The organism is Streptomyces sp. NPDC050448, from assembly GCF_040655295.1.
GTDB lineage: Bacteria > Actinomycetota > Actinomycetes > Streptomycetales > Streptomycetaceae > Streptomyces.
The window spans coordinates 1-57671 of the sequence record NZ_JBFAJR010000040.1; the positions used below are offsets into that span (position 1 = coordinate 1).

The window sequence follows — 57671 nt, forward strand, 5'->3', positions numbered from 1 at the left end:
GCCACCCCGACCCACAGGTGCGCGAAGACGCCAGGCTCGCGGCAGCAGAGATCACCGCGTCGGAGGACCCCACCCACAACTCTTGACTATTGCTCCCGTGGCCGAGGGCGCCCCACATTGACGGTGAAGAACGCCCTGGCCCCTCTGCCGGCCACAGCCCCCGGTACGTCCGTTCGGCCTACCGAGATCCTGGCTCTGGTCATCGGCCTGCTGACCGCGGGGCCACAGCGGGACCAGCACACCGAATCAGATGGTTGATGCCTGCCGTGATCAAGGTAGTCACAGCGGCTCCGCCAGCGAGTCGAGGGAGCTGGCGGAGGAGGCATGCGAGCGTGGAGAACGCAGGGCACAGGACGGCTCCGGCAGATCGGGTAGCGCGTGCGGTGATACCTGGAGCCCTCCAGGGGATGCCAGGCCCCCGTGCTGCCGACATTGCGAGAGGAAGCGGCGCGAGGACGCGTCGTCGCCTCCTCACTCTGGGCCAGCGGAGGCCAGCAAGCCCTCTGATTCGGTTATTCCGGCGCTATGGTGCGCCCTCCTCATGATGGCTGCACCATACGTGGTCCCGCCGAATCACTGCCGTCAGCGTTGCCGCCAGGAGGCCCTGAAGCCCCGCCGAGGAAGTGGTTCCTCGGCGGGGCTTCAGTATACGAAACGCGCGCTACTCGTAATATCCGGGCGCAAACAGAGTAACGCCTTCCACTTCTGAGCCACCCTCTTCCGGCGCCGGATTATATAGCGCGAAGCACAAGTCTCGAAACTCAATACCTGAATCGTCCTCGACGCCGACAATCCCATCTCGCTCCAGGTCTGAAATGACTTCGCGATAGTTTCGCCCCAGGAGGGCAACACCGCGCAGAAGAATCTCGGCCGGCTGGGTTACCTCGATCAACTCCACCCTATCCGAGTCATTGAAGTTCACCATCAGCCCGAGAGCCACATAGTGGTCAGTGGGGGCACTCGACCGAGCCCTACGGAAGGACATGCACTCACCGAGTCGAGTCCTCAATTCGGCTCGACTCTCCCCGAATCTAACGAGATCAAGCCCCTCGCACGGGATTACATTGAACGGCATTTCGGTTCACCAGCCTGGCGGAAGGAAGTACATCATCTCTTTAATGGCTTTATCGTATTTAGTGCCGAACTGCGAGCGGATATCATCTATATCCATCTGTATGGCACCTCTGTAGTCGCCCTGGTTAATCAAATCCTGCTGCGCAGCCCTGTGCGCAATTGCCTCGCGACTGCGGCCCCAGCTTGCCGTTTGATAATGGTCGGCTTTATCCATCTGGATAGCCGGACCAGAGTCTCGCGAAAGCCCGTTAATCGAGTTTGGCGGCATATGATTGATCTCAGTCCCAGGGACGTTCCGCTTCGTTGCAGGATCCTTCTGGTATTTGTAGAGACCGCCTCGATAAACATGCCCTGCCGCCGCAGCGGTGGGGCCGCAAATATTGTGCACCAGGACTGGCGTGGTCCCAGCCATCACATAGTACGTGTGGAGCTGGTCAACCGTCAGGTTGTATCGGGTGGCCGTGCCGGGGGTCGACTGGACGTCAACCACTCGGACCTCGCGGCCGTCCGGGGTGGCCAAGGCGTGACCTGGGGGCAATTCTGCTGCCGAAACCCAGGTTTGATCGGTCTTGTCCCAGAAAGGGTGCTCTGCAGTGGTGTGGAGTTTCTGCTGGTCGCCCAGGGAGATCTCCACGGTGAGGTCGATCAGATCGCTGTCTGCGTGAGCCCAGGTGGCCACAACAGTGCGCCCACCCGAGTCTTCTCCCGTCTCAGGGTTAGCCGCTTCAACGCTGTCACCAGGCGTGACCTCGGCGATCGGCTTGGTCTCGCCGTCGTCCAGCAGGACGGGGGTCTCGGGCGAAAAGCTGCACGTGGTGCCCTCACCGGAGGACTCCACCGGACTCGGCTCCCTCGGACTCTCATCCCTCGGGCTTGAGTCCTTCGGGGTTCCTGCACCCGGCTCGCTCGGAGCTGTGGTGTCCGGGGCGTTTTCGTGCGGGGTTTCCTTCGTTGAGGGGGTGGGGACGTCCTCATCGAGGAGCTTCTTCAGAGGCGCAGCGCTGCCTTCGGCAGCCTCTGCAGCCTTGACACCGGCACGGAATCCCCTGACTAGCTTGTATGTTCCGACACCGTCTACGAGCATCGAGCCGATGACGCCCGACCAGAACCCCTGCTGATACCTCTCGGAGGTCGTGTCGACGCCAAAGAGCTCGGCGCTGGGATGGTCTCCCCAGAGGTTGGGGATCTCGTAGTCGCTGCCCTCCCAGCCCGTCCAGTCGTTGAAGTCCTCGTTGTCGCCGTTCCAGATGTCGACGCAGTTGTCGAGGGCCCAGCCCGCTGGGTTGATCCAGAGTTCGGAGCCTCCGCCGGAGACTGCGTCGACAAGGCCGCTGAAGTAGTCGCCGAAGCCGCTGAAGATTGAGAGGCCGGAGGGGTCGCTCGCGTTGATGGGGTCGTTGCCTGCGTAGGCGTAGCCGCCCATCTGGTTCGGGTCGCCGGCTTCGAAGACCGGGTCGCAGGTCAGGAAGCGGCCTATGACGGGGTCGTAGTTGCGGGCGCCGAGGAGGCTGAGGCCGGTAGCCGTGTCCGTGGGCTGGCCCAGGTATCCGCGGTTGTCGGCCCAGCTTGGCGGGGCGGGGCCACGCTGGGCTCCGTACGGGTCGAAAGCCCTGCGCGTGACGTTGAGCGTGGCCGCGTCGACCTGGAGCTGGGACGTGTTCTGCGGGTTCGTGGCCTGGTAGACGACCGCGCCGGTGGAGGAGCGGGTGATCTTGGTGCCGTCGGGGCCCTTGTAGTTGCGCAGCCCTGCGACCGTGCTCGACGTCTTGTTCAGGGTGAGCTGTTCGGCGCCCCCGAAAAGGTAGAGCGTGTCGCCGTCCGGCCCTCGCTGGATCAGCAATCCGCCGTCGGCGTCGTACAGGTAGTTGGAGGTCTGGGTTCCGCCTGCGGGCTTGGGGGTGACGACGGTGTCGGTGCGGCCCTGGGCGTTGTAGGTGAACGTCTGGGTGGTGGCCGCGGCCGTGCCGACCTTGGTGTCCCGGCTGGTGGTGTTGCCGACGGTGTCGTAGTGCGGGGTGAGGGTGGTCGTGCCGTCCGGCCCCGTGGTGGTGATGGTGGTCGCCGTGTTGGGCTGGGCTGCCGGTGTGGTGCCGTTGCCGGGGTAGGTGATGTTCTGGGTGACGTTCTTGAGCGGGTTGCCCGACGTGTCGTGCTTGACCTGCTGGGTGCGGTCACCGAGCAGGTTGTACGTGTAGGTCTGCCAGTATGGGTTGGGCCCGCCGATCGTGGCGGCCGTCGGCAGCGCCGTGTTGCACTTGGATATCTGGCCGGGCTTCGCGGCTGCGAGGCCCTTGGTGTCCGTCCACGCCTGGGCGAGGCGGTTCTGCCCGTCGTAGAGGAAGCACTGCGTGTCGGTGCCGGTGACGGTGCCGCCGCTGGACTGCACCGTGGACGTGCCGGTGAGGTTCCCTGCCTCGTCGTAGGCGTAGGTGGTGGCGTCGATCGGGCTGTTGCTGCTGGTCTGCAGGCTCACCGTGTTGGTGGCCAGCCGGCTGGTCGCCTGGTCGTACGTCTGGGCTGTGCGGAACTGCTTGCCGTAGACGCCGTACGTGGACTGGATGACTTGGCCGAGCGGCGTGTAGAGGGTCTTGTTGAGGTACGGGGTCGTGCGTGAGCCGAACTCCGTCTCGAGGCCTTGGAGGTTGTAGCCGTAGCCGACCGTCTCGGCCGGCAGCCCGCCATCGGCCCCGAAGGTGGAGGACTGCAGCAGTCCCACGTTGGGGGTGTACTCCGCGGTCGCCGTGTAGGTACCGGCGAGCTTGCCCTCTGCCGCGGGGATGACCGTGGTGGAGCCGGTGGGCTGGTAGGCCGTGTTGTAGCCGTTGATCTTCTTTGTGTAGGCCTTGCCGCTCGCGCCCCCCACGAAGCGGGTGGAGGACGTCTGCCGCCCCTTGAGGAGCGTGTCGTACGTCCACTCGGCCAGCTTCTTGGACTGGTCGGTGGTGCTGGTGCCTTCGTACTCACCGGTCTTGCGGCCGAGCGAGTCGTAGGTCGTCGAGATGCTCTTGCCCAGCGCGTCGGTGCTCAGGATCTGCCGGCCGAAGAGGTCGTAGCCGTAGGTCGAGCGTCCCGTGTCAGGGTCGGTCTGGGAGGTCTTCTGGCCGAGGAGGTCGTAGGTGTAGGTCCACTTGTTGCCGACGGTGTCGCTGATGGACTGGATGTCGCCGGCGGGCGTGTACGTGTAGGAGGTCTTGGTGTCGGCGGCGGCCGCCTTGCCTGCGGTGCCCGAGGACCAGATGGCGGTGCCCGCGGCGTTGTACATGCGGAAGTTGCCGTCGCCCTTGACGATGGCGAATCCGCCCGTGGCGCCGGCGGTGCCTGTGCCGGATGTCCACAGCACCGTCCCGGTGGTGCTGGTGACGACCAGGTTGCCGTCGGCGCGAACCGTTGCGCTCGCGCCCTGGTTGCCGGCGGTTCCCGACGTCCACAGGACCTTGCCGTTGGCGATGCCCGTCAGGACGAGGTTGCCGTCTGCCTGCATGTCGAGCCGGACGCTCTTGGAGGAGAAGGTCGTGCCCGACTGGATGACGGTGCCGGCCGTCAGCTTGCGGTCTGCCGTGGTGTCGAGGGTCTGGGTGGCTGTCGTCTGGCCGATGGCGTTGGTGTAGCTGACCGCCGCCTGCCCGCCCTTCGGCGGAGTGCTGATCGTCTTGTCGACGCCTGGGTAGGCCGTGGTGGCTTCCCAGAGCTTGGCGCCCTTCGACCACTGCTGGTTGGCCGTGACCCGGCCCTGGCCGTCGTAGACCTGGCGGGTCTGGTTCGGGACCGTGTTCTCCGTTTCCACCCACATCGTGGTACCCGGAGCCGTGGTGGGGTCCGCGTACGTTGCGATGCTGGAGGCCGTCCAGCCGTGGCTGTCGTACGAGGTGGACGAGATGAGTCGGCCGGCGGAGTTGTCCGCGGTCGTCGATTGCTGCTGGCGGACCCGCAGCAGACCGTCGTAGAGGGTGACGGACTTGCCGTAGCTGCCGTCCTCGCGAAGGGTCTCGGTGGTGACGGCTGAGGGGTTCGGGGTGTCGCCGGCGCCGTTGACGGAGTAGGTGAACTTACGGTCTGGGGTCTGCTTGGCCTGGTCGCGGCCCGGCGTCCAGACCGCGGTACGCCGTCCCAGGGTGTCGTAGGTGCTGCTGGTGACACGTCCGTTGACGTCGACCGACCGCTTGTTGAGACCGCGAGTCGGGGATACGTCCGTCGTGGTGGTCCAGTTGTACGGCTGCGGGTAGGTCGTGGTGACCTGCGTCGGGAGCGTGCCCGAGGCCGGGGAGAACGCGGTGGTGGTGGCCTGTGAGGCCGCATCGGTCTGCTTGGTGACACGGCCGTAGTCGTCGTAGACCACACCGCCGTTCGTCTGGAATACGGGATTGCCCGCACCGTCGTACTTGGTGGCGACCTGCACGGCCGTGATCTGGCCGACCGAGTGCGTCTTGCCGTCCGAGGCCCAGGTCTGGCCCAGCTTCCCGTGGGTGCCGGGGCTGGTCACGGAGCCGTCGCCGTCGTAGAAGATCCGTTTGTGGCTGAGGGTCGTGTCCTTGCCGGGTGTGGTGCTGCATGGACCGGAGACCGCGATGGTCTCGCTCGGGTACATCAGCATCATCGGGTTGTCCGCCGGTGCCGATGCGTAGTTGGTGGTGGTGCAGTTCTCCTGCTCGGGTGCGGTGATGTCACCCTTGTCGTCGACTTGGTGGACCCGGCCGAGGCTGTCGTAGGTCGTGACCTTCTTGGAGGTACGCCAGCTGCCGCTGGACAGCAGGCCCATCGACCGGTTGGTCACCTCCGTCGAACGCCGTGACACCAGGTCGGGCAGCGTCGAGAGGGATGCCGGGGCGGGGTCCTTCGAGGTCCAGGACGTCCGGGCGCTGGAGCTGGTGTCCACGGTGGCGAGCGGCCCGTTGAGGGTCTTCGCGGTGACCGTGCCGCCGGCGGCGGTGAAGGTCTGGGACTCCAGGGTGGCACCGGCCAGCCAGTCGCTGTCGGGGAAGGACTCGCCCAGCGAGTTCGTCACCGACACGGAGCGCTTGGTGCCGTCCTGCTTGTAGTCGCCGTCCATACCCTGCAGGTACGTGGAGACGGTCTGCGTGATCGGGTCCGGGGCCACACCGGAGGTTGTGGTGACGGTGCGGTATCCGCGGAAGTCGTTCCAGGTCCGGTACTGGTCGTTGGTGAGTTCGGAGTCGTCTCGGTGCCAGGCCGCACCACCGTCGTAGGCGTAGCTGGTGACCTTGGCCGGCGAGCCGGCCTTGGTGAGGTCGCTGTTGGCCACCTGGGTGACGAGCGTCTTCACGAACCAGTCGGCCACGGGCTCGGCTGCGCCCGGCGGGAACCAGTTGACCGGGTAGCAGGCCATCGTGTTGGTGTCCGCCGACGCCGGCATTGTGTTCTTGGTGCGGGAGCACTCGGGGTCCCGGTAGGTGACCGCCGAGGACTCGCCGGACTCCGTCCGGACGCTGGAGATCCGGGGGCGGTAGAGCGGCGGGGCCGCCGGGGTCAGCCCGTCGACGCGGTTGTCCATCTCGATGCCGGTGAACGTGACCGGGTCCAGCGTGAGGGGCGTATCGCCCCCTGCCGTGGTGTCACGGCCGGTGTGCTGGATCGAGGACAGCCACATCACCGACTGGAGCATGCCGGCGCTCTCCGTCTTGCCGGTCTTGCCGGTGACGGGGTCCATCACGCCGCCCGCGTCCGAGAAGACGTGGGTCAGGCTGTAGACATCGACGTCCTGCCAGGCGGTGCCGATCTTGACCTGGGTGGTGATGTCCTTGAGGCGGTATGTGGACCAGAACGTGGGCGAACCGAAACGGCAGACGTCGTCGCCCTCGCCCTCAGTCTTGTAGCTGGCGGGGCAATTGATGTCGTACGGGACGTCGGGCCAGTTCTTGGCCGTGTCCTTGGACAGGTTGCTGTCCGCGCACACCGCGTCCGAGGTGGTGCACCTCTGCTTGGTACCGAAGTTGATCCGGGCCGCAGGGTCCTTGCCCGAGACTGCGTCGGCGAGCTTGTAGCCGTAGGAGATGCGGGTCAGGTACCCCGACCGGGTGTACTGCGTCAGGGTGCCGCCCTTGCCGTCCTTGACGACTTGGCCGTAGCCCATGTTGTAGTAGTTCGACTCGGTCGCGTAGTCGTACCGCTGGACGTTGCCCTGAGGGTCGACGACGAAGTCCAGATTGAAGCGGTAGCCGACCTGCTTGTCGCACTGCGACGCGTTGCCCTTGGACGAGCTGTAGCAGGGGTCGTCCGACTTGGGGTGGTAGACCGGCACGCCCCAGGCGCTGTTGGTCGCGGTGTCGCCGGACGTGCCGGGCGCGTGGTTCAGACCGAGGTAGTAGGCAGTGCCGTCGGGCGTGGTGACCTTGAAGTACTCCCCGTTCCAGAGGTCATTCGCCGCGCCGGTCAGCCGCTCGATCTTGGTGCCGTCGTCGGACTCCAGCCGGTAGACGCCATCGCTGCCGCGGACTAGCTGTCCGGTGTGGGCGCCAAGCGACAGCGTCGCGTTGTAGCCCGCCCAGCACATGTCGCCGGAGTCCTCGATGCCCGAATACTTACAGGGCTTGTACGAGCGCTCGATGAAGCCGGGGGTGTAAGCCCAGCCGTCACCTATCCAGGAAGACTGCGAGTTGCGGGCCGAAGTCTTGCCGTCGACGGACTGCGAGTTGTAGGTGAGCGCCACGGACGGTGCGTTTCCGCCCAAAGAGGGCGGGACAGCGACCGGGTAACTGTACGTGAAGGCGCCGGAGGCCGACTGCGCCCACGATCCCGAAGCGGAGAGAGAGGTCGCTGCATAGTCGCCCTGCGAGCCGGCCGTGCCCGACACCGCGGCGACGGCGACGGCTTGACTGCCGGCAGCTGCTGCCATCATCCGCTGCTGACCGGACATGACCGCGTCCTTGAACGGTGCTGCGCTGGTGCCCAAGTTCACGTCGGTGGTGAGCCGCTGGCTTTTCGGATCATTGACGGTTTGCAGCGGCTGCTGGACGCGGCAGGCCGCGACGGCGGGAGTGGTGAGCGCACACCCCGGCATGGCCACGAGGTGCAGTCGCGAGGCCCAGCCGCCGCCGTAGGCGTCTGCCAGCGCGCTGTAGTCAAGGCCCACGGACACCTTGCCTCCGGCGACGCCGTCGGCGGGAGTGAGGCCGACCAGCATTCCGTTCACATTGGCTGAGGCGGCCTGCTTCCGGCTGGCGGTCTCCACTCGGACCGTGGTGGGGCGGCTGTCGGGGGCGGGTGCGTTTGCCGCCCCGGTCGTCGAGCGGGCGGTGGCCGCAGACGCTGTCGGCGCGATCCAGACGGGTGACGTGCCGGCCTGAACCGGCGCCCCTGCCGGGGCCATACCGCTGTCTGCCGACCTGCCTAGGCTGCGCACCTGCTGGGACGGATGGGCAACCGAGACGGTTTCCGTCCGCGCAGCAGGCCACTTGGGCGTTTTGGGTTGGTGGACGCGCATCTCACGCGAACCCTGAGGCACGCGGGGAACCGGCTGTTTGGTTGCCTGGCCGACCGGGTGCCCCTTGACCACGGGCAGGTCTGGCAGTTCACCGTCCTTCCAGGATTTACCCGTGTAACGGTATCCGCCGACCGTGTCTGCGCTGGCCAGCGGCACGACAAGTGACATCGCGGCCGTCATGGCCGCGACAGCAACGGCCCGTCTCCTCCAGCCTCTTCCAGGCATACCGACAGGCCAGCGCATCAATGAACGCACCTCGACAGTCCCCACCCCAAGTGCGCGACCCAACCGGGCCGAAAGACAGAAGGGGCCGCAACCGGCCCCACAAGATCAGCGGAACAGTATTGCTGTGTACATGCAAACACAATACCCTTCCCGCAAATCCACCCTCACCCGAGCGACATGCGCCGACAGAACCGACGGGTTCGGTATGCGGGATGCCGGGGTGAAGCCTTAAGAACGCCTTATTTTGGGGGGAACTAGCGCTTATGCGCCGCCATCAGCATCAACACACCAGACGCACTGTCGGCTTGATCACATCCATAGGGCTCATGCTCGCCACCCCGGGGGCCGCACTTGCGGCCACACCGGACGCCTCGCCCGTCACGGGCTCTGTCACAGCTACCACGCCACCTGCAGGCGCACTGCCGAAGGCCCTCCAGCAAGCCAAGGCGGAGCAGAAGCCGGTCCCTGTCTCCACCTTGACCACACCGACGACCGAGACCGTAGCGAACCCGGACGGGACTCTCAGCACGACGACGTACATCAAGCCTGTTCGCGTGCTGAAGTCGGGAAAGTGGAGTCCTCTCGATGCCACCCTGCAGCGCAACGCGGACGGAACGTACAGCCCCCTCGCCACGCCCGCCGGCGTCTCGCTCTCCGGCGGCGGTACCGGCCCGCTGGCCACCCTGACGAACGGCGCGGGCCAGCGCCTTGCCATGTCCTTCCCCGTCCCTCTACCCGCCCCCCGAGTCAGCGGCAGCAGCGCACTGTACACGGACGTCTTCCCCGGGGTGGATCTCCAGACATCCGTCAGTGATCAGGGGGCGTTCAGCGAGGTACTGATCGTCCGCAACGCCGAGGCGGCGGCGAACCCCGCACTGCGCAGCCTGCGGCTGACTACCAAGGCCGACGGTCTGGCGGTGGGCAGCGACGCAGCCGGAAACCTCCAGGTCACCACGCCTGAGGGAGCTGCGGCATTCACCAGCGCCATCGCCCTCATGTGGGACTCCAGCACCCCGGCCACCCAGAAGAGCCTTGCCAGCAAGAGCTTTGTGGTCGGCCGCACGGCAGCCGCCGCCGAGGGCACTGGCACTCCTCCTGCGCCGCTCGTCGAGACCCCGGCACGGTCGTCGGCCGCTCACCCTGGAGAAGGCGCCCAGGTAAAGCCAATCGGCATCTCGGCACAGCCTGAGGCCGTGACCCTCACTCCCGACATGGGACTGCTGACCGGACCGACGACTTCCTACCCCGTCTTCATCGACCCGGTCGTCAACCCCGTGACCTCGGGAACCGGCCACTACGTGGTGGCCCAGGAGGGATGCCCGGGAGCAAACACGTACGACACCGCGCAGGACTGGGGTGAAGGGGTCGGCTACCAGCAGTACAGCTCCAGCTGCTTCGGGATGCAGGAATCCTTCTTCGAGATCAACACGAGCGCGCTCACTCCGCAGATGGTGATCCAGAAGTCGACCCTGTACCTCACCGAAACCTACGGTGCAGACCACGGCTGTTCGAACACATGGCCGCTCACCTTGAAGCACACAAACGGCATCAACAGCGGCACGAACTGGAACAACCGGCCCGGTGCGATCGCCACGATCGGCACCCAGCAGCTCTCCAGTGCCAGCCCCGCCAACGATTGCGGCTACAAGAGCGCGAACTTCGATGTCACCGACCGCATCAGGCAGGGGGCATCGCAGGACGCCGACACCTGGACCTTCGGCCTTTACGGCGACAGCCGAAAGACGACCTCGAACCTCGGCTTCATGCGGTTCAGCACCAACCCGTACCTCGTGACGGTCTTCGACATCCCGCCGTACGCTCCGGACTCCCCGAGCACCACCCCCGACTCCGCGAACCCTGGTGGCGCAGCCTGTAACAACGGCTCTCGGGGCTGGGTCGGTAGGACTGCCACGGCCTACGGAGCCACCAACCTCACGCTCAACGCCCGCCTGACGACCCCCATGGAGGGCGTGAACCTCCAGGCCGTCTACCAGGTCTGGGACGACATGAAGAACAACGGCAGCGGCGCTCCTGCCACCGTGTCCCAGCCCAGAAGCACCTACGTCGCGCCCGGGACAACGGCACGCACCAACGTGGGGATCGCACTTGCCGACGGCCATCAGTACGGCTGGGGTGCCAAAGCCTTCGACGGCACCCTGGAAAGCCCCTGGACTTCATACTGCGGTTTCAAGGTCGACCTGACTCCCCCCACTGCTGTCGCGTTCGCCGATTCGAAGGCATTCCCCCCACTCGCCAGCGGCCGCACGCCCACCGCACACGCCGGCGACACCGGGATCACCATCGCCGTATCCAGCAAGGACATCCTCCCCACCGGATGTGAGCTCACCGCCTGCATCAAGAGCGACATCCGTCGATTCGAATACTCGCTCGACACGGCCATCCCCACGACCGGCGCCCAGTCGATCGCCGTCACCCCCGACGCGAACGGCGCTGCCACCGCCAACATCCCGATCAACCTCACCGCCCAGCAGTGGGGCACGCATACCCTCTACGTCCAGGCGGTGGACGGGGCCAACAACGCCCGGCCCGCCGGATACACCTTCTACGCACCCTGGAACCCTGCGGCTCCGGTCACCGCAGGAGACGTCACGGGCGACGGGATACCTGACACTCTCAGGCCCGACCGCAGCGGAAGCGGCAGCCTGCTCCTCATCCCCGGTAACACCGACGCGTCCGCCACCGCGATCACGGCCTCGACGGCGGCCCAGAGTCCCGACAACACCGGCTGGGACAACTACCTCGTCACCCACCGCGGAAGCCTCAGCCAGTCCGGCGTGGACGACATCTTCGCCTACAACAGGAATACCCATCAGCTTTATGCGTACGGAAACGACGCGTCCAACAACGGGACGCCGGGGCACTTCAGCCTCACTCAGAACGTCATGCACATCTCGAGCAAGCCGGCGTGCAATCCGGCGGCACAGTGCACCGGGTACGTGGCGGACTGGTCGAAGGTCTCTCAGATCCTCGCCCCGGGCAGCTTCGACAACCCGCGCGGGCTCGCGGATCTGATCACCGTCGAGGACAACCGCCTGTGGTACTACCCCGGTACCTCGTTCGGCGGCTTGCACCTTGACCAGGGCATGCTGCTCAGCTCCGGCGACTGGTCACGCACCACCCTCATCGCACCGGGCAAGATCGGCGACACTCCCACACTGTGGGCGCGCGACGACACCACCGGACGCATCCACAGCTACCCACTGAAGTTCGACGCGAACGGCATCCCCACTGCACTGCTGGCACCGCCCTCGGCGCAGGCGCCCTCGGCCGCCATCGCAACGCTCGAGGCGTCGGTATACCCGCAGGTCGGCTCTTACGGGGACCTCAACAGCGACGGGCGCGCCGACCTGTGGGCGATCAACACCAACCAGCAGCTCATGGCCTTCAGCGGAACCGCGACCGGCTTCTCGCCGACCCCCAGCTCGCTGGGCAATCTCAACATACCGAAAGCCCAGTGGAAGCTGACCGGCCAGAGCGGCAACACCACTCCCAGCACCGACGGCAAGTACCCAGCCACCGCCTCTGGAATCACGTGGTCCACTGATTCCCTCGGCGGCAGCCAGACTTCGTACGCGGAGTTCAAGGGCGCCCAGTCGACCATCACAGCCAACGGCCCGGTCGTCGACACCCAGAAGAGCTTCACCATCAGCACTTGGGCCAAGCCCGGGTCCAAGACCAGTATCGTCGCCAGCCAGGACATGAGCCGAACCAGTTCATTCATCCTCTACGCCGATGCCTCCAGCTCCCAGTGGCACTTCGCCCTGGCCAACGGCGACACCGACGGATGGCCCTTCGACTACACCTACGCCGCCAATGACGCCGCGCGGTTCACTCCCAATGCCTGGACTCGCCTGACCGCCGTCTACAACGCCGAAAGCGGCCTGATGAGCCTCTACGTCAACGGCGTCCTGGCCAGCAGCGGACAGCACCAAGCCGCCACCAGCCCTGCCTCCAACGGCCCCCTCGTCTTCGGCCGGTTCAAGGCCAACGGGGCACCCCAAGACAGCCTCACGGGCGGCATCAGCAACTTTGCCGTCTACCCCTACGCCACCACCCCCGCCGCTCCCGGAACCGCCGGCCCGATCACACTGACCGCCGCCCCCGCCAACTGCATGGACAACGACTACGCCAAGCCCGACGACGGCAACAAGATCCAGATCGCGCGCTGCAACGGCACCCCGGCCCAGGATTTCGAGGTCCGAGGCGACGGAACCCTCCGCATCCAGGGCAAGTGCGTCGATGCCGCTTGGGCAGGGACGGCCAACACAACCCTGCTTCAGCTGTTCACCTGCAATCGCGGCCCGAATCAGCTGTTCGTGCCCCGGGCCGACGGCTCCTTCTACAACCCGGTCTCCGGCCGCTGCATCGACCTGGGCAACTTCAACACCACTCCGGGCACCCAGCTCTGGCTGTTCGACTGCAACCGCTCCGACGCTCAACGCTGGAGCATCCCCGCCCTGACCACGACGTCTCTGCCCACCCCGACCCCGTAGCAGCCTCACCTCAACAAGACGACGGCCGCCTCACCCCGCCGGGGTGAGGCGGCCGTCCCCTGTCCGCAGTGGTCCGCGTACCCGGCCGGCCCATCAAAGATGCGCCCGCACCGGGACGGCCGCGGTACCCATCCCCCGCGGCTGCGGATACTGTAGGTAACGGGGGGTGCGGAAGGCCAGGTCTTCGTAGGTAAGGAGGCGGCTGACCTGGCCGCCTCCCAGACCTCGGCCCAGGTGGCCGCCGGCATCCGGATGCCGCTGGCCGCGCTCTCCCAGAAGCTCTGGGACCCCTGCCCGCCGCAGGCTGCCTGGCCGCAGTTCCAGGCCCTCGCCGGCCGCCTGACCCCGACCGGTGGGCGGTCACGGGCGTCCGCGGGGCGGGGGCGGAGGTCCGCGCTCCGCAACAACGGGATCCCGGCCCGGTGACGAACCGCGTCCGGCCGTCGCCCCGGCTGGATCCCGGGGGTTACGGTGCGGCGACGCCGGAATCCGGGAGAGGGAGAAGACCATGAGAGCGGTTCGGAGGCAGGCGGCCATGGCCGCCCTGTGCCTTGTGCAGCAAAGCCCCTATCGGGACACGCTCACCGGGCCGGCGGCAGCAGGCGCCGCTGGGAGCCGGACGCCGACAGATCCTCAACAGGGCACTGCGGCCAGTTGTCCCACGAGTCAGGCCTCCGCTCCCAGCGGCACTCCACAAGTCTCACAGTTGTCCCAGATCAGGACTATCGGGCCGCCGAGCTGGTTGTGCGCCGCGATGATCAGGTCGCGGTAGTCGCTCCAGGCGAAGCTCTTGCGACCCTTGCTCCTGCCCTGGCCGTCGTCCAGCCCGGGCCGGTAGATCAGCCGGGACCGCTCGCCGGGCTTGTAGCAGGTCAGGGCGGCGATCGAGACCCGACGGCGGGAGCGGCCGCGCACCCGGACGACGGGCGTGCAGCCACGGCGTCCCCAGGTGCGGGCCCGCGCCGGCGTCATCGAGACCCCGGCCTCGTCCTCGAACACCAGCCAGCCTCCGAGCGCCGCCACTAGGCTTTTACCTGCGGCCACACCTGCTTCTTCCACACCTCGATGGCGCCCTCGTCGCGCTCGATCGCCCGGCGGACCGGCTGCTGGCACGACCAGCCGTTGCGCCGCATCAGCTTCCACACACCCTGGACGGTGTACGAGACGTGGAACCGCCGGCCGATCAGAGTCTTGATCCGCGCCAGCGTCCACCGCTGGTCCTCCCAGCCCTGAGCGAGCGGACCCTTCTCCAACTCCTGCTCCAGCTGGGCGAACTGCCGCTCGCTGAGCCTGGGCAGCGACTGCGGACCCTTCGAATCCAAGCCGACAGAACCGCCCTGCCGCCAGCCCTGACGCCACCGCTCCACCGACCGCACAGTGACCCGAAGATCAGCCGCGATCACCCTGCTGCCGTCACCCCGTTCGAACCGCTCGGCGGCCTCCAGCCGCACCCGCTCCCGACGCTGTTGCTCCTGGGCAGTGAACCCGCCCCCCTGCGCGTATCGCACCCCGATGTCATACCGCAGGGATCAAGGTCCGTCAGTACCTACGACAAGGCGAGTTCAACCTGAGTAGTCCTGGTGTGCTCGGATATATCCGTTAGGAGCTCTACGTAGGCATGGGCGTAGGCCGGGAACTTCTCCGCGTCCAGCACCGGCGACTCACTCGGCTCGACGAAGCCCTCGCCCTTGACCCATCCCGGCGGCCATTGCTGTCCGTGACCGTTGACCAGGTTCCGCCAACTTCTCGTCGTCGAAGGTCTCGCGGCACCAGCGGCCCGTTCGGGAGCCGCCGGCCCGCCACACGACGGTGTAGGAGGGGTCTCCGGACGTGCGTTCGTTGGTCTTGATCGAGGCCATACGAGGAATCGTACGGCGCGCCGGTGTGGCGCTCGTGTGGCGAATGCCTCGGCGGCGTTAACGTCAGACCAGCGTTTTGGCTGGTCATCGACGTTTCTGCCGTGTGGGGCGGGTGGGACTCGAACCCACGGCCGACGGATTATGAGTCCGCTGCTCTAACCGGCTGAGCTACCGCCCCTTCACGGCGTGGCGCGTACATGTGTGCGCGCCGTCTGCCGCAGCATAGCCGCTCATACGATCTCCTGCCTCGGATGCCTCGCATGATCGGCTTCGCCTGCTGAGGGAGACCGTTCTGAGGGCTGCCCGGTTCCAGGACCAGGGCAAAAAAGAAGAGGACCCGCACGGGGTCCTCTTCTTTCACGCTCCCCCGGCTGGACTCGAACCAGCAACCCTCCGGTTAACAGCCGAATGCTCTGCCAATTGAGCTACAGGGGACTGCGCTCCCCCGACTGGACTCGAACCAGTAACCTGCCGGTTAACAGCCGGCTGCTCTGCCAATTGAGCTACAGGGGATTGCTGCGGTGCACCGAACAGCCCACCTCCGGCCTTGCCGGGGGGCGAGCGCCCGCTGCGAGTCATAGATTAGCGCAAGCAGGGGGGTGCTCCGCCAATCGGTATCGCCAGCGGGCCGGGCACCACACGACGAAGGGTGGCAGGCATGCGGTACAAGGTCACGTTCGTGGTCGGACTGGCCCTCGGGTACGTGCTCGGGACCCGCGCGGGGCGCGAGCGCTACGAGCAGCTGAAGAAGTCCGCCCGCGGGGTCGCGCAGAACCCGGCGGTGCGCAATGCCGCCGAGACCGCCGGACAGACGGGGCGCGTGTACGCCGGGAAGGCCTACGCCGCCGTGAGCCACAAGGTCGGCGACGCGCTGCCCGCCTCCCTGGCCGGGCGGGTGCGGGGACTGCGCGACCGGGCCGGCGGCGGCTCCGAGGACGACTGGGGCACCAGCAACACCTGAGCGGGAAGGTTCCCCTGGGATCCGGCGCCTCCGGGGCGGCGGATCCCGCCCCGGCGTGCGGCAGAATTCTCCGCATGGGGATAGTCGCCGGGCTGGACAGTTCTTCCGCCTTCACTCGCATCGTCGTCTGTGACACCGACACGGGTGCCGTGCTGCGCCAGGGGTACGCGCCCCATCCGCAGCCCGCAGGCGATCACGAGAGCGCCCACCCCCACGAGACCGACCCGCAGGCCTGGCTGCTCTCCCTCGGCGAGGCCGCCGGAGGCGGGCTCCTCGAAGGGGTCCAGGCCATAGGCGTCTCCGCGCAGCAGCACGGACTGCTGCCCCTGGACCAGCAGGGCGCCCTCGTACGTCCGGCCCTGATCGGCAACGACAAGCGCGGCCAGGTCGTCGCCGCCGACCTCATCGAGGCGCTGGGCGGCCGGCAGGCCTGGGCCGAGGCCGTCGGGTCCGTGCCGTCGTCCGCGCAGCCGGTGGCGAAGCTGGCCTGGCTGGCCCGCACCGAGCCGGAGGCGGCCCGGCGGGTGGCCGTGCTGATGTCCGCGCACGACTGGCTCGTCTGGCAGCTGCTGGGCCGGCCCGCCCGGCGGACCACCGACCGGGGCGGCGCCTCCGGCACCGGGTACTGGTCGGCGGCCACCGGTGCGTACCGCCCCGACCTGGTCGAGCTGGCGCTCGGGCACATGGCGCTGCTGCCCGAGGTGCTCGGCCCGGCCGAGGCCGCCGGGATGACCCCGGAGGGGCTGCTGATCTCCGCCGGCACCGGGGAGACGATGGCCGCCGCGCTCGGGCTGGGCCTCGGCCCCGGCGACGCGGTGGTCTCGCTGGGCGCCTCCGGCTCGGTGATGGCCGTGCACCACGAGGCACTGTCGGAGCCGGGCGGGCTGATCACCTCACTGGCCGACGCCAGCGGCATGCACCTGCCGGTGGTGAACACCTCCAATGCCGTACGGGCGCTGCGGGGCACCGCCGAGCTGCTGGGCACCGATCTCGAGGGACTGTCCGAGCTCGCGCTGAAGTCGACGCCGGGCGCGCACGGCCTCGTACTCCTGCCGTACCTGGAGGGTGAGCGGACGCCGAACCTGCCGCACACCGCCGGGACCCTGTCCGGGCTGCGGCGGGACTCGATGAAGCCGGAGCACCTGGCGCGGGCCGCGTTCGAGGGCATGCTGTGCGGGCTGGTCGACGCGCTCGACGTGCTGCGTTCGCGCGGGGTCGAGATCCGCCGGGTGTTCCTGCTGGGCGCGGCGGCCGAGCTGCCCGCCGTACAGGTCGCCGCTCCGGGGCTGTTCGGCACGCAGATCGTCGTACCGGCGCCGGCCGACTACGCGGCGCTGGGCGCGGCGCGCCAGGCGGCGTGGGCGCTCGGGGTGCAGCAGGGCACGCTGGCCCCGCACACCCCGCCGGTGTGGCCGGGCCCGGCGGCGCAGGTCTTCGAGCCGGGCGAGGAATACCCGGCTTGGCAGGCGGTGCGCCAGCAGTACATCGCGACGCGGGAACAGATCCACCCCGGGGCGTTCCAGGCCTAGGGGGTGTCCGGGCAAATCCTCCTCTCGGGCGCGGGGCCTACGGCCGCCGGAGTAGTCCGGCGGCCGGTCTACTCCTTTTGACCGGCCTTTGCGAAAACCAGTGGGGATCGGAGGCGGGGTGGCCGAAGATGGGGTGAACCCCCTCGATCTTGCCGACCGGAGCCTGCGCGTGCTCATACGACTTCTGCGGACCCATCTGAGTCCGTACCGGAAACCGATCGCCCTCCTGGTCCTGCTGCAACTGCTGCAGACCAGTGCAAGCCTCTACCTCCCCACGCTGAACGCGGACATCATCGACAAGGGTGTCGTCAGCGGGGACACCGGCTACATCCTGCGCTTCGGCGCGCTGATGCTCGGCGTCTCCCTCGTCCAGCTCGGATGCAACATCGGCGCCGTCTACTTCGGCGCCCGTACCTCGGCGGCCGTCGGGCGCGACATCCGCGCTGCCGTCTTCGACCGGGTGCAGAGCTTCTCCGCGCGGGAGCTCGGCCAGTTCGGCGCGCCGTCGCTGATCACCCGCACCACGAACGACGTGCAGCAGATCCAGATGCTGGTGCTGATGACCTTCACGCTGATGGTCTCGGCGCCGATCATGTGCGTCGGCGGCATCGCCATGGCGCTCTCGCTCGACGTGCAACTGTCCGGCGTGCTGCTCGCCGTGGTTCCCGTCCTCGGCCTCTCGGTCGGCGCGATCGTCTTCAAGACGCGGCCGCTGTTCCGGAAGATGCAGGTCCGCCTGGACACCGTGAACCGGGTGCTGCGCGAGCAGATCACCGGCAACCGCGTGATCCGCGCCTTCATCCGCGACGACTACGAGAAGGACCGGTTCCGGGAGGCCAACGCCGACCTGACCGGGGTCTCCCTCGCGGCCGGCCGGCTGCTCGCGCTGATGTTCCCGACCGTGATCGTGGTCGTGAACATCTCCAGCGTCGCCGTCATCTGGTTCGGCGCGATGCGCATCGACAGCGGCGGCATGGAGATCGGCCAGCTGACGGCCTTCCTCGCCTACCTGATGCAGATCGTCATGTCCGTGATGATGGCCACCTTCATGTTCATGATGGTGCCGCGCGCCGAGGTCTGCGCCGAGCGCGTCCAGGAGGTCCTGGACACCGAGTCCAGCGTGGTCCCGCCCGCCGACCCGGTCCGCAAGCTCCTGCAGTGCGGCGTGCTGGAGCTGCGCGGCGCCGACTTCCGCTACCCGGGCGCCGAGGCGCCGGTGCTGCGCGGGGTGGACCTGGTGGCCCGCCCCGGCGAGACCACGGCTGTGATCGGCTCCACCGGAAGCGGCAAGTCCACGCTGCTGGGCCTGGTGCCCCGGCTGTTCGACGCGACCGGCGGATGCGTGCTGGTCGACGGGGAGGACGTACGCCACCTGGACCCGGAGCTGCTGGCGGCAACGGTCGGCGTGGTCCCGCAGAAGCCGTACCTCTTCTCCGGAACCGTCGCCTCCAACCTGCGGTACGGGCGTCCCGACGCCACCGAAGAGGAGCTGTGGCACGCGCTGGACGTGGCGCAGGCCAAGGGCTTCGTGGTCGAGCTGGAGGGCGGTCTGGACGCGCCCATCACCCAGGGCGGAACGAACGTCTCCGGAGGCCAGCGCCAGCGCCTGGCCATCGCCCGCACGCTGGTGCAGCGCCCGGAGATCTACCTCTTCGACGACTCCTTCTCCGCCCTCGACTACGCGACGGACGCGGCGCTGCGCGCGGCACTCGCCCACGAGACGCAGGAGGCGACGGTGGTCATCGTCGCCCAGCGGGTCTCCACGATCCGCGACGCCGACCGGATCATCGTGCTCGACGAGGGCCAGGTCGTGGGCGAGGGGCGCCACCACGAGCTGATGGCCGACAACGAGACCTACCGGGAGATCGTGCTCTCCCAGCTGACGGAGGCGGAGGCCGCATGAGCGGGCCCGGAGGACGGATGATGATGGGGCCGGCCGAGCGGTCCCTGGATTTCAAGGGCTCGGGCAAACGGCTGCTGGGCCAGATAGCGCAGGACCGGGGCCGGCTGTGGGGCATGATCGCGGCCGTCGTCGGCAGCGTCGGCTGCTCGGTCGTCGGTCCGAAGATCCTCGGCCAGGCCACCGACCTGGTGTTCGCGGGGATCGTCGGCCGGGAGATGCCGGCCGGGATCACCAAGCAGCAGGCACTGGACGGGCTGCGCGCCAAGGGCCAGGGCGGGATGGCGGACATGCTGTCCGGCACCGACTTCACCCCCGGCGAGGGCATCGACTTCGGAGCCGTCGGGGCCGTGGCGATCTGGGCGCTGGTGACCTTCACCCTCGCCGGCCTGCTGATGCTGGTCGCGACGCGGCTGTCGAACCACATCATGAACGGCACCGTGTACCGGATGCGCGAGGAGCTGCAGGCGAAGCTGTCGCGGCTGCCGCTGTCGTACTTCGACCGGCAGAAGCGCGGTGAGGTGCTCAGCCGGGCCACCAACGACATCGACAACATCGGGCAGACGCTGCAGCAGACGATGGGTCAGCTGCTCAACTCGCTGCTGACGATCGTCGGCGTGCTCGCGATGATGTTCTGGATCTCTCCGCTGCTGGCGCTGGTCGCGCTCGTGACCATCCCGGTCTCGGTCGTCGTCGCGGCGAAGATCGGCAAGAAGTCGCAGCCGCAGTTCGTGGCGCAGTGGAAGTCCACGGGCGCGCTCAACGCGCACATCGAGGAGATGTACTCGGGCCACACCCTGGTCAAGGTCTTCGGCCGGCAGAAGGAGTCCGCGGCCGTCTTCGCCGAGCAGAACGAGGCGCTGTACCGGGCCTCGTTCAAGGCGCAGCTGGTCAGCGGGATCATGCAGCCGGTGATGTTCTTCGTCTCGAACATCAACTACGTGCTGGTGGCGGTCGTCGGCGGTCTGCGGGTGGCCTCGGGCAGCCTGTCGATCGGTGATGTGCAGGCCTTCATCCAGTACTCGCGCCAGTTCTCGATGCCGCTGACGCAGGTCGCGTCGATGGCGAACCTGGTGCAGTCCGGTGTCGCCTCGGCGGAGCGGGTGTACGAGCTGCTCGACGCGGAGGAGCAGGAGCCGGACGCCGAGGTCCCGGAGCGGCCGGAGCAGGTCCGCGGCCAGGTCACGCTCGACAAGGTGGCCTTCCGCTACGAGCCGGACAAGCCGCTGATCGAGAACCTGTCGCTGAGCGTCGAGCCCGGCCACACGGTGGCGATCGTCGGCCCGACGGGCGCCGGCAAGACCACCCTGGTCAACCTGCTGATGCGGTTCTACGAGGTCACGGGCGGCGAGATCGCCCTCGACGGGGTGGACATCGCGAAGATGACCCGCGAGGAACTGCGCAGCGGCATCGGCATGGTGCTCCAGGACACGTGGCTGTTCGGCGGCACCATCGCGCAGAACATCGCCTACGGTGCGGCGCGCGAGGTCACGCGCGCCGAGATCGAAGAAGCGGCGCGGGCCGCCCACGCGGACCGGTTCATCCGCACCCTGCCGGACGGCTACGACACCGTGCTGGACGACGAGGGCGCGGGTGTCAGCGCGGGCGAGAAGCAGCTGATCACCATCGCCCGGGCGTTCCTGTCGGACCCGGTGATCCTGGTGCTCGACGAGGCGACGAGCTCGGTGGACACCCGTACCGAGGTGCTGATCCAGAAGGCGATGGCGCGCCTCGCCCACGGCCGTACGTCCTTCGTGATCGCGCACCGGCTGTCCACGATCCGCGATGCGGACGTGATCCTGGTGATGGAGAACGGCTCGATCGTGGAGCAGGGCACGCACGAGGAGCTGCTGACGGCGGACGGCGCGTACGCGCGGCTGTACGCGGCGCAGTTCGCGCAGGCGGTGGCCGAGGTCGACTAGCGTCGGCCGGCGGTTGTGCCAGGGGTGCCCTCTCACCAGGGGGCACCCCTTCTCCGTGCTCAGCCCCGTTCTCAGTCGAGGTATCCGCGGAGCTGGTCGGCGAAGGCGTGGTCGCGCAGCTTGTTGAGCGTCTTGGACTCGATCTGCCGGATCCGCTCGCGCGTCACGCCGAAGATCCGCCCGATCTCCTCCAGGGTGCGGGGCCGGCCGTCGGCCAGGCCGTAGCGCAGCTGGACGACCTTGCGCTCGCGCTCGCCGAGGGTCGACAGCACGGCTTCCAGATGTTCGCGGAGCAGGAAGAACGCGGCGGACTCCATGGGCGAGGCGGCGTCCCCGTCCTCGATCAGATCGCCGAGGGCGACGTCGTCCTCCTCGCCGACCGGCGCGTGGAGCGAGACCGGCTCCTGGGCGAGGCGCAGTACCTCCAGGACCCGCTCGGGGGTCAGCTCGAGGTGGACGGCGACCTCTTCGGCGGTGGGCTCGTACCCGCGTTCCTGGAGCATGCGGCGCTGTACGCGCACGACGCGGTTGATCAGTTCCACGACGTGGACGGGCACGCGGATGGTGCGGGCCTGGTCGGCGAGGGCCCGTGACATGGCCTGCCGGATCCACCAGGTGGCGTACGTGGAGAACTTGTACCCGCGGGCGTAGTCGAACTTCTCAACGGCCCGGATGAGCCCTAGGTTCCCCTCCTGCACGAGGTCGAGCATGGTGAGCCCACGGCCCACGTAGCGCTTCGCGACGGAGACGACGAGCCGCAGGTTCGACTCGATGAGGCGCCTCTTGGCCATCCGCCCCATGACGACGAGTTTGTCGAGGTCGAGGGCGAGCCGAAGACCGACGTCGGGGGTGTTGCCCAGCTTCTCTTCGGCGAACAGTCCGGCTTCGACGCGGCGCGCGAGCTCGACCTCTTCGGCGGCGGAGAGCAGCGGGATCCTGCCTATCTCGCGCAGGTACTGCCGGAACAGATCGGCGGAAGGGCCTGCTCCGCCGGTTTCGGGGCGCCTGCGCTGCTCGGGCACCTGCTCGATCAGCTCCGGCACCTCGGGCTCTTCGGGCTCCTCGTCCACGGCGTCGACCTCGGGCTCTTCACCCGCAGTGGCCTCGGTGTCGTGGACGGGCGGGCTCACGTTGACGGTCAGGATCTGGGTCTGCACGGGGGCGACCTCCAGGGCTCCGAGGACGGGGGCACCGCACCTCAGTGTGGGGTACGACACATCGCTGCCACGAGGGGCGTGCGAGCACTTTCTGAGTCCGGTGCGTGACCGGATGGTTACCCCCCGCCGGGAATCCCGATGCGGATCGGACGCATGTCCGAGAACATCGATGCCGTGTCTGAGTACGAAACCCACGTGACGGTGCGCTGCCCGGACCCGCGGGAGCTGGCGCGGCTCGAAGCGTGGGCCGGGGGGCGGGGGTTGAAGGTGACGCACATCCTGCTGGCCCGGGGCCGGATGGTGTCGCAGCCGATGCTGACCCTGCGGGACCGTACGGGCCATGAGGCCCTGGTGCCCCGGCTGCGGGCGGCCGGCTTCGACCCGGTGCGGGTCAAGGTGGAGACGGTTCCGTGGACCTCGGACCGCCCGGGCCCCGGCGGCGGCTACTTCGAGCACCACCTCGCGCTGCTGCTGCCGGCCGGTTTCGACCGGCCCGCCCTGGAGGCCCTGGTGATCCCGCACGGGGCGCACCTGTCGTGGAACGCGCGGCGGGTCCGGGAGCAGGACGGGGGCCGGCACGAGCGCTTCGTCACCCAGCGGTGGCGGGGCGCCGCCGGGGCGGCGGGTGCGGCGCGGGCCTGTGACCGCCTGCTCGCGGACCTTGCGGGCGCGGGCTACGAAATCCGCTCGCAGGAGCGGGAGTTCGTCCTGTACGACAGCGACCTGTCGGTGGACGAGGGCTGGATCGAGGAGGGGGCGGTCGCATGAGCGGCGGGGCCGGCGAGGGGGGAGCGCGATGAGCACGTGGCAGGAGTTCAGCTGGCGGAGCACCGAGGTGCCGCGGGTGCCGTTGGACGAGGAGACGCGGGCGCGGCGGGAACTGCCGCGGACCCTGCGGCCGGTGGCCGGGGACGACGTACGGCAGCGGCCGCTCTTCGACCCTTCCCTGAAGCACTTCCGGCAGGCGTTCCGGGCCGGTGACCCGGTGTTCGACGATCCGGAGCGGACCGCCTCCTGGGTGCGGGCGCGGCGGGCGGCGATGGATGCCGTACTGCTGGCGGTCTCGGGCTCCACATGGGCGGACTCGCTGGTGCTGCGGGGCAGTGTGCTGCTCGCCGACCGGTTCGGGGAGGCCGCCCGGGAGCCGGGTGACCTGGACTTCGTGGTGGTCCCGCAGAGCCTGCGGATGGAGGACGGCCGGACCGCGCGGATGCTGGACGGCATCGCGGCGGCGGCCGACGGGCGGGCCGGGATCTCGGCGTCGGGCGCGGTGTGCGAGGACATCTGGACGTACGACCGGGTGCCGGGGCGGCGGATGGTGCTGCCGTGGTCCGTGCCGGGGCTGCCGGCCGGGCAGGTGCAGCTGGACTTCGTGTTCAACGAGCACCTCCCGGAGGAGCCGGAGCCGGTCGAACTCGCCTGCGGGGCCACCGTACTGGCGGCCTCGCCCGCCCTGTCGCTGGCCTGGAAGGTGCTGTGGCTCATCAGCGACCTGCACCCGCAGGGCAAGGACCTGTACGACGCCGTGCTGCTGGCCGAGCGCCACCGTCTGCCGAACGCGCTGCTGCAGGCGGTGTTCCGGCTGGCGGGCGAGGCCCCGCTCCCGAATCGGGAGGTGGAGCTCGCGGACATCGTGCACATCGCCCCCGAGGGCCATGGCAGCACCGAGTGGGAGCACTTCGAGGCGGAGTACCCGCACCTGGCCGCCCCCGGCGAAGAGGCCTTCCTCGACCGCCTGGTGGAGGCACTGCGCCCGACCTTCGGCTAGGCCGTTCCCGCCCTGGAGCGGCAGGCGGGCGAGGCCGCTCAGACGGGCTCGACGCGGACCGCGCAGACCTTGAATTCCGGCATCCGGGAGATGGGGTCCAGGGCCGGGTTGGTCAGGGAGTTGGCGCGGCCCTCGCCCGGCCAGTGGAACGGCATGAAGACCGTGTCCGCGCGGATGGTGTCCGTGATGCGGGCCGGGGCCACGGCGCGGCCGCGGCGGGAGACGACCGCGAGCGGGGCACCCTCGACCGCGCCGATACGGGCCGCGAGGCGCGGGTGGAGTTCCACGAAGGCCCCGGGGGCGGCCGCGTTCAGCTCGTCCACGCGGCGGGTCTGGGCGCCCGACTGGTACTGGGCGACCACGCGGCCGGTGGTGAGGAGGACGGGGTACTCGGCGTCCGGGATCTCGGCCGCGTCGCGGTGGGAGACGGGGACGAAGCGGGCCCGGCCGTCGTCGGTGGCGAAGCGGTCCAGGAAGAGGCGCGGGGTGCCGGCGTGGGAGTCGTCCGGGCAGGGCCAGAAGACGCCCTGTTCGGCCTCGATGCGGGCGTAGGAGATGCCCGAGTAGTCCGCAGGGCCGCCGGCCGAGGCGCGGCGGAGCTCCTCGAAGACCTCCTCGGGGGCGGTGGGGAAGCCCTTCTCGATGCCGAGGCGGGAGGCCAGCCCGTGCAGGACCTCCAGGTCGGTGCGCACCCCCGGCGGCGGGGTCAGGGCCCGGCGGCGCAGCAGGACGCGGCCCTCCAGGTTGGTGGTGGTGCCGGTCTCCTCCGCCCACTGGGTGACGGGGAGGACCACGTCCGCGAGGGCCGCCGTTTCGGAGAGGACCACGTCCGCCACCGCCAGGAAGTCCAGGGAGCGGATGCGGTCCTCGATGTGGGAGGCGTGGGGGGCCGAGACCACCGGGTTGGAGCCCATGAGGAGGAGGGCCTTCACCTCCGTGCCGAGGGCGTCGAGGAGTTCGTACGCGCTGCGGCCGGGGGCGGGCAGGCTGTCGGGGTCGACGCCCCAGACCTCGGCGACGTGGGCCCGCGCGGCCGGGTCGGTGAGCTTGCGGTAGCCGGGGAGCTGGTCGGCCTTCTGGCCGTGCTCGCGGCCGCCCTGGCCGTTGCCCTGGCCGGTGAGGCAGCCGTACCCGGAGAGGGGGCGGCCGGCGCGGCCGGTGGCCAGGCACAGGTTGATCCACGCGCCGACGGTGTCGGTGCCCTTGGACTGCTGCTCGGGCCCGCGTGCGGTCAGGACCATCGCGGAGGACGGCGCGCAGAACAGGGAGACCGCCTCGCGCAGCTTCGGGACGGGCACGCCGGTGATCCGCTCCACCAGCTCCGGCCAGTGCGCCATCGCCGCGGCCCGGGCCTCCTCCCAGCCGGTGGTGCGCTCGGCGATGAACTCCTCGTCGGTGCGGCCTTCGGCGACGACCAGGTGCAGCAGGCCCAGCGCGAGGGCGAGGTCCGTTCCGGGACGGGGGGCGAGGTGCAGGTCGGCCTGCTCGGCGGTCCGGGTCCGGCGCGGGTCGATGACGATCAGCGTGCCGCCGTTCGCCTTGAGCTCGGTGAGGTAGCGCAGGGCGGGCGGCATGGTCTCGGCCAGGTTCGAGCCGACGAGGATGACGCAGCCGGTCCGCGGGATGTCCTCCAGGGGGAAGGGGAGACCGCGGTCCAGTCCGAAGGCCCGCTGGTGCGCGGCGGCGGCCGAGGACATGCAGAAGCGGCCGTTGTAGTCGATCTGCGAGGTCCGCAGGGCGACGCGGGCGAACTTGCCGAGCGCGTAGGCCTTCTCGTTGGTCAGCCCGCCGCCCCCGAACACCCCGACCGCGTCGGGCCCGTGCGTACGGCCCGTGCGGGCGAGGCCCTCGGCAACGGCGTCGAGGGCCTGCTCCCAGGTGGCCGGCTCCAGCCGTCCGGCGTGGGTGCGGACGAGCGGCCCGGTCAGGCGCACCCGGGAGGAGAGCACGGCGGGGGCGGTCCGCCCCTTGCCGCACAGCGCGCCCCGGTTCACGGGGAAATCCGCCCGCTCCTCCACCACCACACTCGCGCCGCCCGGCCCAGGGCGGAGATTCATCCCGCACTGCAGCGCGCAGTACGGGCAGTGCGTGGCGGTGGCGGAGTCCGGGGTGTGCATACGGCCCAGCCTGCGACGGCGGTGTTACGCGGGCCGCCGCCTCCGGTTACGCCTCCCGTACGGGCACCTCAGCACGCCCGCAGACGCCCGGTGAGGGCGACGCCCGGTGCGGCAGCGGGATCGCGGTCTTGATGCCGATGAAGGTGCCGACCAGGTTGATCTCGACGACCTGGCGGAAGTGCTCGACGCTCCCGTGCTCCGGGAGCTGCCCGGTGGCTATGCCGGCGTTGTTCACCAGCCCGTCGATCCGGCCGAACTCGGCCACCGCGTGGTCGAGCGCGGCCCGCCAGCCGGCCTCGCTCGTGACGTCGTGCCGCAGGAACCGCGCCGCGCCCCCGAGCCTCGCGGCCGTCTCCGCGCCCTCCGCCTCCAGCACGTCGGTGATCAGCACGCTGCCGCCGCCGTCCACGACGGCCTGCGCGGCCGCCGCGCCCAGCCCGCGGGCTCCCCCGGTGATGACGACGGCCTTGCCGCTCAGATCCACAACAGCCACGGTTCCACACCCCTGACGGCACGACGGACAGACCGACATATGACTAATCGGCACAGTCCGAGGGCGCGTCAGTCTGCCAGAGCGCCCAGGGCCCGCGACACCCCCTGCTCCTTCGGCCCCATGAACCGCGGCTCCGGCTTGAAGACCGCGTCCAGCACCGCCTTGCCCGCCGCGAAGACCTCGCGCGTGCCGCCGTAGTACCAGGTCACGTCGTGCTCGTCGTCCACCCCGACCCCGTACGCCTCCACGCCCGCCGCATCGCACAGCGCGACGGCCCGGCGTATGTGGAAGCCCTGGCTGATCAGGACGGCCCGCTTCACCCCGAAGATCTCCTTGGCCCGGACACAGGAGTCCCACGTGTCGAAGCCGGCGTAATCGCTGACGATGCGGTCGCCCGGCACCCCGTGGGCGGCCAGGTACGTGCGCATCGCGTCGGGCTCGTCGTACTCGGTGCGGCTGTTGTCCCCGGTGACGAGCACGACCTTGGCCTTGCCGGTGCGGTACAGCTCGGCCGCCGCGTCGAGCCGTCTGGCCAGATACGGGGTCGGCCGGCCGTTCCACAGCCCCGCCCCGAACACCACCGCCACCTCGGTGGCCGGCGCATCGGCCGTGCTCCGCAGCCGGTCCGCGGCCACCGCATGCGTCCACACCGACGGCAGCAGCGCCAGCACGCACCCGGCCACCACCGCCTGCACGGCCCGCCGCCGCCCCACCACCGTCCTCGCCCAGCCCGGCACCAGCTTCATGGTCGATCCCCCCGTTGCGCCACACGTCGTTCGCACACATTGACGATCTACGCCCGGCCCCCAGTTCCGCCCTCCCCGCCTTTCACTCGGACGAATGAGCGGGTGAGTACCCGGAAAACACCCGTCACCCCCGCGCAATGCCCACGCAACCTCCAGCCCGCAGGATCGGTTCATGACGGAGCTGGTGCACCCTCCCGAGTCCCTGTCCCTCCCTTTTCTCCCCGCCACGGCCACGGAGCTGCTGACCCGGATCACCACCCAACTCGGCATGCAGCTCAGCGGACTGCGCCCATGGCACGCGGCGGGGGGCCGGTCCGACGGAGTCCGCCCATGCAGCCCACCCTCGTCGCCGTCGCCCACGGCAGCCGCGACCCCCGCGCCCTCCCCACCGTCCTGGCCCTCCTCGACCGGATCCGCGAGCTCCGCCCCCGCCTCGACGTCCGGCTCGGACACGTCGAGCTGAACCGGCCGCTGCTCGGCGAGACCCTCGGGGACACCACCGGCGCGGCCGTGCTCGTCCCGCTGCTCCTCGGCCGCGGCCACCACGTCAAGCGGGACCTCCCCGCGGCCGCCGCCCGCGCCGCCCACCTGGACACCCGCGTCGCCGCCCCGCTCGGCCCGCATCCGCTGCTGGTGGAGGCCCTGTACGAGCGCCTCCTGGAGGCCGGCTGGGCCCCCGGCGCGGGTACGGCCGTCGTACTCGCCGCCGCGGGTTCCCGCGACCCCGAATCGGCGGCCGACACCCGCCGCACCGCCGCCCTGCTCTCCGAACGCCTCGGCGGCGCGGCCGTCGTACCGGCCTACGCCTCCGCCGCGGCTCCCGCCGTCCCCGACGCCGTACGTGCCCTCGCCGCCCGCGGCCACCACCGGATCGCGGTGGCCTCGTACTTCACCGCCCCCGGCCGCTTCGCCGCGCAGAGCGCCGCCGCCGCGCCCGGCCCGGCGGCCGCCCCGCTCGGCGACCACCCGGCCCTGGCCCGCCTCGTACTCCAGCGCTACGACGAGGCCGTGACCCGGCAGCGGACCCCCCTGGAACTGGCCACCGCCTAAAGACCCCGTTGGTTCGGATTGCTCAGATTGGTCGTCTTGTCAGTGCTTCCGGTTACCGTCTGAGCATGGAAGGCATGGAAGGCACCGGCACCGCACCCGTCCGTCACCCCGACCACCTCGGCCACCTCGGCCCGAACACCCCCTACGACGCGTCCGACACCGAGCGCTGGGCCGCCGAGCCCGACAAACGGCCCGGCCGGACCGCCTTCCAGCGCGACCGGGCCCGTGTCCTGCACTCCGCCGCGCTGCGCCGCCTCGCGGGGAAGACCCAGGTGGTCACCCCCGGCAGCCGCTCGTACGACTGGGACGCCAGCCCGCGCACCCGCCTGACCCACTCCCTGGAGTGCGCCCAGGTCGGCCGCGAGCTCGGCGCGGCCCTCGGCTGTGATCCGGACCTCGTCGAAGCCGCCTGCCTCTCCCACGACATGGGCCACCCGCCCTTCGGGCACAACGGCGAGGAGGCGCTCAACGAGTTCGCCAAGGACTGCGGCGGCTTCGAGGGCAACGCCCAGTCGCTGCGCCTGCTGACCCGCCTGGAGCCGAAGCGGTTCGTGCCCGACCCGGCCACCGGCGAGCTCGTCAGCGTCGGGCTCAACCTCACCCGGGCCTGCCTGGACGCCGCCACCAAGTACCCCTGGGCCCGCGGCGGCCACCCCACCGACCCCGCCTCGGTCAAGTTCGGCGCGTACGAAGACGACCTGCCGGTCTTCGAGTGGCTGCGGCGTGGCGCGCCCGCGGACCGCAAGTGCTTCGAGGCCCAGGTGATGGACTGGTCGGACGACGTCGCGTACTCCGTCCACGACTTCGAGGACGGTCTGCACGCCGGACACCTCGACCCCAACCTCCTCTTCGCCGAGCCCGAGCGCACCGCCATCTGGCGGGTCGCGATCGGCCGGTACGTGCCGGCCGACACCGAGCCGGAGGAGCTCCGCGAGGCTCTCGACCGCCTGATGGAGGAGGAGTGGTGGCCGCACGGGTACGACGGATCGGCCGTCGCCCAGGCCCGCCTCAAGGACGCCACCAGCCAGCTGATCGGCCGGTTCTGCCTGGCCGCCGAGGGCGCCACCCGCGAGGCGTACGGCTCCGGCCGCCTGACCCGGTACGCGGCCGAGCTGGTCGTCCCCCGCGAGGCGCGCAACGAGTGCGCGGTCCTCAAGGCGGTCGCCGACCTGTACGTGATGCAGCGCGACGAGCAGGAGCGGCTCCGCGCCGACCAGCGCGTCGTCCTGGCCGAACTCGCCGAGGCGCTCAGCGCTCGCGCCCCCGAGGGACTGGACCCGCAGTTCCGGGCGATCTTCGACGCCGCGCCTGACGACAAGGCCCGCAAACGCGCGGTCATCGACCAGATCGCGGCCCTCACGGACGCCTCTGCGCGCTCCCTGCACGCCCGGCTCACACGGCGCGCACGCCGGTCCGAAGGGTGAGCCGATCGGGCCACTCCCCCTTCACGCGGCAGGCTCAGTGAGGGACGCTCGCATGTGGTCGCATGTGGCGGAGAGGTTATGAGGAGGCATCAGGTGGTCGACGCACACCGGACATTCGTCATCGTCGGCGCAGGGCTTGCCGGAGCTAAGGCGGCCGAGACGCTGAGGTCCGAGGGGTTCACGGGGCGGGTGATCCTGATCGGCGACGAGCGCGACCATCCCTACGAACGGCCCCCGCTGTCCAAGGGGTACCTCCAGGGCAAGGAGGAGCGCGACAGCGTCTTCGTCCACGAGCCGTCCTGGTACGCCCGGGCCGACATCGAGCTGCACCTCGGCCAGCCCGCGGTCCAGCTGGACCGGGAGTCCATGAAGGTGGTCCTCGGCGACGGCACGGCGCTGCACTACGACAAGCTGCTGCTGGCCACCGGGGCCGAACCGCGCCGCCTCGACATCCCGGGCACGGGCCTGGCCGGGGTGCACCACCTGCGCCGGCTCGCCCACGCCGAGCGGCTGAAGGGCGTACTGGCCACCCTCGGCCGGGACAACGGCCATCTGCTGATCGCGGGCGCCGGGTGGATCGGCCTGGAGGTCGCGGCCGCGGCCCGCGGGTACGGGGCCGAGGTCACCGTGATCGAGCCGCTGGCCACCCCGCTGCACGCGGTGCTCGGCCCGGAGATCGGCCGGCTCTTCGGGGACCTGCACGCCGAGCACGGGGTCCGCTTCCACTTCGGTTCGCGGCTCACCGAGATCGTCGGCCACGACGGCATGGTGCTCGCGGCCCGGACCGACGACGGGGAGGAGCACCCGGCGCACGCCGTCCTCGCGGCGATCGGGGCCGCGCCGCGGACCGCGCTCGCCGAGACCTCCGGGCTGGCCCTGGTCGACCGGCAGCACGGCGGCGGCATCGCCGTGGACGCCTCGCTGCGGACGAGCGACCCGCACGTGTTCGCCGTCGGGGACGTGGCCGCCGCCCACCACCCGCTGCTCGGGACCCGGCTGCGGGTCGAGCACTGGGCGAACGCGCTCAACGGCGGCCCCGCCGCGGCGCGGGCGATGCTGGGGCAGGAGGTGTCGTACGACCGGGTGCCGTACTTCTTCTCCGACCAGTACGACGTGGGCCTCGAGTACTCGGGGTACGCCCCGGCGGGCGGCTACGACCAGGTGCTGATCCGAGGCGACGCGGCCAAGCGCGAGTTCATCGCCTTCTGGCTGTCGGACGGGCGGGTGCTGGCCGGAATGAACGTGAATGTGTGGGATGTCACCGAGCACATCCAGGCCCTGATCCGGTCGAAAGCGCGGGTCAACCGCGAAGCGCTGGCGGACCCGTCGGTTCCGCTGGACTCCCTGGTGCCGGCCGAGGGGGCCTGACGGGTTTGCCTGCGCCCGGCCGTAGACTTCACGGGTGGCAGGACGGATCAACGACGACGACGTGAAGGCGGTACGGGACGCGGTCCCGATCGACGCCGTGGTCTCCGACTACCTCCAGCTGCGCAACGCGGGCGGCGGCAACCTCAAGGGCCTCTGCCCCTTCCACGACGAGAAGTCCCCGTCCTTCCAGGTCAGCCCGAGCAAGGGTCTCTACCACTGCTTCGGCTGCCAGGCGGGCGGGGACACCCTCGACTTCATCATGAAGATCGACCACCTGTCGTTCTCGGAAGCGGTCGAGCGCCTCGCCGGGCAGGCCGGCATCACCCTGCGGTACGAGGAGGGCGGCTACACCGCCGGCACCAGCGGCCGCGGCGAGCGCATCCGGCTCGTCGAGGCGCACAAGGCGGCCGCCCAGTTCTACGTCGAGCAGCTGGGCAGCGCCGAGGCCGAGATCGGCCGCAGGTTCCTGGCGGAGCGCGGCTTCGACCAGGCCGCCGCCGAGCACTTCAGCGTCGGGTACAGCCCGGCCGGCTGGGACCACCTGACCCGCTTCCTGCGCGGCAAGGGCTTCAGCGACAAAGAACTGATCACCTCAGGCCTGGCCCAGGACAGCCGCAGCGGCAAGCCCATCGACCGCTTCCGCGGCCGGCTGATGTGGCCGATCCGCGACATCAGCGGCGAGGTGGTCGGCTTCGGCGCGCGCAAGCTGCGCGACGACGACAACGGGCCGAAGTACCTGAACACGCCCGAGACGGCGATCTACAAGAAGTCCCAGGTGCTGTACGGCATCGACCTGGCGAAGAAGGAGATCGCGAAGACCTCGCGGGCCGTGGTCGTCGAGGGCTACACGGACGTGATGGCCTGCCACATGGCCGGCGTCACGACCGCGATCGCGACCTGTGGCACCGCCTTCGGCGGCGACCACATCAAGATCCTGCGCCGCCTGCTGATGGACAACGCGACGGCCGAGGTGATCTTCACCTTCGACGGTGACGCGGCCGGCCAGAAGGCCGCGCTGCGCGCCTTCGAGGACGACCAGAAGTTCGCCGCGGAAACCTCCATCACCATCGCCCCCGGCGGCATGGACCCGTGCGACCTGCGCCTGGCGCAGGGGGACGCGGCCGTGGCCGGGCTGGTGGAGGCCCGGACCCCGCTGTTCGAGTTCGCGCTGCGGCACATCGTGGCCCGGCACAACCTGGAGAACCCGGCGGGCCGGGCGGCCGCGCTGGACGAGGCGGCCCCCGTCGTCGCCAACATCAAGAACATCGCGATCCAGCACGAGTCGGCGGTCCAGCTGGCGGGCATGCTGGGGATCCGGGACGAGCAGTTCGTGGTCAAGCGGGTCGCGCAGCTGGCGCGCTGGGCGCGGGAGCGGGGCAACCAGCCCGGCGGGCAGCAGCAGGGCCGCGGCCGGTCCTCGTACGAGGCGGCACCGGCACCGGCAGCCCCCGCGGGCGGACCGGCGCTGAACCTGCGCAGCCCGGCGCACCGCACCGAACGCGAGCTGCTCAAGCTGGCGCTGCAGCGGCCGGCCCTGGTCTCGCCGGCCTTCGACGCGTACGGGGTGGACGAGTTCACCGCCCCGCCGTACGCGGCGGTCCGCGAGGCCATCCAGGCCGCGGGCGGCGCCTCCCTGGGCACCGACGACTACCTGGCGCGGGTCCGCGACGCCGCGCCGAACGACACGGTCCGCGCGCTCGTCACCGAGCTGGCGGTCGAGGCCATCCACGCCAAGACGGTGGACGAGGTCTACGCGGGCGTCCAGCTGGTCCAGGTCCGGCTGCGCGCGGTCGACCGCCGGGTCCACGAGATCCAGGGCACGATGTCGCGCCTGGGCCCGCAGGCCCCGCCGGAGCAGCTGGCGGCGGTCCAGGAGGAGCTCTGGGTCCTCCAGCAGTACGGCCAGCGCCTGCGCAACCGCGGCGCCGAGGGGCTGTAGCGCGCTCGACCCAAGCGGACTAGCTAGGTCCGTCTGAGCCAGTCGCCGCCCGGTATCTCGGTGCCGGACGCACGCAGCCGGCGGGCCAGCAGCGGGGCCGCCAGGTAGACCCAGGCGGGGGTCCGGGTGCCGTCGTGGCGGACCGCGTCCCGGCGGACCCGGTCGTAGACGTTCAGCGGCCGGTCGGGGCCGTGGTACTCCTCCAGCCGGTCCAGTTCGGCCAGCAGCCTCCCGTACGCGCCGGGCGCCGGGGTGACCAGCTCGCCGACGATCTCCGATCCCGGGTGCCGGACGGCGTACGGGTAGCCGGGACCGTCGTAGAGGAGCGCGTCCGGGAGCCGGGCGGGCTCCTCGGCGGCCGTGCGGCCCCGCAGGAACAGGTCGTGGTTGACCTCCCCCGGGCGCAGGGTCCCGTACACGAAGAAGGGGAGCTCGGCGGTCATCCGGCCGTCACCTCCGCCGCGACCCACGCGAGGTAGTCCGCACTGACCCGCACCACCGGTGTGGCGATGATCTCCGGCGTGTCGTACGGGTGCTCGGCGGTCAGCCGGGCCTCCAGGGCCGGGTAGGCGGCCGTGGTGGTCTTGAACAGCACCTGCCACTCCTGGGAGGTCTCCAGCGCGTCCTTCCAGTGGTAGACGGAGGTCACCGGCCCGGAGATCTGCGCGCAGGCGGCCAGCCGCGCCTGCACCGCGCCGCGGGCGAGAGCGGCGGCCGCCTGCGCCGAGTCGACGGCGGTCAGCACGGTGAGCACCGCAGACTCCGGCGGCTGCGGCCGATCGGCTGATGTCACGGGTCCCTCCCTCGGGTACGGCGGACCGCGCGCGGTCCGGGACTTGGGTCCCGATTCTGCCTGTGCCCCTCCACCGTACGCACCGCTGTCGCACAACCTCCCGGTGCCCGTGACCGTCGCCGTCCACCGCCGGTCTTCTCCCCTCTCCGGACCCCTTTGGCCTCCCTCCCCCCCATGACGCGGCCCACCCGGCATCTCACCGCCGCCGCGTCCCGACGGCGGCCGAGACGGCCCGCCGGATCGGCGAGGGCGAGCCGGCGCGCGGATCGGGGCGTCGGGCGTGCCGGGGACCCGGAACGAGGTCGCGGAGCCGTCCTCGGCGGTCGACACGATGGCGGCCAGTCTGCAGCAGCGGCTGGAGGCGGAGCAGCGGTTCACGGCGGATGTGGCGCACGAGCTGCGGACACCGCTGGCGGGGTTGCACACTCCGGCCCGAGCCCGGCGCGCGCCTGGGCGGAAGCGCGCTGCGAGCCCGGCGCGCGCCGGTGCGCAAGCGCGCTGCGCGCCCGGCGCGCCCGGCGGAGGCTCGCCCCGAGCCTGGCCTCACCCGGACGGGGTGGCGCACCCGTATGGCCGAATGCGAGGCCGTGGCCTGGGGCAACGGCAGCCCGTCGGGCAGATCTGACGGAATATCAGGAGGCGGGCAGCGGGCGGGACGGGTTTCCTCGGGAACACGACCCCGCGTCTCCAGGAGTCCCCATGCGCCGACGCACCGCCCACGTGCTCACCGCCACCGCGCTGGCCGCCGCCGCGTTCACCGGCCTGGCCGCCGGGGCGGTCGCCGCCGCGGAACTCGGCATGGCGGGCTTCGCGCCCGGCGACTTCGCGAAGCTGGAGGTGTGGCCGAAATCCGCCGCTCCCGGGGCCAGCGTCACGGTGAACACCACCGCCTGCGGCCCGGGCAGCCATGCCGACGGCGATGCCACCACGGTCGGCGGTGGCCGCTTCAAGCTGGTGCCGGGCACCCACAAAGAGGTGGTCATCGGGCAGTTCCAGATCGCCCGCGACACCCGCCCCGGCACCTACAACATCGGCGCGACCTGCGCCGACGGCAAGTTCGCCACCGGCGACCTGGTCGTCACCGAACGCGGCCCGCAGGGCCACGTCCGCACCGGGGTGGGTGGCGGGACGACCACCACCATCGACCCCACCAAGATCACGGCGGGAGCGGCCGTGCTGGCCGCGGCCGCCGTCGGCGGTACCTGGCTCCTGCGTCGCCGGGCGAGCGGCACGCGGAGCTGACGGGCGCCCACCGCGGCTCCGGCCGCGGTCCGACCGGTACCGTCCCCCGTCGCCCGCCCCGCGAGGTCCCCCCGTTCGCGGGGCCGGGCGACGGCCTGCCACACGGAACGCGGAACACGGAAACACGAAACCCCACACCCGGAACACTGACCCGGACACAGGACACGGAGAGCACACCGATCGCACCACCGCCAGGGGGCACCCATGGGCAGAGGCCAGGCCGGCCGCGGCGGGCTCGTCGCGCTCACCGCCTGCGTCGGCATCTGGCTCGTCGGCAGCGGATCCGGCCAACCCGTCGGGCCCCCACTGCCCTCCCCCGCCGAGGCGCTGACCGGGCAGGCGCGCTACCCCGGCAGCATCGACCCGCTCCCCGGCTCCCCGCCGACCCGGATCCGGATCCCGTCCATCCGGGTGGACGCCCCGCTGACCGGGCTGGGCCTCGGGCGCGACGGCAGCATCGAGGTGCCGCCGCCCGACCGCCGCGACCTGGCGGGCTGGTACCGCGACGGCGTCACCCCCGGCGCCCTCGGCACCGCCGTCGTCGTCGGCCACGTCGACCACGCCGCCGGCCCGGCGGTCTTCTACCACCTGGGCGCGCTGCACCGCGGAGCCGCGATCGAGGTGCCGCGCGCGGACGGACGTACGGCCGTGTTCACCGTCCACGCGGTCGAGGTCTACGCAGCCGAGCACTTCCCGGACGCCCGCGTGTACGGGCCCTCGCCGCGTGCCGAGCTGCGGGTGATCACCTGTGGCGGGGGCTTCTCCCCCCGTACCGGCTACCAGGGCAACGTGGTCGTCTTCGCCCACCTCACCGGCACCTACCAGCGGGAACCGGTCAGCCCCACTGCTCCAGACCGAGTTTGATCACCAGCGCGCCGACCACCGTCAGCAGCACGCCGCGGACGAATCCGCTGCCCTTCTTGAGAGCCATCCGGGCACCGATCATGCCGCCGGCCAGGTTGAACACCGCCATCAGCGCGGCCAGCTGCCACAGCACCATGCCCTGGTACGCGAACATCGCGAGCGCCCCGGCGTTCGTGCAGCAGTTGACGATCTTGGCGTTGGCGGAGGCCGTGACCAGATCGAGGTGGAGCAGCGCGGTGAGGGCGAGCACGAGGAAGGTGCCGGTCCCGGGCCCGATGAGCCCGTCGTAGAAGCCGATGCCGAGGCCGGCGAGCCCGATGGCGAGCAGCACGCGCTGCCGGCTGACCGGCGAGGTCGACGGGGCGGCTCCGAAGCCCGGCTTGAAGATCACGACGCCCGCGACGATCACGAGCACCCCCATGATCAGCGGGCGTAGGGCGTCCTTGCTGATCCCGCCGGCCAGCGCGGCGCCGCCCATGGACCCGGCGAGCGCGGCCAGGCCGATCCGGACCGCGAGCTTCACATCCACCGGGGCCTTGCGTACGTACGTCACCGCCGCGCCCGTGGTCCCGACGATGGCCACGGCCTTGTTCGTGCCGAGCACGGCTGCGGGGTGGGCGTTCGGCAGACCGAGGAGCAGGGCGGGCAGGAGCAGCAGGCCGCCGCCGCCCACCACCGCGTCGATCCAGCCGGCCGCGGCGGCGGCCACGCACAGCACGATGATCATGGTCGTTGATATGTCAGGCACGACCACGACCCTATGGAGCCGATGGGTGCAGGAACCATCAATCCCCGGAAACTTGCGCAAAGGTTGAGCTTTGCCGGCCGGCACCCGGTCCGGCGTCACCGGAACGGCCGGATTCACCGTCGCCGACAGCGCGGTCGCGGCCGCCCAGAGCAGCGCCACCACCCCCGCCCCGCCGGGCATCCCGCTCCTGACCCGTATCGCCGCATCTCGCACGCGGATGACGCCGAGGGCGGCCCGAGGGCCGCTGAGCTGCCCGAACCGATCGTCAAGCCGGCCTTGAGGGACGCCTCACCGACCCGTGACCCGGGCGCTGAGGTGCGCGTTCCGTCCGGGTAACAGCGGCGATGCGGTGGGGAAACAGCGGCCGCGCACGCTCGTGCCATGACCTCGAAGCAGCAGCGTGTGGTGGTGATCGGCGGCGGCCTCGCGGGCCTGCGGCTCGCTGCGCGGCTGGGCGCAGGTGCGGGCGCAGGTGCGGGTGCTGATACGGGCACGGGCACGGGCACGGGTACGGGCACGGGTACGGAAGTGACGGTCCTCGGCGAGGAGTCGCACGTCCCGTACAACCGGGTCCTGCTCGCGGATGTCCTGGCGGGCCGGTACGCACCGGAGGTGACCGCCCTCCCGGCCCCCGGGCCGGCGCTGCGGCGGGGTGTCCGGGCGGTCCGCATCGACCGTGCCGACCGGACGGTCCACTGCGACGACGGAAGCACGGAGCCGTACGACACGCTGGTCCTGGCCACCGGCTCCAACGCGGTCCTCCCGCCGCTGCGCGGGCTGTTCGAACCGGAGGGCCGGGAACTGCCCGACGGGGTCCACGCGTTCCGCACCATGGACGACTGCCTGGCTCTTTCGGCCGCCGTGGCCGTACGGGCGGGCGTGCGCGCGGTGGTGATCGGCGGCGGCCTCCTCGGCGTCTCCGCGGCCCGCGCCCTGGCCGAACGCGGCGCGCAGGTGGTCCTCGCCCAGCAGGGCGAACGGCTGATGGAACGCCAGCTGGACGCGGACGCCTCGGCGCTGCTGCACGCCCACCTGACCGCCCTCGGCATCGAGATCCACACGGAATGCCGGGTCCGCGGCCTGACCACGACACCGGCCCCCGGTGCCGCCGCCCCGGGCCCGCGCCCCGGGCAGGACGCGGGCGGGCGTCGGGTCACCGGGGTCGAGCTCGCCGACGGGTACCGGCTCGACGCCGATGTCGTCGTGCTCGCCTGCGGCGTGCGGCCCCGGACCGGGCTCGCTCTCGCCGCCGGGCTCGAGGTGCGCACCGGGATCGTCGTGGACGACGGGCTCCGGACCAGCGACCCCCGCATCCACGCCATCGGCGACTGCGCCGAGCACGCCGGCCGGGTGTACGGCCTCGCGGGCCCCGCGCTGGAGCAGGCCGACGCCCTCGCCGCACAGCTGACCGGCACCACGGGCACCACCGGCACCACCGGCACCACCGCCACCGCGCCCGAATACAACGGAACCCGCGCCCTCACCCGCCTCACCCTCACCACCACCGCCGGAGGCACCGGCCCGCTCGATCTCGCCGCCTTCGGCGAGACCACCCCGCTCCCCGGCGACGACGTGGTCCGCCTCGCCGACGCCACCCGCCGGACGTACCGGAAGGTCGTCGTCCGCGGCGACCGCCTCGTCGGCGGCGTCCTCCTCGGCGAACTCTCCAGCGTGGGCGCGCTCGCCCGCAGCTGGGAGGAAGAGGAGGACCTGACCGACCTGTTCCACCTGCTCACCGACGACGGAGGCTCCTGATCATGGCCGCACCCACGCCCACTCCCGCCATCGTGCTCATCGGCCACGGCATGGTCGGCCAGCGCTACCTCGAGGCACTCGCCGAGCGCGGGGCCACCGCCACGCACCGGATCACCGTGCTCTGCGAGGAGCCCCGGCCCGCCTACGACCGCGTGCACCTCACCTCGTACTTCTCCGGAAGCACCGCCGAGGACCTCTCCCTCACCCCCGACGGCTTCATGGAGCAGCACGGGATCGAGCTGCACCTCGGCGACCCCGCCGAGTCCGTCGACCGCGACGCCCGCACCGTCACCTCCCGCTCCGGTCGGGTGTTCCCGTACGACGTGCTCGTCCTGGCGACCGGCAGCTACCCCTTCGTGCCGCCCGTGCCCGGCAAGGACGCCCCCGGCTGCTTCGTCTACCGCACCATCGAGGACCTGCTCGCGATCGAGGAGTACGCCAAGACCCGGACCAGCGGCGCCGTCGTCGGCGGCGGCCTCCTCGGGCTCGAGGCCGCCGGCGCCCTCCAGGGCCTCGGCCTCGCCACCCGCATCGTGGAGTTCGCCCCGCGCCTGATGCCCGTCCAGGTCGACGACGGCGGCGGCGCGGCCCTGCTGCGCACCATCGAGTCGATGGGGCTGACGGTGCACACCGGCGTCGGCACCCAGGAGGTCGTCACCGGAGAGGACGGCCGTGTCAGCGGAATGCGGCTCTCCGACGGCTCCACCGTCGACACCGACCTCGTCGTCTTCTCCGCCGGGGTCCGCCCCCGCGACCAGCTCGCCCGCGACGCGGGCCTGACCGTCGGCGAGCGCGGCGGCATCGGCGTCGACGCCCGCTGCCGCACCTCCGACCCGCGCGTCTACGCCATCGGCGAGTGCGCCCTGGCCACCGACGGCCGCGTCTACGGACTGGTCGCCCCCGGCTACGAGATGGCCGAGACCGCCGCCGAGGACCTCCTCGGCCGCGACAAGGAATTCACCGGAGCCGACCTCTCCACCAAGCTCAAGCTGCTCGGCGTGGACGTGGCCTCCTTCGGCGACGCCCACGGCGCGGCACCCGGCAGCCTCGACGTCGTCTACTCCGACTCCCGCTCCGGCGTCTACAAGAAGCTCGTCGTCTCCCCCGACGGCGTACTGCTCGGCGGGGTCCTGGTCGGCGACGCCGACTCCTACGGCCTGCTGCGCCCGCTCACCGGCAGCGTCCCGCCCGTGAGCCCCGACCAGCTGGTCCTGCCCGCCGGGCTCGGCGCGCCCGTCGCGCTCGGCCCGTCGGCGCTCCCCGACTCCGCGGTGATCTGCTCCTGCCACAACGTCACCAAGAAGGCGATCACCGCCTGCACGACGCTCCCCGAGGTCAAGCAGTGCACCAAGGCGGGCACCGGCTGCGGCAGCTGCCTCAAGGTGATCGGCCAGCTGCTGCCCGCGGCCGCCGACAAAGGGCTGTGCGGCTGCTTCCCCTTCACCCGCGCCGAGCTCTACGAGATCGTCCGCACCCGTCGGCTGACCTCGTACGAGCAGCTCCTCGACGGCCACGGCCGGGAGGCGGCCCGCGGCGGCGACGGCTGTGAGGTCTGCAAGCCGACCGTCGGCTCGATCATCGCCTCGCTCGCCCCCACCCTCGGCGCGAGCGGCTACGTCCTCGACGGGGAGCAGGCCGCCCTCCAGGACACCAACGACCACTTCCTCGCGAACCTCCAGCGCAACGGCTCGTACTCGGTCGTCCCGCGCATCCCCGGCGGGGAGATCACCCCCGACAAGCTCATCGTGATCGGCGAGGTCGCCCGCGATTTCGGGCTCTACACGAAGATCACCGGCGGCCAGCGCATCGACCTCTTCGGTGCCAGCGTCGACCAGCTCCCGCGGATCTGGGCCCGGCTCGTCGACGCCGGATTCGAGTCCGGCCACGCGTACGGGAAGGCGCTGCGCACGGTGAAGTCCTGCGTGGGCCAGACCTGGTGCCGCTACGGGGTCCAGGACAGCGTGCGGATGGCCATCGACCTGGAGCTGCGCTACCGGGGCCTGCGCGCCCCGCACAAGCTCAAGTCGGCGGTGTCCGGGTGCGCGCGCGAGTGCGCGGAGGCGCAGAGCAAGGACTTCGGGGTGATCGCGACAGCGAACGGCTGGAACCTCTACGTCGGCGGGAACGGCGGGGCCACCCCGCGCCACGCGGACCTCCTGGCCCAGGACCTGTCCGATGCCGAACTGGTCCGGCTCATCGACCGCTTCCTGATGTTCTACATCCGCACGGCCGACCGGCTGGAGCGCACCTCCACCTGGCTGGACCGGCTGGAGGGCGGCCTGGACCACCTGCGGGAGGTGGTCGTGCACGACTCGCTCGGGCTGTGCGCGGAGCTGGAGTCGCTGATGACCGACCACGTGGCGCACTACCGCGACGAATGGGCCGAGACGCTCCAGGACCCGGAGCGGCTGCGCCGGTTCGTGTCCTTCGTCAACGCGCCCGGCGCCCCCGACCCGACCGTGAAGTTCGTCCCCGAACGCGACCAGGTCAAGCCCGACCTGACCATTCTCGACATCCGGCCGCTGGAGGCCGTGGGAGGCACCCGATGACCGTGGAACTGCAAGTGGCCGAAGGCTGGCTGACGGTGTGCGAGCTGTCCGCGCTGACCCCCGGGCGCGGGGTCGCGGTCCTGCTGCCCGACGGGAGCCAGGCCGCGGTGTTCATCGGCCGTTCCGGGGGGATGTACGCCATCGACAACCAGGACCCGTTCACCGGGGCGGCCGTGCTCTCGCGGGGGCTGGTCGGGTGCATCGACGGCAAGCCCTTCGTGGCCTCGCCGCTGCTGAAGCAGCGCTTCGACCTCGCCTCGGGGCGCTGCCTGGACGACGAGGTCACGGCGGTCCGGACCTATCCGGTGCGGACCGCCGTGACCTCGGGGGCGAGGGCGTAGCGGGGGCTTCAGCCCTGGACGGCCGCCGGGTCCATCCAGACGTACTCCCAGACGTGGCCCTCCAGGTCCTCGAAGGCTCGGCCGTACATGAAGCCGAGGTCCTGGGCCGGGCGGGGCTCGGTGCCGCCCGCGGCGAGGGCGGCGCCGACCACCTCGTCGACCTTCTCCCGGCTCTCCGCGCTCAGGGCGAGCATGACCTCGGTGCTCTTGGTGGCGTCCGCCACCTCCTTGGTGGCGAAGTCCTTGAAGCGGTCCTCGGTCATCAGCATCGCGAAGATCGTGTCGCTGATGACGAGGCAGCCGGTCCGGTCGTCGCTGAACCGGGGGTTGAAGGAGTAGCCGAGCCTGCCCCAGAACGCCTTGCTGGCCTCGATGTCCTTGACCGGCAGGTTGACGAAGATCATGGTGGACATCTCGGTTCCTCTTCTCTCGTGTGGTGTGCTTTCGAGAGATAGACCGGGGGCTCCGGGAAAACTCATCGCTGCTGCGGAAACTTTTCCGAAGATCTCCGCCGGGCAGCCGGTCGAGGCCCGTCACCGCAGGTCAGGCCATGGAGCGGAGCTCCAGCGCAGCCAGCGGGACGAAGCCCGGAGCGTCCTCCCTCCGGAGCAGCGCGGGATCCGGCCCGGCCAGCCGCCGGTGCAGGGCCAGCGCGATCCGCTCGCCCGTCGCCTTCGCCCGCTCCGCGGTCGGCCCCCGGTGCAGGCCGTCGACGGCGGCGTGCCACAGCTGCACCCAGCGCCCGAAGTCCTCGGCGGTCATCGCCCGCGCCGAGTGCAGGGCGGCGTGCGGGGTGAAGGCATCGCGCCGGTAGTCGGCCGTACGGAACAGGGCCCGCTCCCAGAAATCGGTGATCCGGGGCAGGTGGACCTCGAGGTCCGTGCCGGCGACCTCGGTGAAGTACGGCCCGATCCGCCGGTCGGCGAAGGCGGCGGTGTAGAAGCGGCGCAGCACGACGTCGAGGTCGGCGCGGCCGGTGATGTCGTTGTCCGCGGCGAACTGGTTCATTGCTTCACCATCCTCGCCGAAACGGCGCCGCCCCAGGGCTGAAAGTCCCGCGGTTCGTCACATCGTGCGGATCGCACGCGAACAGGCCGCCCCCGCGTCACGCCGGGTAGAGGCTGCGGCAATTCGGCGCTCGCAGGGTCCTCGGAACTGCGCGGGCGGCACGATCCCGTGGAACAGGGACGGCTCGCCGGCCGCGACGCTGAAGGCGGCCGTCCCGGGGCCCCGGACCCCGATTCCCGGTCCGGGGGCCCCTCGGGCGGCTACGAGGCCACCGCGCCGCCCTTGAGGAGCGCGGCCCCCAGCGGGGTCACCGTGTGCAGGACGGCGTTGCCCCGGCGCAGGGTGGTGACCAGGCCAGCCTCGCGCATCACGCAGGCGTGCTGGCTCGCGGAGGCCAGCGAGACCCCGGCCCGGCGGGCCAGCTCGCTGGTGGTCGCGCCGTCGCCGATGGCCCGCAGCACCACCGAGCGGGTGTGCCCGACGAGCTTGCCCAGCGTGCGCTGGCGCTGCTCCTCCAGGGGCCGAATCGATTCGCCGCCGGTGGGCGCCGAGGCCAGCTGCGCGGCGGCCGGGTAGACCAGCACCGGGGGCAGCTCCGGGTCGTGCAGGGTCACGGCGGTGCGCCGGCAGAAGAACGACGGCTGGAGCAGCAGCCCGCGCCCCCGCAGCCGTACGTCGCGGTCCACGGGGTAGTCGCACTCCAGGATCGGAGCCCGCCAGCGCAGCATCGGCGGCAGCGAGGCCAGCAGCTCGTCGGCGCCGCCGTCCAGCAGGGCCCGGCCGCGCGCGGCCCGCTCGGCCTCGATCTGGGCCTGGATGTGCGTCCAGTACGGCTCCACGGCCGCCCGGTGGTAGCCGCGCAGCTCGCCCAGCAGCCTCGGCAGGTGCTTGGTGCCGCCGTCCATGAAGTCCCGCAGCCGCCGCGGGACCGGCGCGTCGGCGCCTCCGGTCACGGTCGAGGGCATGCCGAACGCGGCCCCTACGCCCGTGCCCGCGCCCAGCAGCGTCAGCTCGCGCCGCATCCGCTCGGGGCGGATCCCGCGCAGGGCGTCCAGGCCCACGTCCCACCCGTACTGCCCCTCGACAGGGGTCAGGAAATCGGGAAAATACCCGCGGCTCGGTATGAGCGCACCGAGCAAACGTGTTTCACTATTCAACCTGCTCCGGGTTTCCGTACGCCATTCACCGAAGAGCCGGGCATCACGCCGGTCTCTTAAGCGGTGAAAACTCAGAATCGTTTCCCACAACGCATCGGGACGCCCTGCCATCCGTACGCGTGCCAGGTCCACTCCAGTGAAATGGATACGCAGCACCGAACCCCCACCTGTGCAACCGCAATCCCCCCGCTCCATGAGTATGCATGCCGTCACACGACGTCACCACGCCCTTTCAGCCACAGTTGAAACCCCTTTCGGCAGGGGCGTGACAACCGAAATCCTGTACTCCGCCAGGCACACTCCAGTGCGACCGAAACGCTCCGTGAAGGCCGTGGGGGGCTTTGCGGGGCCTGGCGGTCGGTCGCACCGGGAAGCGCCGACGTGCCTGGCAGATTGACAGCAGGCGGTGGACGGGTGGGGATCCGTCCACCGCCTGCTGGCGTAAAGATTTGTTGAACAATAAAAATGGGCGCGTCCGCCCTCGGGGGTCAGGGAACCCGGGGGCGGACGCGCAGTCAGCGGGCCCTGTCAGGGCCGTGAAGGGGTCAGCGGCTGTCGCTGCCCTTCGCCTCGGCGGCGGCACGGCCGGCCTCCAGGCGCGCCACCGGAATCCGGAAGGGCGAGCAGGAGACGTAGTCGAGGCCGACCTCGTGGAAGAAGTGGACGGACTCGGGGTCGCCGCCGTGCTCGCCGCAGACGCCGAGCTTGAGGTCGGGGCGGGTGGCCCGGCCGGCCAGGGCCGCGCTGCGGACCAGCGCGCCGACGCCGTCCTTGTCGATGGTCTCGAACGGCGAGACCCCGAAGATGCCCTTCTCCAGGTACGCGGTGAAGAAGCTGGCCTCGACGTCGTCGCGGGAGAAGCCCCACACCGTCTGCGTCAGGTCGTTCGTACCGAAGGAGAAGAACTGCGCGGCCTCGGCGATCTGCCCGGCCGTGAGGGCGGCGCGGGGCAGCTCGATCATCGTGCCGATCGTCAGCTTGAGGCTGGTGCCGGTGGCGGCCTCGACCTCGGCGATGACCGCGTCGGCCTCCTCGCGGACGATCTCCAGCTCCTGGACGGTGCCGACGAGCGGGACCATGATCTCGGCGCGCGGGTCGCCCTTGGCGTTCTTGCGCTCGGCCGCGGCCTCGGCGATCGCCCGGACCTGCATGGCGAACAGACCGGGGATGACCAGGCCGAGACGGACACCGCGCAGACCCAGCATCGGGTTCTGCTCGTGCAGCTTGTGCACGGCCTGGAGCAGGCGCAGGTCGTTCTCGTTGGCGTCCTTGCGGGACTCGGCGAGGGCGACGCGCACCGACAGCTCGGTGATGTCGGGCAGGAACTCGTGCAGCGGCGGGTCGAGGAGGCGGACGGTGACGGGCAGGCCGTCCATCGCCTCGAACAGCTCGACGAAGTCCTTCTTCTGCAGCGGCAGGAGGGCACTCAGCGCGTCCTCGCGCTCCGCGTCGGTGTCCGCGAGGATCAGGTGCTCGACCAGCTCGCGGCGCTCACCGAGGAACATGTGCTCGGTGCGGCACAGGCCGATGCCCTGGGCGCCGAAGCGGCGGGCGCGCAGCGCGTCCTCGGCGTTGTCGGCGTTGGCGCGCACCCGCAGCCGGCGGACGCGGTCCGCGTACGCCATGATCCGGTGGACGGCGGCGACCAGCTCGTCGGCGTCGTCGGCGCCGGCGTGCATGCGGCCCTCGAAGTACTCGACGACCGGGGACGGTACGACGGGTACCTCACCGAGGTAGACCTTGCCGGTGGAGCCGTCGATGGAGACGACGTCGCCCTCCTCGATCACCGTTCCGCCGACCGTCATCCGGCGGCGCTTGGTGTCGACCTCGAGGTCCTCGGCGCCGCAGACGCAGGTCTTGCCCATGCCGCGGGCCACGACGGCGGCGTGCGAGGTCTTGCCGCCGCGCGAGGTCAGGATGCCCTCGGCGGCGATCATGCCGTCCAGGTCGTCCGGGTTGGTCTCGCGGCGGATCAGGATGACCTTCTCGCCGGAGCGGGACCACTTGACGGCCGTGTACGAGTCGAAGACGGCCTTGCCGACCGCCGCGCCCGGGGAGGCGGCGATGCCGCGGCCGAGCAGGGTGGTCTTGGCGTCCTCGTCGAAGCGCGGGAACATCAGCTGCGCGAGCTGGGCGCCGTTGACGCGCTGGAGGGCCTCGGCCTCGTCGATCAGGCCCTGGTCCACGAGCTGGGTGGCGATGCGGAAGGCGGCACCGGCGGTGCGCTTGCCGACGCGGGTCTGCAGCATCCACAGCTGGCCGCGCTCGATGGTGAACTCGATGTCGCAGAGATCCTTGTAGTGGGTCTCCAGCGTCGTCATGATCGTCATGAGCTGGTCGTACGAGGCCTTGTCGATCGTCTCGAGGTCGGCCAGCGGGACGGTGTTGCGGATGCCCGCGACGACGTCCTCGCCCTGGGCGTTCTGCAGGTAGTCGCCGTACACGCCCGCGTGGCCGCTGGCGGGGTCGCGGGTGAAGGCGACGCCGGTGCCGGAGTCGGGGCCGAGGTTGCCGAAGACCATGGAGCAGATGTTGACCGCGGTGCCCAGGTCGCTCGGGATGCGCTCCTGGCGGCGGTAGAGCTTGGCGCGGTCGGTGTTCCAGGAGTTGAAGACCGCCTCGACGGCGAGGTCCAGCTGCTCGCGGGCGTCCTGCGGGAACTCGCGGCCGGCCTGCTTGGCGACGATCTTCTTGAAGCGGGTGACCAGCTTCTTCAGGTCGGCGGCGTCGAGGTCGGTGTCGACGGTGACCTTCTTGGCGGCCTTGGCCTCGTCGAGGGCTTCCTCGAAGAGCTCGCCGTCGACGTCGAGGACGGTCTTGCCGAACATCTGGATGAGGCGGCGGTACGAGTCCCACGCGAAGCGCTCGTTGCCGGCCTGGGAGGCAAGGCCGGTGACGGACTCGTCGGAGAGGCCGATGTTGAGGACCGTGTCCATCATGCCGGGCATGGAGAACTTGGCACCGGAGCGCACGGAGACCAGCAGCGGGTCGTCCGACTGGCCGAGCTTCTTGCCCATCTTCGCCTCGAGGGCGGCCAGGTGGGCGCTGACCTCGTCGCGCAGCGCGGCCGGGGCCTCACCGCTGGCGAGGTAGACCTTGCAGGCCTCGGTGGTGATGGTGAAGCCGGGAGGGACCGGCAGACCCAGGTTGGTCATCTCGGCGAGGTTGGCCCCCTTGCCGCCGAGAAGGTCCTTGAGGTCGCGGTTTCCCTCGGTGAAGTCGTAGACGAACTTCTGATCTTTGTTTTCCGACACGGGTCTCGACTCCTCGAGGACTCGGTGGCTGCCCTGACGGCCAGGAACATACCCAGATCGAAGGCTTCTGGGTACGTCCACTTGGCCGTCATACGGATGTAACCACTCGTGCGCCAGCAGATCGAAAGTAACCGACGAGTAGCCGGAACCTACGAAGAGCGTTCACCTCCCGAAGGATGAAGGGGCTTCTGAGGCCTGTTTCCGCTCGGATGAGCGATCATCGATACATTTGCGTTCAACTCTTGAACAAACAAAGGGTGGCACCCAGTGCCACCCTTTGGAAGTCATACCCGTGATTTTTGCGCTCATGTGAGCGCAACCCCACCCATGCGTGGCGTATGTCACGCTGCCGACGGCATACTTTGTCAGCTGTTTCTCAGCCCCCGGACGTGTCCAGTTCGGCGTCCTCGCTCACGCCGGCGCAGTCGTACGGATCCTTCAGCCAGCCATCCGGGAGGACAACCCGGTTGTTTCCGGACGTCCGGCCGCGCGGACCGTCCGCGCTGTCGGGCCACGACTGGTCCAGGTCGAGCTCGCTCAGATGAGCATCCAGCTCGGCCAGCGACGAGGTGATCGCCAGCTTCTTCCGCATCTCGGAACCCACCGAGAAGCCCTTGAGGTACCAGGCCACGTGCTTACGGAAGTCGATCACCCCGCGCGCCTCGTCGCCGATCCACTCCCCCAGCAGTTCGGCGTGCCGGTGCATGGTGCCCGCGACCTCGCGCAGCGTGGGCTTGTGGAAGTCCTCCGGACGCCCCTCGAAGGCTGCCACCAGGTCGTTGAACAGCCACGGGCGGCCCAGGCAGCCGCGCCCCACGACCACTCCGTCGCAGCCGGTCTCGCGGACCATGCGCAGTGCGTCCTGCGCGCACCAGATGTCGCCGTTGCCGAGCACCGGGATCTCCGGCACGTGCTCCTTGAGCCGCGCGATGGCGTCCCAGTCGGCGGTGCCGCCGTAGTGCTGGGCGGTGGTGCGCCCGTGCAGGGCGATGGCGGTGACGCCCTCCTCGACGGCGATCCGGCCGGCGTCCAGGTAGGTGAGGTGGTCGTCGTTGATGCCCTTGCGCATCTTCATGGTGACCGGCAGGTCGCCGGCGCCCGCGACGGCCTCGCGCAGGATGGCGCGCAGCAGGTTCCGCTTGTACGGGAGGGCGGAGCCGCCGCCCTTGCGGGTCACCTTGGGGACCGGGCAGCCGAAGTTGAGGTCGATGTGGTCGGCGCGGTCCTCTTCGACGATCATGCGGACCGCCTTGCCGACCGTCGCCGGGTCGACTCCGTACAGCTGGATCGAGCGGGGCTTCTCGGTCTCGTCGAAGTGGATCAGCTGCATGGTCTTCTCGTTGCGCTCGACCAGGGCGCGGGTCGTGATCATCTCGCTCACGAACAGCCCCTTGCCGCCGCTGAACTCGCGGCAGAGGGTCCGGAACGGGGCATTGGTGATGCCGGCCATGGGGGCGAGCACCACAGGGGGCTGCACGGTGTGCGGGCCGATCGCGAGCGGCGGAGGGAGCGTGGTCATCCCCCCATTGTCGCCCAGGCGAAACACGCCACGCATTTCTTTAGTTAGGCGTACTATCGGAAGCGTGCCCGAGTTGAGCCGCCGTCGGAGGCTGCTGGTCCTGGCGATCTGCTGCATGAGCCTGCTCATCGTCAGCCTCGACGTGACCGTCCTCAACGTCGCCCTGCCCTCGATGCGCCGCGAACTGCACGCCTCGGTCGCCGGAATGCAGTGGACGATCGACGCGTACACGCTGGTCCTGGCCTCGCTGCTGATGCTGGCAGGCTCCACTGCGGACCGGATCGGGCGTCGCAAGGTCTTCACCGCGGGCCTCGTCCTCTTCGCGGCGGGCTCGCTGCTCTGCTCGCTGGCACCGACCCTGGAGTGGCTGATCGCCTTCCGGATGCTGCAGGCCGTGGGCGGCTCGATGCTCAACCCGGTCGCGATGTCGATCATCACCAACACCTTCACGGATCCGCGTGAGCGGGCCCGCGCCATCGGCGCCTGGGGCGCTGTGGTCGGCATCTCCATGGCCGCGGGCCCGCTGATCGGCGGGCTGCTGGTGGACTCGGTCGGCTGGCGCTCCATCTTCTGGATCAACCTCCCGGTCGGGCTGCTGGCCCTGGCACTGACCCTGCGGTTCGTCCCCGAGTCCCGGGCCGCGCGCCCGCGCCGCCCGGACCCGGTGGGCCAGCTGCTGATCATGGCCCTGCTGAGCTCCGTGACGTACGGGATCATCGAGGCGCCGACCGCCGGCTGGAGCTCGCCGGTCATCCTCGGCTGCGCGGCCCTGGCCGTGGCCTCGCTGACGGGGCTGCTGTTCTACGAGCCGCGGCGGGCCGAGCCGCTGATCGACCCGCGGTTCTTCCGGAGCGCTCCCTTCAGCGGTGCGACGGTGATCGCGGTCAGCTCCTTCGCCGCGCTGTCCGGGTTCCTGTTCCTGAACACCCTGTACCTGCAGGACGTACGGGGGCTCGACGCACTCGACGCCGGGCTCTACATGCTGCCGATGGCCGTGCTGACCTTCCTCTGCGCACCGCTGTCGGGGCGGCTCGTGGGCAGTCGGGGGCCGCGGCCGTCGCTGCTGATCGCGGGCTCCGCGATGGCGGCGAGCGGGCTGCTGTTCGCCGCCTTCTCGGCCGAGACCTCGACGCCACTGCTGTTCACCGCGTACGTGCTGTTCGGGCTGGGCTTCGGCATGGTGAACGCGCCCATCACCAACACGGCGGTCTCCGGGATGCCCCGGGCCCAGGCGGGGGTCGCGGCCGCGGTCGCCTCCACCAGCAGGCAGACCGGCGGCACGCTGGGCGTGGCCGTGATCGGCTCCGTCCTGGCGGCCGGAACGGCGGGCGGCGCCGATTTCGCCGAGGCGACCCGGCCGGCCTGGTGGATCATCACGGGCTGGGGGCTGCTCGCGCTCCTCGTGGGCGCCGCGACCAGTGGCCGGTGGGCCCTGCAGACGGCGGCACGGACCGCCCGCAGGCTGGAGCGGTCGGCCGAAGCGCCCTCGCGGGCCGGAGCCCCGCCGCGCGGCTGACGACCGAGCCGCCGCAGGGGGGGCGGTGCGCGGTGCGGGGTCGGGGGTGGCCCGGCTACTCGCCGCAGTTGAAGTCGTCGGAGTTCGAGTCGATCCGGGCCAGCAGGCCGCGCAGGGCTTCCTGGTCCTGCCGCGAGAGCGCGGCGAACATCGCGCGTTCGACCTCGTCGAGCGCCGCGTTCGTCTTGGTGAGGGCGGCCGATCCGGCCTCGGTGATGGCCACGTTGTGGCGGCGGCGGTCGGCCGGATCCCGGCGGCGGACGGCCAGGCCCTCGCCCTCCAGGTCGTTCAGGATGCCGACCAGCACGCTCGGGTCCACCTCCAGCCGCTCGGTCAGTGCCCGCTGGCTGATGGGGCCGCCCTCCAGGTGCATCAGCGTCATCGTGTGCCGCGGGGTGAGCCCGGCCGCGCTGAGCGCCTTCTTCATCCGGGTCTCGGTGATCGAGCCGTGCCAGGCCAGCAGCAGGCCCAGCCGCTGCGGTGGGTGCGGGGATTCCTGAGCTGCCGTCATATCGGACATCGTAACAACCGGGGAATGGTTGCAGAGCTTCAATCGTTGATGCTATTCAATGATCTGGCACCCTCGACCGTTGGAGCTCATCATGTTCATTGCGTACGCCGTCGTCGCCGGCCTGCTCGCACTCGTCCTGGCCGCGTCCGCCGCGTTCACGCTCCAGCGCAACGAGGCGATCGTGGCGAGCATGCGGAAGGTCCAGGTCCCGGACGCCTGGCTGCCACGGCTGGCCACCCTGAAGGCGGCCGGCGCGATCGGCCTGGTCGCAGGCCTGTGGGTGACTCCACTGGGCGTGGCCGCCGCGGTCGGCGTGACGCTCTACTTCATCGGCGCGGTCATCACCCACCTGCGCGTCAGGGACTTCGAGCTGGCCCCGGCGGCCGTCCTCGCCCTGGTGGCGGCGGCGGCGCTGGCGCTGCGCATGGCGGCATAGCCACTCTGACGGGTGACAGATATTGAAATCTGTCACCCGTCATGCCATTCTTGTTCCATGACGACGAACGAGAACACCCAGGCGAACGAAAGCACCCAGGCGACTGCCGGCCACCGCGCCCGCACCCTCGGCTCGACCGGACCCTCCGTCTTCCCGCTGGGGCTGGGCTGCATGGGCATGTCCGCCCTCTACGGGGAAGCCGACCGCACGGAGTCGATCGCGACGATCCACGCCGCCCTGGACGCCGGCGTCACGCTGCTCGACACCGGCGACTTCTACGGCATGGGGCACAACGAAATGCTCATCGGCGAAGCCCTGCGCACCGCGCCCGCCGCGGCCCGCGAGCAGGCGCTGACCAGCGTGAAGTTCGGCGCCCTGCGGACGGTCGAGGGCGGGTTCACCGGCTACGACGGCCGCCCCGAGGCAGTCAAGAACTTCCTGGCCTACTCGCTCCAGCGCCTGGGCCGGGACCACATCGACATCTACCGGATCGCCCGCGTCGACCCTGCCGTCCCGATCGAGGAGACCGTCGGCGCGATCGCCGAGGCCGTCGAGGCCGGGCACGTACGGCACATCGGCCTCTCCGAGGTCGGCGCGGACACCCTGCGCCGGGCCGCGGCCGTGGCCCCGATCGCGGACCTCCAGATCGAGTACTCGCTCATCTCCCGCGGCATCGAGGAGGAGATCCTGCCGACCGCCCGCGAGCTGGGCATCGGCGTCACGGCGTACGGGGTGCTGAGCCGCGGCCTGATCAGCGGGCACTTCAGCCGCGACCAGGAGCTGGCGCCGGGCGACTTCCGGGGGATGAGCCCCCGGTTCCAGGGCGAGAACCTGCAGCGCAACCTCGACCTGGTCGACGCCCTGCGCAAGGTCGCGGAGGACAAGGGGGTCAGCGTCGCCCAGACCGCCATCGCCTGGGTGATCTCGCGCGGCGAGGACATCGTGCCGCTGGTGGGCGCCCGCCGTCGGGACCGGCTGTCCGAGGCACTGGGTGCCATGGACGTGGAGCTGACCCCTGCGGACCTGGCGGCCATCGAGGAGGCGGTCCCGGCGGGCGCCGCGGCCGGCGATCGGTACCCGGCCGCACAGATGGCCCACCTCGACAGCGAGCACTGAGCGGGCGGTACGGTCGTACTCATGCCCCCCGCTGCTGCCGAGCCCCTGACACCCGAGCGCATCCTCGAGACCACCGAGGACGTGCTGCGCCGCTACGGCCCCACCAAGGCGACCGTGGTGGACGTGGCCCGCGCCCTGGGCGTCAGCCACGGCAGCGTGTACCGGCACTTCCCGTCGAAGGCGGCGCTGCGCGAGGCCGTCACGGACCGCTGGCTCGCCAAGAGCGTCGCCCGCCTGGAGGAGATCGCCTCGGCCCCCACCGGGACCGCACCCTCCAAGCTGGAGGCGTGGCTGGAGGCACTCTTCGAGGCCAAGCGCCACAAGGCGGGTGACGACCCCGAGCTGTTCGCGACGTACACGGTGCTGCTCGCCGAGAACAGCGGTGTGGTGGATCACCACCTGGGCCAGCTGATCGACCAGTTGGGGCGGATCATCTCCGAAGGCGTCGAGGCCGGGTCGCTCAGTGCGCCCGATGTGCCGGCCGCCGCCCGGGCCGTGTTCGACGCCACCGGCCGTTTCCACGATCCGCAGTACGCGGCCGACTGGCTCTCGCCCACGATCATCACGGAGTTCGAGGCCGTCACCGCCCTCCTGATCCGGGGCCTGCGCGCCTGACCGGATCGGCAAACGTCCGGAACCAGACACTCCGGACGGCTTGATGATCATTTTGGGCGTGGCTAGCTTGTCCGTGCCTCGTCAATTCCATACGGTCCCCCTACCGCACTTCATCAGGCACGTCCCAGGGGGAACCTTGTCCGCTCAAGAAACTCAGGCAGTGCAGCCCGGACCTCCGGCCCGCTCCGGCGGCGCCGCCGCGATCGGCTTGATCCTGACCATCGCGCTCAACGTGGTCGCACCGATCGTCACGTACAACACCCTCGTCGACGACCACGGCTGGAGCGAGGCCTCGGCGCTGCTGGCCAGTGGCGCCTGGCCGGTGCTCGACAGCGCCATCATGGTGGCCTGGCGGCGCAAGCTCGACGAGTTCGCCATCGTCACCCTGGTGTTCCTGGTGATCACCGCCGTGGTCTCCCTCGTGGGCGCCCAGTCCACCCAGGCCCTGCTGGTCAAGGACTCCGTCGTCACGGGCCTGTTCGGGCTCCTGTGCCTGGTCACACTGCTCGCGCCGCGTCCGCTGATGTTCTACTTCGGCCGGAAGTTCGGCACGGACGGCACCCCGGCGGGCGTGGCGTACTACAACGACCTGTGGCGGTTCGAGGGTTTCCGCAACGCCCAGCGCCGCATGACCCTGGTCTGGGGCGTGGTCTACCTCATCGAGGCGGCGGTCCGGATCGCCCTGTCGTACGTCCTGGACACCTCCACCATGGTGACCCTCAGCCCGTTCATGATCTACGGGGCGCTCGGCGGCCTGGCCCTGTGGACGGTCCGCTTCGTCAAGCGCACCAAGGCGGAGGGCGAGAAGCGGGCCGCCGCGACCGCCGCCGCGGCCGCGCAGGCCGGGGGGTCCGCGGCCTGACCGCCCGGACGGCCCGGTACGGGAAAGACCGGTGGCCCGGTGCGCGATCCGCGCACCGGGCCACCGGTCTCTCAGGCGGGAACTAGCAGCCCAGCAGACGGCTGCCGAGGTAGCTCTGGATCTGGTCCAGGGAGACGCGCTCCTGCTTCATGGTGTCGCGCTCGCGCACGGTCACCGCGTTGTCGTCCAGGGTGTCGAAGTCGACCGTGACGCAGAACGGCGTACCGATCTCGTCCTGGCGGCGGTAGCGGCGGCCGATGGCGCCCGCGTCGTCGAACTCGATGTTCCAGTTCTTGCGCAGGTCGGCGGCGAGGCCCTTGGCCTTCGGCGACAGCTGCTGGTTGCGGGACAGCGGCAGGACGGCGACCTTGATCGGGGCCAGGCGCGGGTCGAAACGCATCACGGTGCGCTTCTCCATGACGCCCTTGGCGTTCGGGGCCTCGTCCTCGTTGAACGCGTCGAGCATGAAGGCGAGCATGGCGCGGTTGACACCGGCCGCCGGCTCGATGACGTACGGGGTGTAGCGCTCACCGGCTTCCTGGTCGAAGAAGGTGAGGTCCTGGCCCGAGGCGGCGGAGTGGGCCTTGAGGTCGAAGTCGGTGCGGTTGGCCACACCCTCGAGCTCGGAGAACTCGTTGCCGCCGAAGTTGAAGCGGTACTCGATGTCGGCGGTGCGCTTCGAGTAGTGGGACAGCTTCTCCTTCGGGTGGTCGTACCAGCGGATGTTCTCCTCGCGGATGCCGAGGTCGCGGTACCAGTTCCACCGCTCCTGCATCCAGTACTCCTGCCACTGCTCGTCCTCGCCCGGCTTGACGAAGAACTCCATCTCCATCTGCTCGAACTCACGCGTGCGGAAGATGAAGTTGCCCGGAGTGATCTCGTTGCGGAAGGACTTGCCCATCTGCGCGATGCCGAACGGGGGCTTCTTGCGCGAGGTGGTCTGCACCTGGGCGAAGTTGGTGAAGATGCCCTGGGCGGTCTCGGGGCGCAGGTACGCCTTCGAGCCGGTGTCCTGGGTCGGGCCGAGGTGGGTCTCCAGCATGCCGGAGAACTGCTTGGGCTCGGTGAACTGGCCCTTCACACCGCAGTTGGGGCAGTTGACGTCGGCAAGACCGTTCTCGGGCAGACGGCCGTGCTTGGCCTCGTACGCCTCCTCGAGGTGGTCCGCGCGGTGGCGCTTGTGGCAGGAGGTGCACTCGGTCAGCGGGTCCGAGAAGGTCGCGACGTGGCCGGAGGCCACCCAGACCTCGGGCGCCAGGATCACGGACGAGTCGATACCGACGATGTCCTCACGCCCGGTGACCATCGCCTTCCACCACTGGCGCTTGATGTTCTCCTTGAGCTCGACACCGAGCGGGCCGTAATCCCAGGCAGCCCTGGAGCCGCCGTAGATCTCACTGCACGGGAAAACGAAGCCACGGCGCTTGCTCAGGCTGACGATGGTGTCGATCTTGTCGGCGGCCACGGTGCTCTCTTCATTACGAGGACGAACGGCGAATGCCTCAGGTTACCGGCGCCCGCACCCCCCCTTTCAAATCGGTTCCCCTCCACGGCCCGCCGGCCGGGCTCCCGACCAGGCTTTTTGACAACCGTTTCCATATTTGATGAAAATGGATGTCATGAACGTACGACGACTCATACCCGCAGCCGCTCTCGCCGGAGCCGTCGCCCTCGGCGCCACGGCCCTCACCGCCTGCTCCGGAGCCTCGGCCGCCGGGGGCGGCAAGGACGGCAAGCTCGCCGTCATGTCGTCGTTCTATCCGATGCAGTTCCTCGCCGAACAGATCGGCAAGGACCACGTGAAGGCCGACACCCTGACCAAGCCGGGCGTCGAACCGCACGACCTGGAGATCACCCCGAAGCAGACCGGGCAGCTGGGCGAATCCGATGTGGTCCTCTACCTCAAGGGCCTCCAGCCCGCCGTCGACAAGGCCGTCGCCCAGTCCGGCGTGAAGCACGTCGTCGACGCCGCCACCCTCACCAAGCTCGAGGTGCACGGCTCCTCCGGCCACGACCACGCCCACGAGGGCGAGGAGGGCCACGCCGAGGGCGAGGGCCACGCCGAGGGCGAAGCCGGCAAGGACCCGCACATCTGGCTCGACCCGGTGAAGTACGCCGAGGTCGCCAAGGGCGTCGGCGCGGCCCTGGAGAAGGCCGACCCCGAGCACGCGGCGGACTACCGCAACAACACCGGCGAGCTGGTCGGCAAGCTGACCGCGCTGGACACGGAGTTCAAGGACGGCCTGAAGGACACCGCGTCCAAGACCTTCATCACCACGCACTCCGCCTTCGGCTACCTCGCCGAGCGCTACGGCCTCGACCAGGAGGGCATCTCCGGCGTCGACCCCGAGTCCGAGCCGAGCCCGGCCCGGATGAAGGAACTCCAGGCCGTCGCGAAGAAGGACAATGTCTCGACCGTGTTCTTCGAGACGCTGGCCAGCGACAAGACGGCCAGGTCGCTCGCCGCCGACACGGGCCTGAAGACCGACGTCCTCGACCCGCTCGAGGGAATCACCGACAAGTCCCAGGGCGCTGACTACCTCGAGGTCATGCGGTCCAACCTGAAGAACCTGCAGAAGGCGCTCGGTAGCAAGTAATGGCAGTAACGGAGGCGCGTGCCATGGAATCCCAGCCCGCGGAGGCAGCGGACCAGCCCGTCATATCCCTGCGCGGGGCCACCGCCTCGCTCGGCTCCCGCCCCGTGCTGCGCGGGGTCGACCTCACCGTCCGGCGCGGCGAGGTCGTCGCCCTGCTCGGCGCCAACGGCTCCGGCAAGTCCACGGCCGTGCGCGCCGTCGTCGGCCAGGTCCCGCTGTCGGACGGCGCCCTGGCACTGTTCGGCACGGACTTCAGCCGCTTCCGCGCCTGGTCGCGCATCGGGTACGTCCCGCAGCGCACCACCGCCGCCAGCGGCGTCCCGGCCACCGTCCGCGAGGTCGTCTCCTCCGGCCGGCTGGCCCGCTCCCGCTTCGGCATCCTCCGCAAGGCCGACAAGGCGGCCGTCGAGCGGGCCCTGGCCCTCGTCGACATGGGTCAGTACGCCGACGCCTCCGTCAACGCGCTCTCCGGCGGCCAGCACCAGCGCGTGCTCATCGCGCGGGCGCTCGCCGTGGAGCCCGACCTGCTGATCATGGACGAGCCGATGGCCGGCGTGGACCTCGCCAACCAGGAGGTCCTCGCGAACGCCCTGCGCGAGCAGGTCGCCGCCGGCTCGACCGTCCTGCTCGTCCTGCACGAGCTGGGCCCGCTGGAGCCGCTGATCGACCGCGCCGTCGTCCTGCGCGACGGCTGCGTCGTCCACGACGGAACGCCTCCGGAGGCCGTGGGCCAGCACGCCCTGCCCGGCCACGACCACGTACACCCCCACGCGGCGCACGACGCCGAGCCCCTGCGGACGGGACTGCTGAGCTGATGGACCTCCTCACCTACGCCTTCATGCAGCGGGCCCTGCTCGCGGCCGTCCTGGTCGGCGTCACCGCCCCCGCCATCGGCACGTACCTCGTGCAGCGCCGCCAGGCCGTCATGGGCGACGGCATCGGGCACGTGGCCATGACCGGTGTCGCACTCGGCTTCCTGCTCAACGCGAGCCCGGTGTGGACGGCGACCCTGGTCGCCGTCATCGGCGCGGTCGGCATGGAGCTGATCCGCTCCCGCGGCAAGACCAGCGGCGACATCGCGCTCGCCATGCTGTTCTACGGCGGCCTGGCCGGCGGTGTGATGATCATCAACCTGGCTCCGGGCGGCTCGACGGCCAATCTGACCAGCTACCTCTTCGGCTCGATCACCACGGTCTCCGCCGAGGACGTCACCGCGGTCGTGATCCTCGCGGCCTTCGTGATCGCCGTCACCCTCGGCCTGCGCCGCCAGCTGTTCGCCGTCTGCCAGGACGAGGAGTTCGCCC

Annotated in this window: 40 protein-coding genes, 3 tRNA genes and 3 pseudogenes (1 of these 46 running past the window's edge); 25 read left to right on the forward strand and 21 right to left on the reverse strand. The window is 70.4% G+C overall.

What is annotated here, in order from left to right; translation table 11 throughout:
• Positions 1 to 661: 661 nt before the first annotated feature.
• The gene (locus AB0I68_RS32525) at positions 662 to 925 is read right to left on the reverse strand and encodes a hypothetical protein (protein WP_363180972.1); all 264 of its coding nucleotides are present in this window, start codon (positions 923 to 925) and stop codon (positions 662 to 664) included.
• Between the two features lie 156 nt (positions 926 to 1081).
• On the reverse strand, positions 1082 to 8260 hold the full coding sequence (locus AB0I68_RS32530; RefSeq protein ID WP_363180973.1) for a polymorphic toxin-type HINT domain-containing protein: 7179 nt from the start codon (positions 8258 to 8260) through the stop codon (positions 1082 to 1084).
• A gap of 1031 nt (positions 8261 to 9291) precedes the next feature.
• Between AB0I68_RS32530 and AB0I68_RS32535 the strand changes: the two genes are divergently transcribed.
• Both AB0I68_RS32535 and AB0I68_RS32540 read left to right on the forward strand, forming a co-directional pair.
• The gene (locus AB0I68_RS32535; protein ID WP_363180974.1) at positions 9292 to 13251 is read left to right on the forward strand and encodes a LamG-like jellyroll fold domain-containing protein; all 3960 of its coding nucleotides are present in this window, start codon (positions 9292 to 9294) and stop codon (positions 13249 to 13251) included.
• Between the two features lie 204 nt (positions 13252 to 13455).
• Positions 13456 to 13593 (forward strand): annotated as a pseudogene (locus tag AB0I68_RS32540) (beta-N-acetylglucosaminidase); the annotation flags it as partial.
• A 363-nt stretch (positions 13594 to 13956) separates the two neighbouring features.
• Here the strand turns inward: AB0I68_RS32540 and AB0I68_RS32545 are convergent.
• The 5 genes and pseudogenes from AB0I68_RS32545 to AB0I68_RS32565 form a co-directional block, all read right to left on the reverse strand.
• A pseudogene (locus AB0I68_RS32545) lies at positions 13957 to 14223 on the reverse strand (IS630 family transposase); the annotation flags it as partial.
• A 50-nt stretch (positions 14224 to 14273) separates the two neighbouring features.
• Positions 14274 to 14759 (reverse strand): winged helix-turn-helix domain-containing protein, encoded by a 486-nt coding sequence (locus AB0I68_RS32550; RefSeq protein WP_363180975.1) that lies wholly within the window; start codon positions 14757 to 14759, stop codon positions 14274 to 14276.
• Positions 14760 to 15214: 455 nt separating this feature from the next.
• Positions 15215 to 15288: transfer RNA gene (locus AB0I68_RS32555), tRNA-Ile, on the reverse strand.
• A gap of 184 nt (positions 15289 to 15472) precedes the next feature.
• Positions 15473 to 15545 (reverse strand) — tRNA-Asn (locus tag AB0I68_RS32560).
• A 5-nt stretch (positions 15546 to 15550) separates the two neighbouring features.
• Positions 15551 to 15623: transfer RNA gene (locus tag AB0I68_RS32565), tRNA-Asn, on the reverse strand.
• Between the two features lie 145 nt (positions 15624 to 15768).
• On the opposite strand from AB0I68_RS32565, the gene AB0I68_RS32570 reads away from it, so the two are divergent.
• The 4 genes from AB0I68_RS32570 to AB0I68_RS32585 all read left to right on the forward strand — a co-directional run bounded on the left by AB0I68_RS32570 (position 15769) and on the right by AB0I68_RS32585 (position 21422).
• The gene (locus tag AB0I68_RS32570) at positions 15769 to 16071 is read left to right on the forward strand and encodes a YtxH domain-containing protein (protein ID WP_363180977.1); all 303 of its coding nucleotides are present in this window, start codon (positions 15769 to 15771) and stop codon (positions 16069 to 16071) included.
• 74 nt (positions 16072 to 16145) lie between these two features.
• Positions 16146 to 17600: an FGGY family carbohydrate kinase gene (locus AB0I68_RS32575; RefSeq protein WP_363180978.1), complete on the forward strand. Its 1455-nt coding sequence runs from the start codon at positions 16146 to 16148 to the stop codon at positions 17598 to 17600.
• A gap of 169 nt (positions 17601 to 17769) precedes the next feature.
• Positions 17770 to 19503 carry an ABC transporter ATP-binding protein gene (locus AB0I68_RS32580; RefSeq protein WP_363180980.1) on the forward strand — a complete coding sequence of 578 codons (1734 nt, stop codon included), beginning with the start codon at positions 17770 to 17772 and terminating at the stop codon, positions 19501 to 19503.
• Positions 19500 to 21422 carry an ABC transporter ATP-binding protein gene (locus AB0I68_RS32585; protein WP_363180981.1) on the forward strand — a complete coding sequence of 641 codons (1923 nt, stop codon included), beginning with the start codon at positions 19500 to 19502 and terminating at the stop codon, positions 21420 to 21422. The genes AB0I68_RS32580 and AB0I68_RS32585 overlap by 4 nt, the downstream gene beginning before the upstream one ends.
• 71 nt (positions 21423 to 21493) lie before the next feature.
• Here the strand turns inward: AB0I68_RS32585 and AB0I68_RS32590 are convergent, their stop codons facing one another.
• The gene (locus tag AB0I68_RS32590) at positions 21494 to 22552 is read right to left on the reverse strand and encodes an RNA polymerase sigma factor (RefSeq protein ID WP_363181030.1); all 1059 of its coding nucleotides are present in this window, start codon (positions 22550 to 22552) and stop codon (positions 21494 to 21496) included.
• Positions 22553 to 22753: 201 nt separating this feature from the next.
• On the opposite strand from AB0I68_RS32590, the gene AB0I68_RS32595 reads away from it, so the two are divergent.
• Together AB0I68_RS32595 and AB0I68_RS32600 are read left to right on the forward strand one after the other, a co-directional pair.
• A complete protein-coding gene (locus tag AB0I68_RS32595) occupies positions 22754 to 23347 on the forward strand; it encodes a hypothetical protein (protein ID WP_363180982.1) in 594 nt (197 codons plus the stop codon).
• Between the two features lie 28 nt (positions 23348 to 23375).
• Positions 23376 to 24347 carry a nucleotidyl transferase AbiEii/AbiGii toxin family protein gene (locus tag AB0I68_RS32600; protein ID WP_363180983.1) on the forward strand — a complete coding sequence of 324 codons (972 nt, stop codon included), beginning with the start codon at positions 23376 to 23378 and terminating at the stop codon, positions 24345 to 24347.
• A gap of 38 nt (positions 24348 to 24385) precedes the next feature.
• Here the strand turns inward: AB0I68_RS32600 and AB0I68_RS32605 are convergent, their stop codons facing one another.
• The 3 genes and pseudogenes from AB0I68_RS32605 to AB0I68_RS32615 form a co-directional block, all read right to left on the reverse strand.
• Positions 24386 to 26464, reverse strand: a complete 2079-nt coding sequence (locus tag AB0I68_RS32605; protein ID WP_363180984.1) for a molybdopterin oxidoreductase family protein — start codon at positions 26462 to 26464, stop codon at positions 24386 to 24388.
• Between the two features lie 115 nt (positions 26465 to 26579).
• Positions 26580 to 26996: pseudogene (locus tag AB0I68_RS32610) on the reverse strand (SDR family NAD(P)-dependent oxidoreductase); the annotation flags it as partial.
• Positions 26997 to 27025: 29 nt separating this feature from the next.
• The gene (locus AB0I68_RS32615) at positions 27026 to 27703 is read right to left on the reverse strand and encodes an ElyC/SanA/YdcF family protein (RefSeq protein ID WP_363180985.1); all 678 of its coding nucleotides are present in this window, start codon (positions 27701 to 27703) and stop codon (positions 27026 to 27028) included.
• Between the two features lie 330 nt (positions 27704 to 28033).
• On the opposite strand from AB0I68_RS32615, the gene AB0I68_RS32620 reads away from it, so the two are divergent.
• The 4 genes from AB0I68_RS32620 to dnaG all read left to right on the forward strand — a co-directional run bounded on the left by AB0I68_RS32620 (position 28034) and on the right by dnaG (position 33484).
• Positions 28034 to 28753, forward strand: coding sequence for a CbiX/SirB N-terminal domain-containing protein (locus AB0I68_RS32620; protein WP_363180986.1), 720 nt, complete (start codon positions 28034 to 28036; stop codon positions 28751 to 28753).
• Positions 28754 to 28818: 65 nt separating this feature from the next.
• A complete protein-coding gene (locus tag AB0I68_RS32625; RefSeq protein WP_363180988.1) occupies positions 28819 to 30177 on the forward strand; it encodes a deoxyguanosinetriphosphate triphosphohydrolase in 1359 nt (452 codons plus the stop codon).
• A gap of 93 nt (positions 30178 to 30270) precedes the next feature.
• Entirely contained in the window at positions 30271 to 31545 is a 1275-nt protein-coding gene (locus AB0I68_RS32630; RefSeq protein ID WP_363180989.1) for an FAD-dependent oxidoreductase, read from the forward strand.
• A 34-nt stretch (positions 31546 to 31579) separates the two neighbouring features.
• Positions 31580 to 33484 carry a DNA primase gene (dnaG, locus tag AB0I68_RS32635; protein ID WP_363180990.1) on the forward strand — a complete coding sequence of 635 codons (1905 nt, stop codon included), beginning with the start codon at positions 31580 to 31582 and terminating at the stop codon, positions 33482 to 33484.
• 23 nt (positions 33485 to 33507) lie between these two features.
• On the opposite strand, the gene AB0I68_RS32640 is transcribed toward dnaG, so the two are convergent.
• Positions 33508 to 33927 (reverse strand): gamma-glutamylcyclotransferase family protein, encoded by a 420-nt coding sequence (locus AB0I68_RS32640; RefSeq protein WP_363180991.1) that lies wholly within the window; start codon positions 33925 to 33927, stop codon positions 33508 to 33510.
• Positions 33924 to 34277 (reverse strand): divalent-cation tolerance protein CutA, encoded by a 354-nt coding sequence (gene cutA, locus AB0I68_RS32645; protein ID WP_363180992.1) that lies wholly within the window; start codon positions 34275 to 34277, stop codon positions 33924 to 33926. The genes AB0I68_RS32640 and cutA overlap by 4 nt, the downstream gene beginning before the upstream one ends.
• Positions 34278 to 34976: 699 nt before the next feature.
• Here cutA and AB0I68_RS32650 point away from each other — a divergent pair.
• Both AB0I68_RS32650 and AB0I68_RS32655 read left to right on the forward strand, forming a co-directional pair.
• On the forward strand, positions 34977 to 35519 hold the full coding sequence (locus tag AB0I68_RS32650; RefSeq protein ID WP_363180994.1) for a hypothetical protein: 543 nt from the start codon (positions 34977 to 34979) through the stop codon (positions 35517 to 35519).
• Positions 35520 to 35723: 204 nt separating this feature from the next.
• Positions 35724 to 36383: a class F sortase gene (locus AB0I68_RS32655; protein ID WP_363180995.1), complete on the forward strand. Its 660-nt coding sequence runs from the start codon at positions 35724 to 35726 to the stop codon at positions 36381 to 36383.
• Here AB0I68_RS32655 and AB0I68_RS32660 read toward each other — a convergent pair.
• Complete coding sequence (locus AB0I68_RS32660) at positions 36355 to 37131, reverse strand: TSUP family transporter (RefSeq protein ID WP_363180997.1); 777 nt, start codon at positions 37129 to 37131, stop codon at positions 36355 to 36357. The two genes, AB0I68_RS32655 and AB0I68_RS32660, sit on opposite strands and share 29 nt — an antisense overlap.
• A 381-nt stretch (positions 37132 to 37512) precedes the next feature.
• On the opposite strand from AB0I68_RS32660, the gene AB0I68_RS32665 reads away from it, so the two are divergent.
• The 3 genes from AB0I68_RS32665 to nirD are packed head-to-tail and all read left to right on the forward strand — an operon-like array spanning position 37513 to position 41776.
• Positions 37513 to 38886, forward strand: coding sequence for an FAD-dependent oxidoreductase (locus tag AB0I68_RS32665; RefSeq protein WP_363180998.1), 1374 nt, complete (start codon positions 37513 to 37515; stop codon positions 38884 to 38886).
• Positions 38887 to 38888: 2 nt separating this feature from the next.
• Positions 38889 to 41435 (forward strand): nitrite reductase large subunit NirB, encoded by a 2547-nt coding sequence (nirB, locus tag AB0I68_RS32670; RefSeq protein WP_363180999.1) that lies wholly within the window; start codon positions 38889 to 38891, stop codon positions 41433 to 41435.
• Positions 41432 to 41776 (forward strand): nitrite reductase small subunit NirD, encoded by a 345-nt coding sequence (gene nirD / locus AB0I68_RS32675; protein WP_363181001.1) that lies wholly within the window; start codon positions 41432 to 41434, stop codon positions 41774 to 41776. The genes nirB and nirD overlap by 4 nt, the downstream gene beginning before the upstream one ends.
• 8 nt (positions 41777 to 41784) lie before the next feature.
• Here the strand turns inward: nirD and AB0I68_RS32680 are convergent, their stop codons facing one another.
• From AB0I68_RS32680 to dusB, 5 genes are all read right to left on the reverse strand, one after another.
• Positions 41785 to 42189, reverse strand: coding sequence for a VOC family protein (locus AB0I68_RS32680; protein ID WP_363181002.1), 405 nt, complete (start codon positions 42187 to 42189; stop codon positions 41785 to 41787).
• A gap of 130 nt (positions 42190 to 42319) precedes the next feature.
• Entirely contained in the window at positions 42320 to 42784 is a 465-nt protein-coding gene (locus AB0I68_RS32685; protein ID WP_363181003.1) for a group III truncated hemoglobin, read from the reverse strand.
• A gap of 260 nt (positions 42785 to 43044) precedes the next feature.
• On the reverse strand, positions 43045 to 44097 hold the full coding sequence (locus tag AB0I68_RS32690; RefSeq protein ID WP_363181004.1) for a helix-turn-helix domain-containing protein: 1053 nt from the start codon (positions 44095 to 44097) through the stop codon (positions 43045 to 43047).
• A gap of 389 nt (positions 44098 to 44486) precedes the next feature.
• On the reverse strand, positions 44487 to 47195 hold the full coding sequence (ppdK, locus tag AB0I68_RS32695) for a pyruvate, phosphate dikinase (protein ID WP_363181005.1): 2709 nt from the start codon (positions 47193 to 47195) through the stop codon (positions 44487 to 44489).
• Between the two features lie 376 nt (positions 47196 to 47571).
• Positions 47572 to 48714: a tRNA dihydrouridine synthase DusB gene (gene dusB, locus AB0I68_RS32700; protein WP_363181006.1), complete on the reverse strand. Its 1143-nt coding sequence runs from the start codon at positions 48712 to 48714 to the stop codon at positions 47572 to 47574.
• A gap of 64 nt (positions 48715 to 48778) precedes the next feature.
• Here dusB and AB0I68_RS32705 point away from each other — a divergent pair, with 64 nt between their 5' ends.
• A complete protein-coding gene (locus AB0I68_RS32705) occupies positions 48779 to 50230 on the forward strand; it encodes an MFS transporter (protein ID WP_363181007.1) in 1452 nt (483 codons plus the stop codon).
• A 55-nt stretch (positions 50231 to 50285) separates the two neighbouring features.
• On the opposite strand, the gene AB0I68_RS32710 is transcribed toward AB0I68_RS32705, so the two are convergent.
• Positions 50286 to 50741 (reverse strand): MarR family winged helix-turn-helix transcriptional regulator, encoded by a 456-nt coding sequence (locus AB0I68_RS32710; protein WP_363181008.1) that lies wholly within the window; start codon positions 50739 to 50741, stop codon positions 50286 to 50288.
• A 91-nt stretch (positions 50742 to 50832) separates the two neighbouring features.
• Here AB0I68_RS32710 and AB0I68_RS32715 point away from each other — a divergent pair, with 91 nt between their 5' ends.
• The 4 genes from AB0I68_RS32715 (at position 50833) to AB0I68_RS32730 (ending at position 53770) form a co-directional block, all read left to right on the forward strand.
• A complete protein-coding gene (locus AB0I68_RS32715) occupies positions 50833 to 51177 on the forward strand; it encodes a DoxX family protein (RefSeq protein ID WP_363181009.1) in 345 nt (114 codons plus the stop codon).
• 57 nt (positions 51178 to 51234) lie between these two features.
• The gene (locus AB0I68_RS32720; RefSeq protein WP_363181010.1) at positions 51235 to 52293 is read left to right on the forward strand and encodes an aldo/keto reductase; all 1059 of its coding nucleotides are present in this window, start codon (positions 51235 to 51237) and stop codon (positions 52291 to 52293) included.
• 21 nt (positions 52294 to 52314) lie between these two features.
• Positions 52315 to 52908, forward strand: coding sequence for a TetR family transcriptional regulator (locus AB0I68_RS32725; RefSeq protein ID WP_363181011.1), 594 nt, complete (start codon positions 52315 to 52317; stop codon positions 52906 to 52908).
• Positions 52909 to 53068: 160 nt separating this feature from the next.
• Entirely contained in the window at positions 53069 to 53770 is a 702-nt protein-coding gene (locus AB0I68_RS32730) for a VC0807 family protein (RefSeq protein ID WP_363181012.1), read from the forward strand.
• Positions 53771 to 53852: 82 nt separating this feature from the next.
• Here AB0I68_RS32730 and AB0I68_RS32735 read toward each other — a convergent pair whose 3' ends face one another.
• Entirely contained in the window at positions 53853 to 55235 is a 1383-nt protein-coding gene (locus tag AB0I68_RS32735; protein WP_363181013.1) for a glycine--tRNA ligase, read from the reverse strand.
• A gap of 154 nt (positions 55236 to 55389) precedes the next feature.
• Between AB0I68_RS32735 and AB0I68_RS32740 the strand changes: the two genes are divergently transcribed.
• The 3 genes in view from AB0I68_RS32740 to AB0I68_RS32750 are tightly spaced (at most 23 nt apart) and all read left to right on the forward strand, a layout consistent with a single transcriptional unit that may run on beyond the window.
• Entirely contained in the window at positions 55390 to 56367 is a 978-nt protein-coding gene (locus AB0I68_RS32740) for a metal ABC transporter substrate-binding protein (RefSeq protein ID WP_363181014.1), read from the forward strand.
• Between the two features lie 23 nt (positions 56368 to 56390).
• Entirely contained in the window at positions 56391 to 57182 is a 792-nt protein-coding gene (locus AB0I68_RS32745) for a metal ABC transporter ATP-binding protein (protein ID WP_363181015.1), read from the forward strand.
• Positions 57182 to 57671, forward strand: the 5' portion of a protein-coding gene (locus AB0I68_RS32750) for a metal ABC transporter permease (RefSeq protein WP_363181016.1). The gene runs 377 nt beyond the window's last position; only the first 490 of its 867 coding nucleotides appear in the window; the start codon lies at positions 57182 to 57184; its stop codon lies beyond the right edge, outside the window. Before AB0I68_RS32745 ends, AB0I68_RS32750 begins: the two co-directional genes overlap by 1 nt.

Bases quoted from the DNA above. Each gene is read 5' to 3' on its own strand.
- AB0I68_RS32525 (WP_363180972.1), bottom strand. From the start codon at position 925: ATGGTGAACTTCAATGACTCGGATAGGGTGGAGTTGATCGAGGTAACC.
- AB0I68_RS32570 (WP_363180977.1), top strand. From the start codon at position 15,769: ATGCGGTACAAGGTCACGTTCGTGGTCGGACTGGCCCTCGGGTACGTG.
- AB0I68_RS32575 (WP_363180978.1), top strand. From the start codon at position 16,146: ATGGGGATAGTCGCCGGGCTGGACAGTTCTTCCGCCTTCACTCGCATC.
- AB0I68_RS32585 (WP_363180981.1), top strand. From the start codon at position 19,500: ATGAGCGGGCCCGGAGGACGGATGATGATGGGGCCGGCCGAGCGGTCC.
- AB0I68_RS32600 (WP_363180983.1), top strand. From the start codon at position 23,376: ATGAGCACGTGGCAGGAGTTCAGCTGGCGGAGCACCGAGGTGCCGCGG.
- AB0I68_RS32605 (WP_363180984.1), bottom strand. From the start codon at position 26,464: ATGCACACCCCGGACTCCGCCACCGCCACGCACTGCCCGTACTGCGCG.
- AB0I68_RS32615 (WP_363180985.1), bottom strand. From the start codon at position 27,703: ATGAAGCTGGTGCCGGGCTGGGCGAGGACGGTGGTGGGGCGGCGGCGG.
- AB0I68_RS32620 (WP_363180986.1), top strand. From the start codon at position 28,034: ATGCAGCCCACCCTCGTCGCCGTCGCCCACGGCAGCCGCGACCCCCGC.
- AB0I68_RS32625 (WP_363180988.1), top strand. From the start codon at position 28,819: ATGGAAGGCATGGAAGGCACCGGCACCGCACCCGTCCGTCACCCCGAC.
- AB0I68_RS32640 (WP_363180991.1), bottom strand. From the start codon at position 33,927: ATGACCGCCGAGCTCCCCTTCTTCGTGTACGGGACCCTGCGCCCGGGG.
- AB0I68_RS32650 (WP_363180994.1), top strand. From the start codon at position 34,977: ATGCGCCGACGCACCGCCCACGTGCTCACCGCCACCGCGCTGGCCGCC.
- AB0I68_RS32655 (WP_363180995.1), top strand. From the start codon at position 35,724: ATGGGCAGAGGCCAGGCCGGCCGCGGCGGGCTCGTCGCGCTCACCGCC.
- AB0I68_RS32665 (WP_363180998.1), top strand. From the start codon at position 37,513: ATGACCTCGAAGCAGCAGCGTGTGGTGGTGATCGGCGGCGGCCTCGCG.
- nirB (WP_363180999.1), top strand. From the start codon at position 38,889: ATGGCCGCACCCACGCCCACTCCCGCCATCGTGCTCATCGGCCACGGC.
- nirD (WP_363181001.1), top strand. From the start codon at position 41,432: ATGACCGTGGAACTGCAAGTGGCCGAAGGCTGGCTGACGGTGTGCGAG.
- AB0I68_RS32680 (WP_363181002.1), bottom strand. From the start codon at position 42,189: ATGTCCACCATGATCTTCGTCAACCTGCCGGTCAAGGACATCGAGGCC.
- AB0I68_RS32685 (WP_363181003.1), bottom strand. From the start codon at position 42,784: ATGAACCAGTTCGCCGCGGACAACGACATCACCGGCCGCGCCGACCTC.
- dusB (WP_363181006.1), bottom strand. From the start codon at position 48,714: ATGACCACGCTCCCTCCGCCGCTCGCGATCGGCCCGCACACCGTGCAG.
- AB0I68_RS32710 (WP_363181008.1), bottom strand. From the start codon at position 50,741: ATGACGGCAGCTCAGGAATCCCCGCACCCACCGCAGCGGCTGGGCCTG.
- AB0I68_RS32715 (WP_363181009.1), top strand. From the start codon at position 50,833: ATGTTCATTGCGTACGCCGTCGTCGCCGGCCTGCTCGCACTCGTCCTG.
- AB0I68_RS32720 (WP_363181010.1), top strand. From the start codon at position 51,235: ATGACGACGAACGAGAACACCCAGGCGAACGAAAGCACCCAGGCGACT.
- AB0I68_RS32725 (WP_363181011.1), top strand. From the start codon at position 52,315: ATGCCCCCCGCTGCTGCCGAGCCCCTGACACCCGAGCGCATCCTCGAG.
- AB0I68_RS32740 (WP_363181014.1), top strand. From the start codon at position 55,390: ATGAACGTACGACGACTCATACCCGCAGCCGCTCTCGCCGGAGCCGTC.
- AB0I68_RS32745 (WP_363181015.1), top strand. From the start codon at position 56,391: ATGGAATCCCAGCCCGCGGAGGCAGCGGACCAGCCCGTCATATCCCTG.